Annotated in this window: 50 protein-coding genes, 2 tRNA genes and 1 pseudogene; 27 read left to right on the plus strand and 26 right to left on the minus strand. The window is 43.7% G+C overall.

The features are described 5' to 3' along the window. Positions 1-278 precede the first annotated feature (278 nt). The 14 genes from pnp to tpiA form a co-directional block, all read right to left on the minus strand. Positions 279-2,399, minus strand: a complete 2,121-nt coding sequence (pnp, locus tag HQR03_RS02305) for a polyribonucleotide nucleotidyltransferase (protein ID WP_037025879.1) — start codon at positions 2,397-2,399, stop codon at positions 279-281. Between the two features lie 658 nt (positions 2,400-3,057). Continuing rightward, positions 3,058-3,324 carry a 30S ribosomal protein S15 gene (gene rpsO, locus HQR03_RS02310; protein WP_025652581.1) on the minus strand — a complete coding sequence of 89 codons (267 nt, stop codon included), beginning with the start codon at positions 3,322-3,324 and terminating at the stop codon, positions 3,058-3,060. 405 nt (positions 3,325-3,729) lie between these two features. Then, positions 3,730-3,903 (minus strand): hypothetical protein, encoded by a 174-nt coding sequence (locus HQR03_RS02315; RefSeq protein WP_173238994.1) that lies wholly within the window; start codon positions 3,901-3,903, stop codon positions 3,730-3,732. 175 nt (positions 3,904-4,078) lie between these two features. Further along, complete coding sequence (locus HQR03_RS02320) at positions 4,079-4,240, minus strand: hypothetical protein (protein WP_156915649.1); 162 nt, start codon at positions 4,238-4,240, stop codon at positions 4,079-4,081. 74 nt (positions 4,241-4,314) lie between these two features. Then, the gene (locus HQR03_RS02325; RefSeq protein WP_173238995.1) at positions 4,315-4,839 is read right to left on the minus strand and encodes a type 1 glutamine amidotransferase domain-containing protein; all 525 of its coding nucleotides are present in this window, start codon (positions 4,837-4,839) and stop codon (positions 4,315-4,317) included. Positions 4,840-5,224: 385 nt separating this feature from the next. Next, the gene (gene truB, locus HQR03_RS02330; RefSeq protein WP_173238996.1) at positions 5,225-6,292 is read right to left on the minus strand and encodes a tRNA pseudouridine(55) synthase TruB; all 1,068 of its coding nucleotides are present in this window, start codon (positions 6,290-6,292) and stop codon (positions 5,225-5,227) included. Beyond that, positions 6,289-6,702: a ribosome-binding factor A gene (locus HQR03_RS02335; RefSeq protein ID WP_173238997.1), complete on the minus strand. Its 414-nt coding sequence runs from the start codon at positions 6,700-6,702 to the stop codon at positions 6,289-6,291. Before HQR03_RS02335 ends, truB begins: the two co-directional genes overlap by 4 nt. Before the next feature lie 185 nt (positions 6,703-6,887). After that, complete coding sequence (gene infB / locus HQR03_RS02340; RefSeq protein ID WP_025652585.1) at positions 6,888-9,614, minus strand: translation initiation factor IF-2; 2,727 nt, start codon at positions 9,612-9,614, stop codon at positions 6,888-6,890. Between the two features lie 166 nt (positions 9,615-9,780). Beyond that, a complete protein-coding gene (gene nusA, locus HQR03_RS02345; RefSeq protein ID WP_101211168.1) occupies positions 9,781-11,265 on the minus strand; it encodes a transcription termination factor NusA in 1,485 nt (494 codons plus the stop codon). A 136-nt stretch (positions 11,266-11,401) separates the two neighbouring features. Further along, on the minus strand, positions 11,402-11,902 hold the full coding sequence (gene rimP, locus HQR03_RS02350) for a ribosome maturation factor RimP (RefSeq protein ID WP_025652588.1): 501 nt from the start codon (positions 11,900-11,902) through the stop codon (positions 11,402-11,404). Positions 11,903-12,340: 438 nt separating this feature from the next. Then, a tRNA-Met gene (locus tag HQR03_RS02355) sits at positions 12,341-12,417 on the minus strand. Between the two features lie 124 nt (positions 12,418-12,541). After that, positions 12,542-12,626, minus strand: a tRNA-Leu gene (locus tag HQR03_RS02360). A gap of 215 nt (positions 12,627-12,841) precedes the next feature. Further along, positions 12,842-13,150 (minus strand): preprotein translocase subunit SecG, encoded by a 309-nt coding sequence (secG, locus tag HQR03_RS02365; protein WP_025652589.1) that lies wholly within the window; start codon positions 13,148-13,150, stop codon positions 12,842-12,844. Positions 13,151-13,373: 223 nt separating this feature from the next. Next, positions 13,374-14,174 carry a triose-phosphate isomerase gene (tpiA, locus tag HQR03_RS02370; RefSeq protein WP_101211167.1) on the minus strand — a complete coding sequence of 267 codons (801 nt, stop codon included), beginning with the start codon at positions 14,172-14,174 and terminating at the stop codon, positions 13,374-13,376. 331 nt (positions 14,175-14,505) lie between these two features. Here tpiA and pilB point away from each other — a divergent pair, with 331 nt between their 5' ends. The 4 genes from pilB to coaE all read left to right on the plus strand — a co-directional run bounded on the left by pilB (position 14,506) and on the right by coaE (position 19,367). Next, complete coding sequence (gene pilB, locus HQR03_RS02375) at positions 14,506-16,215, plus strand: type IV-A pilus assembly ATPase PilB (RefSeq protein ID WP_025652591.1); 1,710 nt, start codon at positions 14,506-14,508, stop codon at positions 16,213-16,215. A gap of 250 nt (positions 16,216-16,465) precedes the next feature. Beyond that, entirely contained in the window at positions 16,466-17,689 is a 1,224-nt protein-coding gene (locus HQR03_RS02380; protein ID WP_025652592.1) for a type II secretion system F family protein, read from the plus strand. A 25-nt stretch (positions 17,690-17,714) separates the two neighbouring features. Continuing rightward, positions 17,715-18,614 carry a prepilin peptidase gene (locus HQR03_RS02385; protein ID WP_101211166.1) on the plus strand — a complete coding sequence of 300 codons (900 nt, stop codon included), beginning with the start codon at positions 17,715-17,717 and terminating at the stop codon, positions 18,612-18,614. A gap of 60 nt (positions 18,615-18,674) precedes the next feature. Then, positions 18,675-19,367: a dephospho-CoA kinase gene (coaE, locus tag HQR03_RS02390; protein ID WP_101211165.1), complete on the plus strand. Its 693-nt coding sequence runs from the start codon at positions 18,675-18,677 to the stop codon at positions 19,365-19,367. Here the strand turns inward: coaE and rlmB are convergent. Then, entirely contained in the window at positions 19,330-20,100 is a 771-nt protein-coding gene (gene rlmB / locus HQR03_RS02395; RefSeq protein WP_101211164.1) for a 23S rRNA (guanosine(2251)-2'-O)-methyltransferase RlmB, read from the minus strand. The genes coaE and rlmB overlap by 38 nt on opposite strands. Positions 20,101-20,300: 200 nt before the next feature. Continuing rightward, positions 20,301-20,636, minus strand: coding sequence for a pyrimidine/purine nucleoside phosphorylase (gene ppnP / locus HQR03_RS02400; RefSeq protein WP_010197725.1), 336 nt, complete (start codon positions 20,634-20,636; stop codon positions 20,301-20,303). A 629-nt stretch (positions 20,637-21,265) separates the two neighbouring features. Here ppnP and recN point away from each other — a divergent pair. From recN to HQR03_RS02440, 8 genes are all read left to right on the plus strand, one after another. Further along, positions 21,266-22,954 carry a DNA repair protein RecN gene (gene recN / locus HQR03_RS02405; RefSeq protein ID WP_173238998.1) on the plus strand — a complete coding sequence of 563 codons (1,689 nt, stop codon included), beginning with the start codon at positions 21,266-21,268 and terminating at the stop codon, positions 22,952-22,954. 267 nt (positions 22,955-23,221) lie between these two features. Beyond that, a complete protein-coding gene (locus HQR03_RS02410) occupies positions 23,222-23,785 on the plus strand; it encodes a YqgE/AlgH family protein (protein ID WP_025652597.1) in 564 nt (187 codons plus the stop codon). Between the two features lie 40 nt (positions 23,786-23,825). Continuing rightward, positions 23,826-24,356 (plus strand): Holliday junction resolvase RuvX, encoded by a 531-nt coding sequence (gene ruvX, locus HQR03_RS02415; protein WP_418889562.1) that lies wholly within the window; start codon positions 23,826-23,828, stop codon positions 24,354-24,356. A 78-nt stretch (positions 24,357-24,434) separates the two neighbouring features. Next, on the plus strand, positions 24,435-24,911 hold the full coding sequence (locus tag HQR03_RS02420; protein ID WP_025652599.1) for a hypothetical protein: 477 nt from the start codon (positions 24,435-24,437) through the stop codon (positions 24,909-24,911). 82 nt (positions 24,912-24,993) lie between these two features. Beyond that, positions 24,994-25,320: a sulfurtransferase TusA gene (tusA, locus tag HQR03_RS02425; protein ID WP_173238999.1), complete on the plus strand. Its 327-nt coding sequence runs from the start codon at positions 24,994-24,996 to the stop codon at positions 25,318-25,320. A gap of 111 nt (positions 25,321-25,431) precedes the next feature. After that, on the plus strand, positions 25,432-26,652 hold the full coding sequence (locus tag HQR03_RS02430; protein ID WP_173239000.1) for a methyltransferase: 1,221 nt from the start codon (positions 25,432-25,434) through the stop codon (positions 26,650-26,652). 38 nt (positions 26,653-26,690) lie between these two features. Then, positions 26,691-27,629 (plus strand): site-specific tyrosine recombinase XerD, encoded by a 939-nt coding sequence (gene xerD / locus HQR03_RS02435; RefSeq protein WP_173239001.1) that lies wholly within the window; start codon positions 26,691-26,693, stop codon positions 27,627-27,629. Between the two features lie 67 nt (positions 27,630-27,696). After that, positions 27,697-28,035, plus strand: coding sequence for a DUF3817 domain-containing protein (locus HQR03_RS02440; protein WP_173239002.1), 339 nt, complete (start codon positions 27,697-27,699; stop codon positions 28,033-28,035). Positions 28,036-28,498: 463 nt separating this feature from the next. Here HQR03_RS02440 and HQR03_RS02445 read toward each other — a convergent pair whose 3' ends face one another. Then, entirely contained in the window at positions 28,499-28,996 is a 498-nt protein-coding gene (locus tag HQR03_RS02445) for a hypothetical protein (protein ID WP_173239003.1), read from the minus strand. A gap of 762 nt (positions 28,997-29,758) precedes the next feature. Here HQR03_RS02445 and HQR03_RS02450 point away from each other — a divergent pair. Beyond that, positions 29,759-30,367 carry a class I SAM-dependent methyltransferase gene (locus tag HQR03_RS02450; RefSeq protein ID WP_173239004.1) on the plus strand — a complete coding sequence of 203 codons (609 nt, stop codon included), beginning with the start codon at positions 29,759-29,761 and terminating at the stop codon, positions 30,365-30,367. Between the two features lie 121 nt (positions 30,368-30,488). Here HQR03_RS02450 and lptG read toward each other — a convergent pair whose 3' ends face one another. Both lptG and HQR03_RS02460 read right to left on the minus strand, forming a co-directional pair. Then, the gene (gene lptG, locus HQR03_RS02455; protein WP_173239005.1) at positions 30,489-31,721 is read right to left on the minus strand and encodes an LPS export ABC transporter permease LptG; all 1,233 of its coding nucleotides are present in this window, start codon (positions 31,719-31,721) and stop codon (positions 30,489-30,491) included. Beyond that, positions 31,721-33,001, minus strand: a complete 1,281-nt coding sequence (locus HQR03_RS02460; RefSeq protein WP_173239006.1) for an LPS export ABC transporter permease LptF — start codon at positions 32,999-33,001, stop codon at positions 31,721-31,723. The genes lptG and HQR03_RS02460 overlap by 1 nt, the downstream gene beginning before the upstream one ends. Before the next feature lie 544 nt (positions 33,002-33,545). Between HQR03_RS02460 and HQR03_RS02465 the strand changes: the two genes are divergently transcribed. The 4 genes and pseudogenes from HQR03_RS02465 (at position 33,546) to sstT (ending at position 38,476) form a co-directional block, all read left to right on the plus strand. Beyond that, positions 33,546-34,151, plus strand: a complete 606-nt coding sequence (locus HQR03_RS02465) for a cysteine hydrolase family protein (RefSeq protein WP_101211378.1) — start codon at positions 33,546-33,548, stop codon at positions 34,149-34,151. 609 nt (positions 34,152-34,760) lie between these two features. Beyond that, entirely contained in the window at positions 34,761-36,410 is a 1,650-nt protein-coding gene (locus tag HQR03_RS02470; RefSeq protein WP_173239007.1) for a leucyl aminopeptidase, read from the plus strand. A 49-nt stretch (positions 36,411-36,459) separates the two neighbouring features. Further along, the gene (locus HQR03_RS02475; RefSeq protein WP_173239008.1) at positions 36,460-36,957 is read left to right on the plus strand and encodes a DNA polymerase III subunit chi; all 498 of its coding nucleotides are present in this window, start codon (positions 36,460-36,462) and stop codon (positions 36,955-36,957) included. 317 nt (positions 36,958-37,274) lie between these two features. Next, positions 37,275-38,476, plus strand: a pseudogene (sstT, locus tag HQR03_RS02480) (serine/threonine transporter SstT). 85 nt (positions 38,477-38,561) lie between these two features. Here the strand turns inward: sstT and HQR03_RS02485 are convergent. From HQR03_RS02485 to HQR03_RS02495, 3 genes are all read right to left on the minus strand, one after another. Continuing rightward, on the minus strand, positions 38,562-39,101 hold the full coding sequence (locus tag HQR03_RS02485; protein WP_173239009.1) for a hypothetical protein: 540 nt from the start codon (positions 39,099-39,101) through the stop codon (positions 38,562-38,564). A gap of 3 nt (positions 39,102-39,104) precedes the next feature. Then, positions 39,105-39,425, minus strand: a complete 321-nt coding sequence (locus HQR03_RS02490) for a chaperone modulator CbpM (RefSeq protein ID WP_110922096.1) — start codon at positions 39,423-39,425, stop codon at positions 39,105-39,107. A 121-nt stretch (positions 39,426-39,546) separates the two neighbouring features. Then, positions 39,547-40,578 (minus strand): DnaJ C-terminal domain-containing protein, encoded by a 1,032-nt coding sequence (locus tag HQR03_RS02495; protein ID WP_173239010.1) that lies wholly within the window; start codon positions 40,576-40,578, stop codon positions 39,547-39,549. 872 nt (positions 40,579-41,450) lie between these two features. Here HQR03_RS02495 and HQR03_RS02500 point away from each other — a divergent pair. After that, complete coding sequence (locus tag HQR03_RS02500) at positions 41,451-41,813, plus strand: septal ring lytic transglycosylase RlpA family protein (protein ID WP_025652616.1); 363 nt, start codon at positions 41,451-41,453, stop codon at positions 41,811-41,813. Between the two features lie 87 nt (positions 41,814-41,900). On the opposite strand, the gene HQR03_RS02505 is transcribed toward HQR03_RS02500, so the two are convergent. After that, complete coding sequence (locus HQR03_RS02505; RefSeq protein ID WP_173239011.1) at positions 41,901-43,928, minus strand: ABC-F family ATP-binding cassette domain-containing protein; 2,028 nt, start codon at positions 43,926-43,928, stop codon at positions 41,901-41,903. 418 nt (positions 43,929-44,346) lie between these two features. On the opposite strand from HQR03_RS02505, the gene erpA reads away from it, so the two are divergent. The 9 genes from erpA (at position 44,347) to HQR03_RS02550 (ending at position 53,951) form a co-directional block, all read left to right on the plus strand. Beyond that, complete coding sequence (gene erpA / locus HQR03_RS02510) at positions 44,347-44,727, plus strand: iron-sulfur cluster insertion protein ErpA (RefSeq protein ID WP_025652618.1); 381 nt, start codon at positions 44,347-44,349, stop codon at positions 44,725-44,727. 305 nt (positions 44,728-45,032) lie between these two features. Further along, the gene (locus HQR03_RS02515; protein ID WP_173239012.1) at positions 45,033-45,389 is read left to right on the plus strand and encodes a roadblock/LC7 domain-containing protein; all 357 of its coding nucleotides are present in this window, start codon (positions 45,033-45,035) and stop codon (positions 45,387-45,389) included. Positions 45,390-45,811: 422 nt separating this feature from the next. After that, positions 45,812-47,386 (plus strand): glutamate--cysteine ligase, encoded by a 1,575-nt coding sequence (gene gshA / locus HQR03_RS02520; protein ID WP_173239013.1) that lies wholly within the window; start codon positions 45,812-45,814, stop codon positions 47,384-47,386. Between the two features lie 342 nt (positions 47,387-47,728). After that, complete coding sequence (locus HQR03_RS02525) at positions 47,729-48,256, plus strand: disulfide bond formation protein B (RefSeq protein ID WP_173239014.1); 528 nt, start codon at positions 47,729-47,731, stop codon at positions 48,254-48,256. 563 nt (positions 48,257-48,819) lie between these two features. Beyond that, positions 48,820-49,449, plus strand: a complete 630-nt coding sequence (locus HQR03_RS02530; protein WP_173239015.1) for a copper resistance protein NlpE N-terminal domain-containing protein — start codon at positions 48,820-48,822, stop codon at positions 49,447-49,449. 332 nt (positions 49,450-49,781) lie between these two features. Further along, positions 49,782-51,275, plus strand: a complete 1,494-nt coding sequence (gene mpl / locus HQR03_RS02535) for a UDP-N-acetylmuramate:L-alanyl-gamma-D-glutamyl-meso-diaminopimelate ligase (protein ID WP_173239016.1) — start codon at positions 49,782-49,784, stop codon at positions 51,273-51,275. Between the two features lie 328 nt (positions 51,276-51,603). Continuing rightward, positions 51,604-51,858, plus strand: a complete 255-nt coding sequence (locus tag HQR03_RS02540; protein ID WP_025652624.1) for a GlsB/YeaQ/YmgE family stress response membrane protein — start codon at positions 51,604-51,606, stop codon at positions 51,856-51,858. A 252-nt stretch (positions 51,859-52,110) separates the two neighbouring features. Next, complete coding sequence (def, locus tag HQR03_RS02545; RefSeq protein WP_025652947.1) at positions 52,111-52,665, plus strand: peptide deformylase; 555 nt, start codon at positions 52,111-52,113, stop codon at positions 52,663-52,665. Positions 52,666-52,775: 110 nt separating this feature from the next. After that, a complete protein-coding gene (locus HQR03_RS02550) occupies positions 52,776-53,951 on the plus strand; it encodes a type III PLP-dependent enzyme (RefSeq protein ID WP_101211383.1) in 1,176 nt (391 codons plus the stop codon). Positions 53,952-54,230: 279 nt separating this feature from the next. Here the strand turns inward: HQR03_RS02550 and HQR03_RS02555 are convergent, their stop codons facing one another. The 3 genes from HQR03_RS02555 to dnaJ all read right to left on the minus strand — a co-directional run bounded on the left by HQR03_RS02555 (position 54,231) and on the right by dnaJ (position 57,482). Continuing rightward, positions 54,231-55,157: a hypothetical protein gene (locus HQR03_RS02555; RefSeq protein WP_173239017.1), complete on the minus strand. Its 927-nt coding sequence runs from the start codon at positions 55,155-55,157 to the stop codon at positions 54,231-54,233. Positions 55,158-55,275: 118 nt separating this feature from the next. After that, complete coding sequence (dapB, locus tag HQR03_RS02560; protein WP_101211365.1) at positions 55,276-56,106, minus strand: 4-hydroxy-tetrahydrodipicolinate reductase; 831 nt, start codon at positions 56,104-56,106, stop codon at positions 55,276-55,278. A gap of 239 nt (positions 56,107-56,345) precedes the next feature. Further along, a complete protein-coding gene (dnaJ, locus tag HQR03_RS02565; protein WP_025652943.1) occupies positions 56,346-57,482 on the minus strand; it encodes a molecular chaperone DnaJ in 1,137 nt (378 codons plus the stop codon). Positions 57,483-57,671: the final 189 nt, after the last annotated feature.

The raw sequence follows: 57,671 nt of genomic DNA on the forward strand, positions 1-57,671 counted from the left end.
ATACCACCAATTCTCTTGAAGGATTATTCAGCGAGCTCAAGCGACAATTACACAGTCATCATGGTCTAAATGAGCAGCGTAAGTTGCGGTTTATTAAAGACTTTTTAGGGTTAAAGTCACTTAAATAGCATGAATTATGTCCATTAGCGACTACCTTCTACTTTTTAGCATGAATTTTGTCCATTACACCAATAATTATTAAACCACAAAAAAAACCGCTCTGAATAAATCAGAGCGGTTTTCAAAATTGTACTAAGCGACATCAACCAAAAAAATACTTATTCAGCAGTTGAGGTTGAACCCTGCTCAACGCCTTTCATAGTCAACTTAATGCGACCACGGTTATCGACGTCTTGTACGAGTACCTTAACGGTTTGACCTTCTTTTAGATAGTCAGAGACATTCTCTACGCGCTCTTCTGCGATTTGCGAGATATGTACGAGGCCATCAGTATTTGGCAAGACATTTACGAATGCACCGAAATCAACGATACGAGCAACGGTACCTTCGTAAGTTTTACCGACTTCAACTTCAGCAGTCAATGCTTCGATTTTACCGATAGCGGCTTTGGTTGCTGCTTTGTTTTCACCAAAGATACGAATCGTACCACCATCATCGATATCGATAACGGCACCAGTTTCTTCAGTTAGCTGACGAATCATCGCGCCGCCTTTACCGATGACGTCACGGATTTTGTCCGGATTGATTTCGATAACCGCATAGTTAGGGGCATGGGCGTTAATTTCAGTACGGCTCTCTGGCAATACTTTATTCATCGCGTCTAGGATATGGATACGACCGGCATGGGCTTGCTTTAGCGCTTGCTCCATGATGTCAGGAGTAATCCCTTCGATTTTGATATCCATCTGAAGCGCAGTGATACCGTCTTTAGAACCAGCCACTTTAAAGTCCATATCGCCAAGATGATCTTCATCACCTAAGATATCTGACAATACAGCGAAACGCTCGCCTTCTTTTACGAGACCCATCGCGATACCAGCAACTGGTGCTTTAATCGGTACGCCTGCATCCATTAATGCCAAGCTGGCACCACAGACAGAGGCCATAGAAGAAGAACCGTTTGATTCAGTAATCTCTGATACCACACGGATGACGTACGGGAAGCGTTCGCTGTCCGGTAGCATCGCTTGTACACCGCGGCGTGCTAGACGACCATGACCAATTTCACGACGTTTTGGAATACCTTCACGACCCGTTTCACCAACAGAGAAATGCGGGAAGTTATAATGCAGCATGAAATGATCACGGATAGTGCCCGCTAATGAGTCAATCATATTGACATCACGGCTGTTACCTAAAGTCGTAGTAACCAATGCTTGGGTCTCACCGCGAGTAAATAGCGCTGAACCATGCGTGTATGGTAGTACGCCAACTTGCACGTCAAGCGCACGAACGGTCTCAAGGTCACGACCATCAATACGCGGCTTACCTGACAAGATATTGTCACGAACCGTACGATATTTAAGATCGTTATAGATTTCTTTTAATTCAGAAACGGTATCAGCATAATTTTCAGATTCCGCATCACCAGCAAGCGCATCGATAATGGATTGCTTAATGTCATCAAGCTTAGTATAACGCTCTTGCTTATCAGTAATGGTATAAGCATCAGCCACTTGCTCGCCGAACTGCTCTTTCATACTGCTTTCTAACGCCGCATCACGTACAGGGGCGACGTACTGCTGCTTAGCCGTACCGATTTCTTCCGCCATAGAAGCGATGTTATCAATAACGATTTGTTGTTGCTCATGACCGTATAATACCGCGCCTAGCATCTGATCTTCAGACAGCTCTGCTGCTTCAGATTCAACCATTAGTACCGCAGATTTAGTACCAGCAACTACTAGATCAAGATCACTTTCTTTAAGTTGTTCAAGCGTTGGGTTTAGTACGTACTCACCATTGATAAAGCCAACACGGGCCGCAGCGACAGGGCCATTGAATGGCGCATCAGAGATCGCCAATGCGGCTGAAGCACCAATGAGGGCTGCAATATCGGCAGATTGAGTCTTATCTGATGAGATAACCGTTGCGGTAATTTGAATTTCGTTGACATAACCTTCAGGGAATAGCGGACGAATCGGACGATCAATCAAGCGTGACGTTAACGTTTCATTTTCGCTTGCACGACCTTCGCGTTTGCCATAAGCGCCTGGAATCTTACCGGCAGCATACATTTTTTCTTGATAGTTCACGGTCAATGGAAAGAAGTTTTGACCTTCTTTAGGGTCAGACTTTACCACTGCTGCTACTAGTACGGTAACGCCGCCCATGTGAACCAAAATAGAGTTTGCTTGACGTGCTACGCGACCAGTTTCGATAACAACCTGCTGGTTGCCGTACTGGAATTCACGCTTAATAGTGTTAAACATTGTCATATAATCTTCCTAATGTTGACTGACGAAAATAACATCAACGTTATAAACACGCTGATATCTGTCATTAAAATTCTTTTTATCTAGCTACTGATCAACAAGTCTTTTTTCTACAAGTATTATTGCTCAGGCTGATAGTGTCACCTACTTATCTTACGCATTTGTCTATAGTAGACATCGTACTATTACATATTTTTAGTTGTTCAAATTCGGTTTTTTGCCCATACGGCTAAAGCTTGTGCCCAGTAGAAACCATACATATATGGTATTCACTATCTCTTTACTGCTCTACTGTGACGAATAGTAGCAATGCTATAAAGCTCACAAGACATTATTTTACAGTGATTTATAGGCATTGACCAATTAATTGCAAAACAGAGCCATTGTCTATAAATCGCCCTGAATGATGGCCTATATTAGATATTAAATTAACGGTTATTTTTGCAAAATATGGTAGCGTTATATCATCTAAACACTCGAGCGCGATCATCCATACTAACAAGCATAAAAAAACGGCGTGAAACTATTCCACACCGTTTTAGAGAAAATCTATTTTATCGATAGCAACAAGCAAGTTCCAAGCGGTTTAGCAAAAAATCTGAAATAGCGCCATAAGATGGCATCTGTTATTTTAGCGACCACTCGTACTATTGTCGCTGTATTAACGACGTAGACCTAACTGGCTAATAAGGGTGGTATAACGACCAAGATCTTTACCTTTTAGGTAATCAAGCAATTTACGGCGCGTGTTAACCATACGGATAAGACCGCGACGGCTATGATGGTCAGCTTTGTGCGCTTTAAAATGGTTCTGCAAATCGTTGATACGTGCGCTCAACAAAGCTACTTGAACTTCTGGAGAACCAGTATCGTTTTCGCCGCGCTGGTACTGAGAAATGATTTGTTCACGATCGGTATTAGTTAGCATAAATATCTCCGGCAATGCTAAAAGCTCCAAGATGTACTCAAATTAAGCCATCTTACAAGCAATAGAATAGTAAATAAAGTAACTTGTGCGCCATTCAGGACAACCCTGCATTACTAGAGTTGACCTAGTGTACGACAAGCCCAATGTATGATAAAACCATTTAAAAATAAGCCAGATATCAGCAAAAATTCACTCAACTCATTAATCTGCTTCGAGCAGTGAGCTAAATAATCGGCTTAATCTAAAAGCATTATTAAATGTGACGGCAATTATAACAAAAAACTGCTGAACTAGCAGCAGTTTTTCATAATAGTTTTATGCCGATAGAATTCATCGATTCAGAAATCTTATATAACAGCTATAATTTTGCAAGATTCTGATAAATTGTTAGAAGAGTCTAATGACTTACTTTTTCACGTCATCTTCATTTGCATTTCCACCTAGCTCGTCATCAGCAAGAGGGGCTGTAGTGGCTTCTGCTAAGCTATCAGGTCTAGCATCTTCGCTAGGGTTGATATCGTCTGCTAGCTTTTCAATCTCTTGTTCTTGTGAATCCATGTTTTTTGATGAATTACTCATAATGACTCCTATATTAGCATTTTCATTAAGTGAACTCTTTGCCGCATCGTTCATACTTATTAGTATTCAAACTTATGAATATTCGAATCAATGCGTAAAGACTCAACGAAATAATGTTTATATAAAATAATGCTTACATTAAATAGCGTGGACCGCTACTTAACGCAGAGCCTTTTTATTTATCTTTTTTTGCATTCTCTAAATTATCAGCGATGCGATCAGCGGCCGCTTCTGATTCTTCGGTATGGTTGTTTTCAGTTTGGCTCTTAAGAGCGGCGGTTGCCGATTCAGCACGTTGTTGCTCAAGTTCAGCATCATTTGGGTTAGAGTTAGACATAATATTTTCCTTAATTGTAATTATAAATAGTTGAGAATTTTTAATTTTTCATCTTTCAATAAATGAAGCAAAATTTAAGACAATGCTTTATCGATAGCATCGACAAAGTTACTGATATCGTCTGGATTACGCGAAGTAATTAAATTGCCATCGACTTGTACAGTCTTGTCGACGTACGTCGCACCAGCATTTTCTAGATCGGTTTGCAGCGTATGATAGGCTGTTAGTGTTTTGCCTTTAGCAATGCCCGTGTTGATAAGTGCCCAAGAAGCGTGGCATATCACAGCTAATGGTTTACCTACATCATTGATAGCATTGATAATGTCATGGGCTTCTTTATTACCGCGAATGGTATCCGCATTGACCGTACCACCTGGTAATACCAATGCATCATAATCGGAAACATTTGCATCTTTTACGAAGATATCAGCAGTAAAGGTATCACCTTTATTTACATCTTGCTGCATAGCTTGCACTTCTTTATCTTCATTAGTAGTGATCAGAAGGGTCTTGTAACCTTTGTCTTTCAGCTGGTTATTAACGTCTTCGTATTCTGCTTGCTCAAAATTATTGTGTAGTAAAAAAGCGATCGTTTTCATAATATTTCCTTTTCTGTCTATACTTGTTTCTGTTTATTTACATTTGAGTTTTTATAATCGAATTTATTATTGCGCGATAATTTTTGTTGTTTATTATGATTTGATAAATGATTTTTGCATTAATAATAGTCATCCTCTGACATATTTTTTCTTATTAAAGAATGTCCTTTCTACATACTTTTTATTCTTATTTTTTATTGTTATATTGTTTTTCCAGTTTATTTTTGATCCAGTCTTCCCTAGCTGGTGTATCTACTGTACAAAAAAAACAGGTCTCACCATAGGTGAAACCTGCAATAAAATGTGACGGTATGTGATTAGTGTAAAATATTAGTAAATTGAATAGGCCTCAGTTAACAGACTAGCTATAGCAATCACTCTATTATCAGCGCTGAATCAACTTTTTAGGCTGTAATCGACCATTAAGGCTAACGGCCCCTAATCCAAGAAATGCTCCTTGCTCATTTAGCAAGCGTATATCAACAGCTAACTCGTGCTTTAAAGGCTGCGAGATGTCCATGCTGTCTCCAGTACCGATATCAGAACCAGCAATATTGGTTTCTGCTTCACTGGCATGGGATATTTGATGAGCAGCATTGCTTGCAACATAATCTCTAAGCTTACCTATCAAGCTATCGGATACGTTTAAGCGCTGTCCCATATATACGCGCGCGCATTGTTCTTCGGTCAGTACCAACTCAGCATCGATATCAATACACGCATCGACAGGCAATAACTGAGAGTGTCGGCTATCTAATTCTTTGTCTTCTAAAGCCGATAGTGCAATAGAGTCATCAATACTAAAATTACCGACTTGCGTGCGACGCAATGCCGTTAAATGTCCAAGCGTACCCAATGTTTTCGCAATATCTTCTGCCAATACACGCACGTAAGTACCTTTGGTACAAGTCACCGTCAATTGAACCTGCTCACTATCAATAGCTTTTAACTCGATTGCTTTGATCACGATATCTCTTGGCGGTCTATCGACCTCGATACCAGCACGAGCATATTCGTAGAGTTTTTTACCGTTTTTCTTTAAGGCAGAATACATTGGTGGAATTTGTTGCTGAGCGCCTAAAAACTGCTGGGCAACATCTTTTAATAGCGCTTCATCAAATATTGGAATAGCCGCCTGTGCAACGATTTGACCATCTGTATCACCGGTATCTGTCTGACTACCAAGCAGTATCGTCGCTTGATAGGATTTGTCAGCATCAAGCTGATAATGGCTAAACTTTGTGGCCTCACCCATGCAAATAGGCAAGAGGCCGGTAGCCATTGGATCAAGCGTACCCGTATGACCTGCTTTTTTGCTGTCATGGATAGGAGACTTAAACAAATACTTCACTTTTGAGACCACTTGCTGTGAGGTCATACCCTGCGGCTTATCAATTAAGATAACGCCGGAGACCTTTTGTTTATCCGTTGTCTTTTGAATAGTCATTGTCATGATTCGTCATTTTCTTTACTATCGACTTCATCTTCATTCTGCTCAGTTTTGATAACCGCTTGACTGATTAAGTCCATCATATAGTTGCCACGAGCCGTTACTTCATCATAATGAAAGCGCAGACGCGGCGTGGTACGAGTCTTGAGGCTATGGCTCAATTCGGTACGCAAAAAACCGGCGGCTTTATTCAGTACCTTGATGCTTTCTTCGTGGTTGGTTTTGGTCATCGCATCATTAAGCTCTGGCTCCATGATAGTGACATAGACGTCCGCATACCCTAAGTCTGGGCTGACCTTGACACTAGAGATGGTGACAAAACCCGTCAGACGTGGGTCATTGACTGCGTCGCGAATAAGAACGGCAAGCTCACGCTGGATTTGATCCGCTAAGCGTTGTAAACGTTGGTTCATGTTATTACCTTGTTTTTAAAATAGCTTTTTTTATTGGTTGCTATATTGGCTTACGAATAAGCTGAAGAACTGATATTTGTCAAAAAAGGCCTAGCAGGATGTACCTGTTAGGCCTAAGCATATCGTTATTACGGTAGTCTAAGCTTAACTTGCTCAGCACATATAATGCAATGCTACAAGAAGGCTTAGATAGTACGTTCGAACTCTTGGATTTCAAAGACTTCGATCTTATCACCAGCTTCGACATCATAGCCACGAACCGCTAGACCACATTCCATACCAGTGCGTACTTCGTTGACGTCTTCTTTATAGCGACGTAACGATTGCAATTGACCGGTAAAGATAACTTGGTCATCACGCAATACGCGGATAGGCTTGTTGCGATAGATCGTGCCTTCAACCACCATACAACCGGCAGCTGCACCGAACTTACTAGAGCGGAATACTTCACGAACATCAGCAACACCCAAGATTTTCTCGCGATGTTCAGGCGCAAGCATGCCACTCATGGCTGCTTTCACATCGTCAATCAAGCCATAGATAACGCTATAATAACGAATATCCATGTTAGCTGCGTCTGCTTTACGGCGTGCGGTCGCATCTGCACGAACGTTGAAGCCTAACAGTACCGCTTCGCTAGATTCGGCAAGCGTAACATCAGACTCAGAGATGGGACCGACACCTGAGCTAATGACTCTGACTTTTACTTCATCAGTAGACAGCTCATTCAATGCCGATAGTAACGCTTCAAGCGAACCACGGACATCGGTCTTAAGTACGATGTTCAAGAATGACACATCGCCTTGTTCCATCTGATCGAACATGCTTTCTAAGCGCATGGCGTTCTGACGTTCAAGCTGACGCTCACGCTCACGATTGGTTCTGAAATCAGCGACTTCACGGGCTTTTTTCTCATCAGTGACGACTAAGAATTCGCTACCAGCAGCCGGCGTTTCAGGCAAGCCTAAGATCTCTACTGGAATAGAAGGGCCAGCTGACTGGATACGTTGACCATGTTCATCAGTCATCGCACGGACTTTACCATAATACTCGCCCGCTAAGACCAAGTCGCCTTGCTTTAGTGTGCCTTTTTTGACGAGCACACTGACAACAGGACCACGACCTTTTTCAAGTCTTGATTCAATCACCACACCTTGCGCAGCACCATCTAACGGTGCTTCTAGCTCCATTAGTTCTGCTTGTAAGCTAATAAGCTCTAATAGCCCATCAATACCATCACCGGTTTTGGCTGAGATACGCGCCATTGGTGTATCACCGCCCCACTCTTCTGAAACGACTTCTTTAGCAGTCAATTCATTAAGAACACGATCAGGATCAGCGCTTGGCTTATCCATTTTGTTGATAGCAACGATAATCGGTGTGCCAGCGGCGCGTGCATGATCAATTGCTTCTTCTGTTTGTGGCATCATACCATCATCAGCAGCGACAACGATTACGACGATATCTGTCGCTTGCGCACCACGTGAACGCATTGCACTAAAGGCTGCGTGACCTGGAGTATCTAAGAAAGTAATCACACCACGATCGGTTTTAACGTGGTAAGCACCGATATGCTGAGTAATACCGCCAGCTTCGCCTGTGGCAACTTTAGTCTCACGAATTTTATCTAGTAGAGACGTTTTACCATGATCGACGTGGCCCATAATAGTGACAACTGGTGGACGCGTTTGTACGTTACTGCTGCGCTCATTGACTGCAACTTGTAAATCGTCTTCAACCTTGGTGTCGCTGACTGGTACAGGGTTATGACCCATCTCTTCAACGATTAGACTGGCTGTCGCTTGATCAATGGTATCTGACTCACGAGCCATTTCACCCATTTTCATGAGTAATTTAGTGACTTCACGAGCTTTAACTGCCATACGTTGGGCAAGATCTGCGACGGTAATTTGCTCACTGATCTCGACATCATAAACGATTTTTTCGACAGGCTTTTCAAACTTATGCTGTGACGCTTGCGTTGAACGTAAACCGTTTTTGCGGTTTTTCATTTCACGCTCGTCTTGATTCTTACGACGACCACGACCACGGGCACTAGTACTACTAGTACCGCGCTTGATTTCGCGACGTTCTTTTTCGAATGATTCTTCTAGTGCATCACCGACCAAACCTTCGGCTAGTGGCTCATCTTTACGAACTTCCGCAGCAGGCTGGTCCGTATATTTACCAGCCATTTTACGCATTTGCTCAAGTGTACGCTTCTGCGCTTCTTCCGCTTGAACACGGCGTGTTTCTGTCTCGATTTCGCGTAGACGATTTTCTTCTTTTTCGCGTACTTCGCGAGCTTTACGCTCAGCGGCGGTTTCAACTTTTGGTTTCGTCGCCGCGACTTTTTTCTTCGGTTGCTCTTTCGGCTTAACTTCTACAGTCGCCTTGCCACCCTTCTTCACAACCACTGAAGTAGAAATATCGTCATTCTTATCGTCTGACTTTTTGCTAGAGCCTAAGCTTGCACGCATTGCCGCTAAGGTTGCCGCTTGACGTTCTTCGGCTTTTTTCTTAGTCGCCGCACGCTCTTCAGCATCTTTAGCAGCACGCTCTTGCGATTCGATCATCGCTTGCTCACGCGCAGCCAATTCTTCAGCCATTTTTTCTGGATCAGGCTTCTCGAACACTTTCTTTTTACGCACTTCCACATTGACACTCTTCGATTTACCTGAAGAGCCGGTCACACGCGCAGTGCTCGTTGTTTTAGACTTGAGACTAATACGACGCTTTTCTTGCTGACCATGACTTTGCTTTAAATACGTCACCAACTTCTCTTGCTCAAGCTCGGTGACTAGGTCACCCTCTGCGCGAGCAGGCAGCCCAGCGTCCACCAGTTGCTGTTGTACAGCACTTGCGGTTTTGCCTACCATATCTGCCAGTTCTTTGACGGTCTTATCTGCCATTTATTATCACCTACTGTCTATTATTTGCTATATGTTCAATTCAGTTGTTGGCTACAAATGATTGGGTTAAGGCTGATGGTTGTGTTGCATTTGATGATGCGACATAAATACCAGCACTTTATTATCGATAGCATATCACTAAAAGACAGCGATATGCAGTTACCGCTTATTCATTGAACCAAGATTCCCGAGCTTTCATGATGAGTTTTCCTGCGGTTTCGGTATCTAATCCTTCGATATCTTCTAAATCGAAGACGGCTTGTTCTGCCAAGTCATCAACGGTAATGATGTCTTTTTGTGCCATTTTATAAGCCCAACTGACCGTCATTCCTTCAAGATCTTGCAGTTCTTGACTTGGCTCTTTCATGTTCTGTTGTTTAACCAGCTCATCAGCGATGACGACTTCTTTAGCACGTTCTTGAATCATGTCGATCGCTTCGTCGTCGAGACCTTCGATGTCATAGAAGGTTTCGACCGGTACGTAAGCCACTTCTTCAATACTGGTAAAACCAATATCGACGAGCGCTTGGGCCAAATCTTTATCAACTTCTAAGCGCTCATAAAATAACTCGATGAACGCTTTTGATTCGTTTTGTTGGCGCTGCTGATACTCTTCTTCTAGCATCATATTGAGCTTATAACCCGTTAGCTCAGAGGCCAGACGGACGTTTTGACCTTGTGAGCCAATGGCGCGCGCTAACTGATCGTTGGTGCTAAAGATGATATCAGCGGTCTGCATGTCTTCATCTAGGATGATACTACTAACATCCGCAGGCTCTAAAGAGCTGATGATAAATTGGGCTGGATCATCTGACCAAACCACCACATCAATACGCTCACCATCAAGCTCTTGCTGAACCGCTTGGATACGCGTACCACGCATACCAATACAAGCGCCAACCGGATCAATACGATGATCGTTGGTTTTGACCGCTATTTTAGCACGAGTACCCGGCAAACGAGCGACGTTACGAATTTCAATAATTTGTTCGGCAATCTCAGGCACTTCTTTTTGCATCAAAGCTGATAGCATTTCGGGATGGGTACGTGATAAAAGCAACTGTGCACCGCGATTTTCGCGGTTGACATGATATAAAATGGCATTGATACGAGATTTTGCACGTAATTGCTCACGGGGCAGCATTTGATCACGTGACAGATAGCCTTCAGCATTATCACCTAGATCAATAATATAGCCATCGCGTGTCTGTTTTTTGACTTCGCCATACATCATCTCACCAACACGTGGCTCGAAAGCGTCTGCTACTAGCGCACGCTCAGCTTCACGAATTTTTTGGATGATAACTTGCTTGGCTTGGGTAGCAGCAATACGACCAAATTCAATCGACTCAATCTGCTCTTCTTTGATATCCCCAATTGACCATTCTTCTTGATCAAGATCGGTAATAGCCAGCTGACAGGCTGGCATTTCATGGTCTTCATCGGCAACCACTGTCCAATAACGGTACGTATCATAATCGCCAGTTGCACGATCGATTGATACCCGCACCGCCACTTCTGGCTGTTCGGTATATACTTTTTTCTTAGTCGATACCACCAAAGCGTCTTCTATCGCTTCAAAGATATCTTCAGGATTTAAGCCCTTTTCATTACTGACAGTTTCTACTACCGTTAAGATTTCACGACTCATGCTATACCTGTCCTATCATTTTATAATTGACTTAAATTTTATAATTGGCATATTGACGTTGTATTGTCACCGTCAGTTATACGCTATTTAGGGGTCAAAATATGGATTAATACTACATTACCATTGAATATTGCAATTAGACATCTTCATAAATCAAGTGGGCTTTATCAATATTACTCAGAGCAATTTCGAACTGCTCACCATCAGCAGATGTCAGCTTTAGAGACGTCTCATCGATACTGTCTAAAGTACCTGTTGCTTTGCGGCGTTTTTGATCGCCTTCACCAATGGCTTGTATCAAACGCAAGCTCACTGTTTGACCCACATAGCCATGCATCTGCTCATCTGAGAAGAACGCACGGTCAAAGCCAGGTGATGACACTTCTAAAATGTACTCACCAGCAATAGGGTCATGCACTTCAAGAATACCGCTTACTTGGTGATTCACTGCCGCACAGTTCTCAATGGTTACTTGCTTATCTTGGGCTTGCTCTTCTGGCAAAGCTTCAATATAAATACGTAATAAAGAGCGATTGCCTTGCGGTGCAAATTCAATGCCCCATAATGCCACATCACAAGCAGCAACGGCGGGGGCAATAATCTTGGTCAGTTCTGTAACTTTGGTCGAAAGCTTCATAATCTATTTATATTTTCCTATTCACTTATCTATCTTATTGAGTAAACCGTAACTGTATCAACTTTGATTTATTATTAACGAATATAAGTCACGGTCATTATGTTAAACCACAAACATCTATTAAGATGCGTTGTGCGTTTATATAAGGATGAGCATAGAAAACATCAAGCTCAGCCAAACAATGCTTTTATTATTCATAAAGCAGTACTATCGATAAAAGAGTGAGGAATAAAAGATAGTGTGCTTACGAATCATCGCGCTGGTAGCAGCAAGTGACGCCCAGTAACGAATAGTATCGTACTCTATAGGCTTAGAGCTTAGCATAAGTAGGATAGATACCGCGATAACACCGAGCAGCAGATACAAAAAAACCCACAAGCATAATGGTGGGCTAATCGTTACTGACAAATTTAGTGTACAAAACATCAGTATAAAAAGTGGTAGCGGGGGCTGGATTTGAACCAACGACCTTCGGGTTATGAGCCCGACGAGCTACCAGACTGCTCCACCCCGCATCAATCTAGAACGCATATTATAGGGAGGTTTTGTAGAAGTGTCAACGTTTATTTTAAATAAAGTCTAAATTAAACGTTTGCTACCAAAAAATCCAACCTGACGCTATGCAGCGTCCATAAAACTTGGTGCGATTGGGGGGACTTGAACCCCCACAGCTTGCGCCACCACCCCCTCAAGATGGCGTGTCTACCAATTCCACCACAATCGCATTTTTCACTGCTTTACTTTTGCTGTCTAATCTATCGTAATAGATGCTTAAGGTAGGCATCGATAGAATCAGACTGTAAAAACAGAAAAAGCATTGTAAATCTAACGCCTTAAAATAGCAAGCGCTGCCTTCATTAAAAGACAATGATTAAAAATGAATACTAAAAAACAGTTATTAAAGATACCGTTTCTAGAGATAGCGTTTTAAAAAAATAACTACTGAGGATTTTGCGTTAACGGGCGCGGCGTTTGTGGTGCTGACACGGGCGCATCTAAACGAAACTGATCTTCTGCCTGCTTACGCGCATGTACAGCCAGCGTCATACTGGTGATAAAAAATATCACGGTTAACACTGCCGTCGCACGCGTCAAAAAGTTTGCGGTCCCAGCAGCGCCAAATACGGTACCTGAGGAACCAGCGCCAAAAGAAGCCCCAGCGTCTGCCCCTTTGCCATGCTGTATCAAAATCAAGCCAATCATGGCAATTGCCACGATAATGTGCAGGGCTAATATAAACGTAAACATGGTGGCCTCTTTTGCCGCGTAATGACGACTGATAACGAAAAATAAATCGTAGGGGTTAATAATAGCGCTTAGCGTGTAATGACGCCAAATCGATTATATAAATAAGGCGCATTGTACACGATTGCAAGGGCACTGTTAAACCCACTTTTGCCAACTGATAAAGACATTTTTTGAATAAGGTGGCCATTCAATATTTGTTAAATGGATGTTTTATTTAATTTTATTAAGCCATAGCACGGCTAAAGGCCTCGGCAATCGCTAAAAAACTTTCTGCTTTTAATGACGCGCCGCCGACTAATGCGCCATCTATCATAGGGTCTGCCGCAAAACTATCGGCGTTATCGACATTAACACTACCACCATATAGTACGGTCATCGTGTCCAATGAATCAGCGAAGCCTGCAACCGTCTGCTTAATATGTTGATGCGTGGCGCTCACCTCTGCCACGGTTGGCACTTTACCCGTCCCAATCGCCCATACTGGCTCGTAGGCAATGATTAAGCGCTCAGACAATGAGGCAGTAAGCTCGGGCTGTTGCGCGAGCAAGTCTTTGATAACTGACAACTGCGTATCAATGACTGGCAGCGTCTGCTTATCATCATATTGTGCTTGGGTCTCACCAATACAAAATACCACGCCCAAATTTTGCGTCAGCGCATGAGTCAGCTTTTGCAGCAAGCACTCATGAGACTCTTGATGGTATTGACGGCGTTCAGAGTGACCAAGTATCGTCCAAGTTGCGCCAGCATCAACCACTTGCTGCGCGGAACAATCCCCCGTATACGCACCAGTGTTCGCACTATGCGCACTAATATCTTGCGCTGCACACAGCACTGAGGTATCTTTTAAGCGGACGCTGACAGCAGCCAAGTGAATACAACTGGGTGCCACCATTAACCTGCAGCTATTTTTGACCACTTGCTCTTCGGTATCAACGGCAGTTAATAAGTCATCTAGTAGCGCATTGACGTCGTGGCTCGTTGCTGGATTTTGCTTCCAATTGCCAATTACCCAAGCTTGCATACTCATCTACCTTGTCTCATGTATTCCTGCCAATTCGGCTCATATGCGCGCCAGTATAACAAATATTTCACAAGTGCTATAGTATAGTGCGAGCTGAAGCAAAATGGCTTATATATAGTGGCATACCCTATATAAAGCTTAAAAAAATACAGTCACTACTATGAATACTAAAAAATAACAGCCGCTTAAAACTACTTATCTCAAACGACTTTAACCAACATTGATGATAATTAATGATTAAGAGCTACTCATGAAAACCATCAATACTTAAATACTCAAATACTTAGCAAGCGGGTTTTAGCAAAACATTCGATATCAAAGAGAGGTCATTATGTCTATCACAGCCAATAAATACGGTGGTTTAGCCCAGCAGCTGATTAGCGAAGGTATCGTAAGCGAAGCGCATATGAAAACTGCGCAGACAGAATCGCAGCAACAGCAAATCGGGCTCGTACCTTATTTGGTAGACAATAAATTAGCCAATGCTTATCAACTGGCACAAATGCTGTCACAGGCTTTTGGCGATCCGCTCTTTGATCTTGACGCAATCAGTGCGGATGTCATTCCAAAAGATTTGGTCGATGAAAAAATTGTACGCAAGTTTCACGCCCTTCCCCTCTTTAAGCGTGGGCAGCGCTTATTTGTTGCTTTAAGCGATCCAACACGTATAGACGCCATTGATGCGATTGCCTTTAACTCTCGCCTCTCTATCGAAACCGTCGTCGTCGAAGAAGATAAGCTAAAAAGACGTATCGAGAGTCTGTATGCCGATACCATGCAAAGTTTCGATAGCTTTTCTGACAGTGACTTAAATATTGGCTTTGAAGACGGTGAAGAAGAGGAAGGTGAAACCAAGCTTAGCGATAATATCGATGAAGCGCCTGTCGTAAAGTTTGTCAATAAAATGCTGGTCGACGCCATTCGTATGGGCGCCTCAGATTTGCATTTTGAACCGTATGAAAAAAGCTTTCGTGTCCGCTTTCGTGTCGACGGTGTCATGCAAAAAATGGCCAACCCGCCAGTACAGCTCGCTAGCAAAATTGCAGCGCGGCTAAAGGTGATGTCACAGATGGACATCTCAGAACGCCGCATACCACAAGATGGGCGCATTAAGCTCAAAATATCTAAAAATAAAGCCATCGATTTCCGGGTCAACTCATTACCGACCTTGTTTGGTGAAAAGCTTGTATTGCGTATTTTGGACCCGTCATCCGCCATGCTCGGTATCGAGGCTCTTGGTTATGAGCCTGACCAACAAGACATGTTTTTGGAAGCGTTGCATAAACCGCAAGGTATGCTATTGATTACTGGTCCGACTGGTTCTGGTAAAACGGTGTCACTCTATACCGGCATTAACATTTTGAACACAGGCGCAACGAACATCTCCACTGCCGAAGATCCGGTCGAGATTAACCTCGAAGGCATTAATCAGGTCAACGTGAATGCTAAAGTGGGGCTGACTTTCGCCAATGCGCTAAAGTCATTCTTACGTCAAGATCCTGACATCGTAATGGTGGGTGAGATTCGTGACCTTGAAACGGCAGAGATTGCCATTAAGGCTGCGCAAACCGGCCATATGGTGCTTTCGACCCTGCATACCAACTCAGCACCAGAGACCTTGACCCGCCTACGCAACATGGGTGTGGCTTCCTTTAACATTGCCACGTCAGTGAACTTGGTTATCGCCCAGCGCCTAGCACGGCGCTTATGTAAAAACTGTAAAAAACCCATCAACGTGCCACGGCAAAGCTTGCTTGAGCTTGGCTTTACTGACACCGATTTAGACAACCCAGACAATGTCATCTATGAACCCGTAGGCTGTAACGAATGCCGCGAAGGTTATAAAGGCCGTGTGGGTATCTACGAGGTGATGAAAGTCAGCCCTGATATTTCTCGGATTATCATGGAAGATGGCAACGCAATTGATATCAAAGATGCGGCTCTCAAAAATGGCTTTCGAGACTTGCGCCGCTCTGGGGTGTTAAAAGTTTTACAAGGCGTGACCAGTATTCAAGAAATGATGCGCGTTACCTCTGAATAATGATGAACGCTAAATCGCCTTATTATTTCTACTCTCTAGGCATTGATAGCATTGCTTTTAAATAGTCTTGACTTCGAATGGCGTTATTTTTATAAACCAGCAATAATACTTACTCAGATGTACTTAAAAATAAAACAGAGTTATACTGGTTTTTTACGTTAAAATAAAGTATGCCATCTTTGTGTAATAAGTTAGGCATCGTTGTATTTCTTTGCAATATCTATATTAGACAAATCTTGAGGGTAGTAACATGGCAAAAGCGAAGACCGACATGCTGTTAGACTTTGTCTATGACGGGGTAAATCGACGCGGACAAAAAGTAAAGGGCGAAACCACCAGTCGTAGCCTAGAGCTGGCAAAAGCTACTCTGCGCAAACAAGGCATCACCGTCAAAGGTATCAAGAAAAAGCCCAAGCCCCTCTACACCTTCAAAAAACCCATCAAACCTATTGATATTGCCATCTTTGCCCGTCAATTGGCAACCATGATGAAAGCGGGCGTGCCATTGACCCAGTCCTTTGAGATTGTCGCGGACTCATTGGATAATCCCAGTATGAAAGAACTGGTTTTGCAAATAAAAGCCGATATCGAAGCCGGTGGGACTTTTGCCTCAGCCTTGCGTAAACACCCACGCTATTTTGATGATCTGTTTTGCTCGCTCGTCGACTCTGGCGAGCAATCAGGGGCGCTTGAGACCATGCTGGAGCGGGTTGCCACTTATAAAGAAAAAAGCGAATTATTAAAAGCCAAAATTAAAAAAGCGGTAAAATATCCTATCGCGGTTATTGTCGTCGCTGTTATCGTTACCATGATTCTGCTTATCAAAGTAGTCCCTGTATTCTCAGACTTATTTGAATCTTTTGGTGCAGAGCTCCCTGCCTTTACCCAAATGGTCGTTGGCATGTCAGAATGGATGCAGGCGTGGTGGTTTATTTTGATTATTCTCATTGGTGGGGCGATTATTGGTTTTTCAGAAGCCAAAAAACGCTCTAAGAAATTCCGAGACTTTTTAGACCGTGCCGTATTAAAAATACCAATATTTGGCAATATTGCTTATCAAGCCATTATCGCGCGTTTCGCTCGTACCTTATCTACCACCTTTGCCGCTGGTGTACCCCTTATCGACGCCCTAGATTCGACTGCTGGCGCCACTAATAACGTCGTGTTTTATAATGCGACGCAGCAAATCAAAAATGACGTATCTACTGGTCAACAATTGCAGTTTTCGATACGCTCTACCAATCTATTTCCAAGTATGGCCATTCAAATGGTTGGTATCGGTGAAGAGTCTGGTAGCTTAGAAGAAATGCTAGATAAAGTAGCGGTCTATTACGAAAACGAAGTCGACAATGCGGTCGACGGCTTGACCAGTCTGATGGAGCCTATGATTATGGCTGTGTTGGGGGTTTTGGTCGGTGGCTTGGTGATTGCGATGTATTTGCCAATCTTCCAAATGGGCTCAGTGGTAGGTTAAAGATGACGGAAAGGACAGCGATTTAATGCAATTTATAGAATTATTACAAAGTAATATGACGGTAGCGTTAGTCGTATTTGGTCTGTTGGGCCTTTGTGTGGGCAGTTTTTTAAATGTGGTGATTCACCGTATGCCGCTGATGATGGTCTATAGCTGGCGTCAAGAATGTAGTCAATTTATGGCGCAGCAAGCAGACATGCCGCAAGAGCATACTATACCACTGACTGATATCGTCGCAGCGGATACCCCTATTACGTTGAGTCGACCAGCGTCGCGCTGCCCTCACTGCGCGCACAAAATAAAGTGGTATGAGAACGTACCCTTAATAAGCTGGCTGCTGTTACGTGGGCGCTGCTCAAACTGTAATGCTGCTATCGGTCTGCGTTATCCTTTGGTTGAGCTCGTCACTGCCTTGTTATCCATACTGGTCATCTATCAGTTTGGGGTCAGTGCCGCTGGGTTGTCCGCCTTAGTTTTAGTATGGACGCTAGTTGCATTAACGGGTATCGATTTTGATACCCAGCTACTGCCAGATCGCCTAACCTTTCCGTTAGCGGGTTTAGGATTGGCCGTCAATTCACAAAGCTGGTTCGTCTCACCAACTCAGTCTATTTGGGGCTTGTTGTTTGGGTTTTTATCATTATGGATAGTGGTCAAAGTATTCTTCCTTATCACCAAAAAACATGGCATGGGACAAGGTGACTTTAAGCTCCTAGCAGTACTGGGTGCTTGGCTTGGGCCCATGATGTTGCCATTGATTATTTTATTGTCTTCCCTACTCGGTTCAATCGTTGGGATTATCTTGATGAAAAAACAAGGTGAGAGTAAGCCTTTTGCCTTTGGTCCTTATATCGCAGTGGCTGGTATTGTTGCTTTATTATATGGCTCAGATATCGTCAGTTGGTACTTGGGCATGTATACTTAGGGTCACAAACTATTTTCTCAGTTTATTACTGCCATTCTATCCGTTAGATAAGTCATTATTATGTCAAAATATGCCACAACAGCTTCGCCTTATTCTCATCAACCACAAAGCCCACAAAAGAAAAGCAAGACGCTAGTAGTAGGTCTAACCGGGGGCATCGGTAGTGGTAAATCTGCCGCCAGTGATTGGTTCGCTGAGCAAGGCATTGATATTATTGATGCCGATGTCATTGCCCATCAAGTCGTTGCCAAAGGCAGCGCAACGCTACGCAAAATCCAGAAGAAGTTTGGTGATTGGGTAGTGAATGAAAAAGGAGATATGGATCGGGCAGCGGTAAGAACGCATGTTTTTACTTATCCAGAAGCACTGATTGAGCTAGAAGCGATTACCCATCCAGCGATACGTGAGGCGGCAAAACTACAGCTGGCCGAAAGCACCTCACCTTATGTGGTGTTGTCAGCGCCACTACTCATCGAAGCGGCGGAAGCAGGGCTGGCCAATTTATGCCAGCGTATTTTGGTCATGGATGCGGCGGTGGACACCCAGCTGACCCGTGCCAGCCAGCGAGATGAACAAAGCGTACAAAAGATTAAAGCCATCATGGTCAATCAGCTAAGCCGCGAAGAGCGGAATCAGCACGCTGATGATGTCGTACTTAATGATGGTAATTTGGCTGATCTCTACCTAAAATTAGAGCCACTACATCAGAGCTATCTTACGCTTGCCCAGCAGCTAAAGTACGCTGCCGATTAACTTCATATAGCGCCATGCCCGTGGCAACGCTTACATTTAAGCTTTGTAAGTTGCCATGCTCATTGCCTGACATCGGAATATAAACCAGCTCATCACAGCTCTCCGTCGTCAGGCGGCGCATGCCCTCTCCTTCTGACCCCATAATAATAGCTGTTTTACCTGTCAAGTCTGCCTCATGTATCGGCTTCGCCTCTGCATTGAGTGCTGTACCGAATACAAAGACGCCGGCATTTTTGATTTGCGTCAGCGTGCGTGCCAAATTGGTAACGCTAATAATAGGCATCATCTCTGCTGCCCCTACCGACACTTTCGCAACCGTAGGCGTGAGGCTCGCCGCATGATGTTTTGGGCAAACCACCGCATCAACACCCATGGCAACGGCGGTACGCAAGCACGCACCAAAGTTATGCGCATCGGTGATTTGATCCAAAACCAATAGCAGACACTGTTCACGGCCGATGATAATATCAAGCAAGCCTTCATCAGCGAAACCTAACGGTCGTGCATTCAGCACCACACCTTGATGCTGCGGGCTACCACACAGTTGCGTGAGCTTGTCTTTTTGCGTCGGTTGAATGCTGATGCCATTATCTGCTGCCTGCGCCATAATCGCTTTAACATGACTGTCGCTCTCGCGCCCTTGCTGTACAAACAAGCTAAGGCCATCAAGAGGACGATGTTCGAGTAACGCATCAATAGCATGAATGCCATAGAAATAAATGGGTTTTGCCATAATAGGACTGCCGGTTATAAGGTGGCTATCGCACACTGCGATAGAAAAGGGAGATATGACGATAATTGTAGCAATTAATCAAGGGCTTAAACAAAATAATGTCACCAAAAAAAAGAAATAAACCTTATCGCAAGATTTATTTCTTTTTGAGGGCTAAGCCGCTATAAACTGTCTTTTGGAACCTTTAACTGGTAATAGTATCAACCTTCTAAATGACAGATATACTGCACGATTTCCTCTGTGCGTAAGTTAAAGCCACTGTTGCCTTCAACGACGAATGATTGTCCCGCGCGATAGTAGCTGAACTCTTCATCACCATTTATTTTGACTTCACACTCGCCGCTGATAATTTCGATACGCTCGGAGGTATTGGTACTGAAGTGATAATGCTCGACCAAATTGTCGCAAGGTAAAATCACACCTAATGTTTTGTGCCGACCATCCTCGAACATAATGGTATGGCTTGAGCAACGACCATCATAAGATATCGTGGCTTGGGCATTGACTGTCACACTGGTAAATTGCGCCGCTGTCATAGTGGCTTCCTTATCAAATAATTATTGCCAAACTAAAAAATAAGTAACGTATTGAACTGCTTACTCTACCTAGGTTGTACTACGCATTTTGCACTATAGTAAAAACACGCTATGTCGCACAATGGCTAAAAATCTAGTGGTAAGAGTTTATCATTATGTGAGATTATGCTACCACATTATATCTATAAAGTTTGTTACAGCACCAATGAAAATTTTGTTGCGTTTTTAGGCTGAATAATTCTTAACCATTCGCTTTGCAGCCATCGACTGATGCCTATAGTGTATATACGTTGCGCCCCATTATGGCGATTGCTGTTTAATGATAACAACTTATTATGACAGTCGCTCATTATCACGCTTATGATAGCTATTAAGGCGATTATTAAGACGGTTAACTGCTTTTTTATCATAGGCTTATTGAATTTTTATGATAGTCTTTCCTAGTTAGTTCGCAGTATTTGACGACTTTAAAATTTGTATTTAATAGCGTTTGACACCATACTATTTACCAATGGCTATTGTCTATTTAGTACTATTACCCCTACCATTTTACTTCTTTATTTACCCTATTTTAGATATGACCTCCCATGCTTTTATGTGAGGTTGATTGTCTGTCATGAGAGGCGTTGATGCTTGTATCATTAACTTTACATCAGTTTGCATTGATTGCTCAGCATGAGCTGAGTGTGGCTGAAGGCTTTAATGTCATTACCGGTGAGACAGGGGCTGGTAAGTCGCTATTACTAGATGCGCTATCCTTATGTGCAGGCGAGCGTGCAGACAGTGCGATGGTCAGACATGGCGCTGCAAATGCGGATATTTATGCGCAGTTCGATGTGGAAAATAACAATGTTGTTGCTGAATGGTTTGCCAAAAATGAGCGAGCGCTAGAAGAGCCGGAAGTATTGATTCGTCGTCAATTGAGCAACACAGGGCGCTCCAAAGCATGGCTCAATGGCACGCCAGTGAGCTTGGCAGAGCTTAAAAGTTTGGGTGCATTACTGGTTAATATCCATAGCCAACATGCTCAGCAAGCGTTGCTTAAGCCGCAGTTTGTGGTGCAATGGCTCGATGAGATGGCACAAATCACGCCACTAGCGGCACAAACGGCTAGCAGCTATCAAGCTTATCAGCAGCTTAAACGCCGTGCGGATGACATTGCCAGCCGCGAAGCTCAGCGTCAAGATAGAATCCAACTATTGCAAAGTCAGCTGGCTGATATTGCCCCATTACTGGCGGTTGATTATGCGGAAGTCGAAGCGGAGCACGAAGAGCTGTCTAATATCGAAGCGTTAATGCAAGAGGCCAGTCACGGTCTTCATCTACTCGACAATGATACCGATGAGCCTGACGTCATGACCTTATTAGGACAGGCCATCAAGCTCTGTGATCATCAGCTGGGGGTTAGTCAAACCTTTGAGCAAGCTTCCGAGCAGCTACATTTAGCACAGCAGCAAATCACTGAGGTGACCGCTCTACTCTCAGATTATGCCGAGCAGCAACTGCCTGACCCAGAGCGCTTGCAAGCATTAGACAATTTAATCAGCTTAGGTCACCGCTTGTCACGTAAGCATAGCTTGCCAGCAAGCGACTTGATTAACGAGGCCAAAGGCTGGGAAGCGCAATTAGAGCAGCTTGAAAACGAACCAAGCAGTGATGCCATGGCAGCGCAAATTGAACAAGCATGGCAAGAGTATCTGACGCTAGCAACCCAACTAAATAAAGAAAGAACAAAAGCGGCGCCAACTGTCAGTAAGCAGCTGATTAAGCAATTAAAACCGCTTGCCCTGCCCAACGCCCGCTGCGATTTTGTCTTTACTAAGAAGACCGATCCAAGCCAATATAGTGCGCAAGGCTGCTATGATATTGATTTATTGTTTAGTGCCAACGTTGGTATGCCGATGCAGCCGCTACATAAGATTGCCTCAGGCGGTGAGCTGTCGCGGATGGCGCTGGTCATGCAAGTATTGCAAGCGACCAATGCCGATAATAATGCCGCCAAGCCAATGCTAGTATTTGATGAAGTCGATGTTGGTATCAGTGGCGGCACCGCACAAGTGGTCGGTGAGCTCTTACGCGAGCTTGGGCAGACGCAGCAACTACTTGCCATTACCCATCAGGCGCAAGTCGCAGCGCAAGCGCATCAGCATATCTTGGTACAAAAACACCATGACGAACAGACTGAAAGTGAGCTGTTAATATTGACTGACAGCGCGCAAGTCGATGAGTTGGCTCGTATGTCGGGCGGTGTGACCATCACTGACGTCACCCGTGATCATGCCCGTAGTCTATTGTCTGATGTAAAATATAGTCAGTGAAAAGTCATATCGATACATCGCGCACTGCTGATATCAATTTTTCTTGCTTACTGTGCCTACGCAGACAGAGGCTGCAAAAAATTGATATCAGCAATACCATAGCGTTTTTAGGATATTTTGATTATAAGTATCCATCATTTATAAAAAGATAACTGCTGGCTAACGTATGGCGATTGTTGGCCTCGGTTGATTTCCCCCTCATTATCACCATATAGTGGTGTGTCTTCTCTATTATTTCACCTTTATTATTAGGTTGCGTTTGTTGCTATGTCTAAAGCCAATTTGACCCATCATTTCTTAATCGCGGCACCCGAGCTGTCAGACCCACGGTTTGAGCAGGCGCTGATTTATATCTGTCGTCATGACAAACATGGCGCCCTCGGTCTGATGGTCAATCGTCCATTAGAGCAGTCGCGCGTGGGCAAACTACTAGAGGATTTAGACATTGAAGTCACCGATCCGCAAGTGATGGAAGATGTGGCATTAGAAGGTGGTCCAATGTATCCCGAGGTCGGCTTTGTCCTGCATACAGGTCAACCAGAATGGGCATCGTCTTTTGCCATCTCAGAAAACGTCTGTATCACTACCAGTCAAGATATCTTGAAGCGTATCGCCGCCGGTCAAGGCGTTGGTCATTATCAGCTGTGCTTAGGTCATGCCAGCTGGGGCAAAAAACAGCTCGATCAAGAGCTTGCTAGTGGCGACTGGCTCGTCTGTCCTGCTGATCTGAATTTATTGTTTAATACGCCATTTGAAGAACGCTGGCAAATCGCTGCCGATAAGATTGGGGTTAATTTTGACTATTTAAGTAGCGATATTGGTCACGCTTGAGTCACAAGCTCAATAAGTATGAAAATAGGAAGTATGCATAATGATGGTAGAGTCTGAAACTAGCACTGAAATCGAAACTGCCGATACGACTATGGTGGAACCAGTTATTAAGCCGCATCTTATTTTAGCGCTTGATTATGGGGTCAAAAAAATGGGCATGGCGCTAGGTAACACTATCACCGAAACCGCACGTGCTTTTGATATCTTAGCGATGAATAATGGCCAGCCTGATTGGGATAATCTACTGGGTATTATCAAGGTATGGGGCGTGGCAAAAGTGGTGGTCGGATTACCATTAAACATGGATGGTAGCAGCTCAATGCTGTCCAAGCGGGCTCATAAATTTGCCCGCCGCTTAGCGCATAGAATTATGGAACAGCATTTACCCGTCACTGTCTCTCTCTGCGATGAACGCCTAACTTCAGTGGCGGCGCGTGAGATCGCGTGGGATAATGGCTGGATTAAGCATGAGCGCGACCCCATCGATGACATCTCTGCTTGTATCCTGATGTCGACTTATTTTGCTGATCCCAGTAGCAGTATCGCCATCGATGCCATCAAAGCAGACTAAATTAGCGACTAGCTTGCTGTTACAATAGCGCTAATTTTTGACATATCGTCACTCTACACGGATAAATGCCTGATTATTATGACCACTGTCTCAGACCAGTCTCTGCAAAACAAATCGCAACATGGCTTTGCGCCGCTTGCGATTGCTCGTATCAAAGGCGCTCAGCGAGCGAATCAAATAGCGATTTATCTTATTTATGCCGCTATCTTCGCCTTTATGGTCTTTGGTACCATTGCCAGTATCAAAGCCTTTCATGACAATCAGCTGCTTTATCAACTCTTCTATAACTTGCCCTACGTTTTAGTGGCGTTGACCATTCCCATTACCATTTACGATGCGTTGGTTATTTATCGTTATCGCTTAAACCAACCGTCGATGATTGCCATGAGTATTGGCGTATCCACGGTGATATTACTTGGCGGGCTATTATTTGCCGATACCGCTTGGTTAGGGCTGTCCTGCTGGCTTGGCGTGGCATTTTTGTTTAAGGTGAGCTTTAAGCGTTTTTTTAACTTTTTAGACGCTGAGGAAGCCGAAATCGCCGAAGAAGTGTAAAACAGCTGAACAGAAAATAACACTAAGCAATAGCTAGCAAAGAACTTTTTTAACCATACTTTATTAATTTAAAACGACGACTATGACTACTTCAATATCTGATAGCACGATTCAACATTATCTAGATACCCAAGGGCTTATTTGCCCTGAGCCAGTGATGATGCTGCATCGAATCATTCGTAAAGCCGAAGCCGGCGCGGTGATTGAGATACTCGCCACTGACCCTGCAACCACTCGCGATATTCCTAATTTTTGCCGTCATTTAGGGCATGAGCTTGTCCAGCAAGAAACCCTTGCTGAAAATGTACCTTTAAATGTCGATCCTGATGAAATCACAGTTGCTGACGATAATAACTCGCCTATCAGCGCCACGCTTTATCGTTATTTGGTGAAGAAAAAGAGCGCTTGAAAGCTTGAACGCATGCGGTTGACCTTGCACTAATAATTTAAGAGCATCAAAAACACAAAGATATCTTTGCTTTGTACAAAACATATCATTCACAAATTAAAGGTAGATAACGTGTTAGCAACCCAACAGCAGTACGTACAGTGGCACGAAAATGGCAATGAAACCTTACGTCGTGCCCGCTGGTTATCGGAGAGCAATCATGCAGCGCCTGCGCGTATTGTATTGGTCGATGACAAAACAACCGCTGATGAGGCGTACCGCTTGGCTTGCGAAGGCACGTCACTGCTGTGGCGCGGTGACTTTCATAATGCCAAGCAATTGCTACAAGCACTCAACCGACGTATCGAGCGTACCAATGAGCGCTCTGAGCAGCGCAAAATAAAGAAAGCGGCTAATAAATCTGCTAAGTCTAACGCAGAGTCTGATTCGGTCAACTCTAAAGAACTACCTAACTTGTTTCATCAACAACGGCAAATGCAAGCACAGCGTGCGCGTATATTAAGTCGCTTGCTACTAGAGCTTGATGCCAATTATGTCAGCCATCTGCGTCGCGCCCCTGATGTCAGCGCGGCCTGTACAGCAGCTTTTGGCCAGTTAGACAACGCGGCTGATGAATCATGTGTACTTTCATTTCGTGACTTGCAAGGGGCGTTAGGTGCAGCGCAGTGGCGCGAAAAAGGCGTGCCAGTTGAAAGCTTAGGTCTATCGATTTACCCGCATTATGGCGTTTTTGCACCAACCCGCCATGAGTATGTGCAGCTACTGCTCGATGCGACGCTGCCGACCATTCATGAGATCGCTTATGACATCGGCACAGGCACAGGCTTGCTTGCCATTATCTTAGCGCAGCGCGGTGTAAATCAGGTGATTGCTACCGATTTAAATCCACGGGCTTTAGCCTGCGCTAGCGAAAATTTTACGCGATTAAAACTCACTAACGTACAGTTGCAGCAAGCTGATTTGTATCCGACTGATGCGCCACTCGCTAATTTAATTGTCTGTAATCCGCCTTGGTTACCTGCCAAGCCTAGCTCGCCCCTCGAATATGCCGTTTATGATGCCAATAGCGCCATGCTGCGTGGATTTTTGCAAGGTGCGAAAACTCATTTAGCTGAGCAAGGAGAAGTCTGGTTAATTCTGTCAGATTTGGCTGAGCATTTGCAGCTGCGTACTCGTGAGGAATTATTAGGTTGGTTTGCAGATAGCGATTTAAAAGTAAAATACCGCCTCGATACAAAACCTAAGCATGGTCGCAGCCAAGATAAGTCTGATCCTCTATATGCGGCGCGTAGTGCGGAAATTACCTCATTATGGTGTTTAGTACCTGCCTAATCTGTAATAATTGATAATTAATCATTGAGTATCAAATTATGAGCCGCGACCGTGCTGTACAACAGCGCCAACCTAAAGCGCTAGCCGTTGATGATGAACCTACTTATATCACCGAGTTTCGTCAAGCGATGCTGGCTCGTGGTCTAGCCACGCGGACGCGTAATGCCTATGTGCGCGACCTGCGCTCTTGCGAGCTGACCAATCCTATCGCTCTAACACGCTGGCAACCCGACGATGTGCTGCACTGCTTATCAACGCTTACCCAAGACGGCAAAACGCCACGTACTCAAGCGCGTATGCTCTCAAGCTTGCGTCAGTTTTATCTATGGATGATTGCTAGCAACCTGCGTGAAGACAACCCTTGTGAGCGTATTAAAAGTCCAAAGCTTGGGCGTCCATTACCAAAGGATTTAAACGAGGGCGATGTTGATAATCTCCTAGCATCTCCTGATACCAGCACGGCGCTCGGACTGCGTGATAAAGCCATGATAGAAGTGCTTTATGCCTGCGGTCTACGGGTCAGTGAGTTGATTAATCTGTCACTGGAACAAGTGAATCTAAATTCAGGCTGGCTACAAATCACCGGTAAAGGTAATAAAACCCGATTGGTTCCATTAGGTGAATATGCAGCGGATGCGCTGGAAGATTATCTAACGCATGCTCGTGGTGATTTGATTGCTCACCTGAAATCGGGGAATTGCCAAGCGGTGTTTTTGACTGCGCAAGGCGGCTATATGACGCGGCAGAACTTTTGGTATTTATTAAAGAAGTACGCCAAAGTTGCCAGTATCGATAAAGAGTTATCGCCGCATACTTTGCGTCATGCTTTCGCAACCCATCTACTCAATCATGGCGCAGACTTGCGTAGCGTACAGTTATTGCTTGGGCATAGCGATTTATCAACGACGCAGATTTATACCCATGTGGCGACGGCAAGATTGCAGCAGTTACATGCCACGCATCATCCGCGTGGATAACTTCTGGGTAGCGTGGTGAGCAGAATTGTCATTAAATATTGATTCATGATCGTCAGAGGAATACACCGTGTCGCAAGCTCAGCCATCTTCCAAGCCCACTCTCACTAAAGCGCAAGCATTTGCGCTAAAAAAATTGACCATTATGGGTTATTTGGAAGGCACGTCTTTTTTGCTGCTACTGGGTATCGCGATGCCACTCAAATATATGATGGATATGCCTGAGATGGTGAGCTATGTCGGGCCTGTGCATGGAGTATTGTTCATCGCCTATATCGTTGTGCTCTTTATCACGGCCCATAAAATCAAAATGCCGCTGTGGGCGCTCCCTGCTGGTGTGCTTGGCTCATTTTTGCCCTTTGGGCCGTTTGTGTTTGATCATGTGTTAAAGAAGCGTTTGGGGAACTAAGATTAAAGTTTTTTGTATGCTGGCAACGCTTAGGAATGTAATATAAAGAGTTATCTTCGAAGATAAAAAAATGGCAACAGCTCTAAAGCCATTGCCATTTTATAAAATTAAACTCTAGCAGTTAAAAATCGAAAGACAACTGCTGATTTGGATAACTACGACAATGTTCACAAACGCGTTCCCAGCGTTTGAATCTATACCGCCAGTACCAACGTACATGAACGGCTTTAGGGTAGAAACATTCTTTAGCCATATAGGCCTCCTGACTTCTTATAATTAATGAAATATCAATTTACAAGTAGCCACAGAGGCATAGACAATGCCTAACATTTAATATAAAGTATGTGTGTACCCTTCGAAAGTACAAAATACCTTTAAATTATGATAGTCATCAACCTCTGAGACTACTCATTTTTTTTGGTTTTTAATTTCTAAGCTCAGCAATTGCCATTGCTGAGCTTTTTTAATCCTCCATATTTTGTTCCTCCTCTTCGCTCACTGGTTGTAAAGAATAAACGCCTTTCTTATTAGGAAGAGAATATATTAAATTTTTACTAATCATTCTATATAGCTTTGCACCAAGCTTTTGACGCTCAAGTATCTCACCAGTTTTATGGTAAACTCGAATCATTATTTTATCGATACTTGCAATACCACCCAGATCTTCAACAACTTCCATTAATAGGAAATCCTGTTTATCTGATTCGGAGATATTAAGTTCTGCAATTAGCTCAGGAGGTAAACCAATAAGGTCATTAGGAGTGATATAGATAGAGTTTGAGGAGGGTTTTTCTCTACAGTTATTTTCGATAAACTGCTTTAAAGATAGAAAGTCCTTGGACCTATTACGGTAGGCATCAGCTCTTACTTGATCACCTTGCTGTTCAAAATGACCACTACGTGCAACTTGATAAGTTGCTTGTTCGTTGACAAAATCTAGTACTTTGGGTAAACTATCCATTACTACCTCATGTAGTATGCGTAAAAAAATGGTACAGCCTGAGCTGTTTAATAATCCATTACTCTATTTGAAAAACTGCTCCTGAACGCTCTCTTTAGTCGGATAGCTCGCTCAGGGGCTTTTTCTTGTCTCTATAACTTAGATTCTATTGCATACTTTAATGCAAGTCAAGGTGGTTAATTGAGATTTTGAAGTATAAAGCAATGAGTAACGCGATTTTTAAACAAGGCCAAGAGCTGAAAACTAAGTAAAAAAACTAATTTACTATATTTTTCAATACGTTACGTAGAAAAAATCAATTTTGTCATATATATTTGATATTCAGTTAACTATATTTTAACGAATATAACTTGCTCAAAAATTTAAAATTAACATATCGACGTCTTAGAAATGCTGTTTATCATTCTTTAACAGCTGTCTTCCCCATTTAAATCTCGCAATAATACAATAGTCGCCTTATGGTGCGGTTTAGCCCTGACTGGAGCAGTTATCCTGTCATGACTGCTAGATTGCAAAGGCTTGGTAGGTCAGGATGTCGCGGTAGCAGCAACCTGACCTGTCTATAGCCGTGCCCTAGCAGATATGGCAGATAATAGCGGACGGCAGGATCAGCTCCTATCACAATTTTTGCAATAACGACGTCCCACAATACAACAGATAGCTGCAAACCTACCCTTTTCTCGTTACAATACCCATCATACGATGCGCACTGTCTAATTGGACAACGCACCCCCTTTTACCTATCTATTATTTGAGACTCCCATGAGCCATAGACCACCTGCTGACCTCCTCAAAAACGCCCAACACTGGCGCGAAGATATTAACTTTCGCCAAGATGTGCTGGGCAAGCCGTTTGATTTTGCGACGACGTGGGGTATTTTTTCACCGCAAAAGCTCGATGATGGTAGCTTGATGCTGCTTGATTATGTGGACTTTGAAGCGGATGATGATTCGATCGATTTGGGCTGTGGCTATGGCGTGCTTGGCATGACGGCGGCGCGTGAATGTCCGAATGGTCTGCATACGTTGATTGATAAAGACTTTATGGCAGTAGAATATGCCCGCCTTAATTGTGAGAAGAATGGTCTAGAAAATGTCGATGTGCATTTATCGAACGGCTTTAACCATGTGGCAAAGGACAAAGACTTTAGCTTGGTGATGTCGAACTTACCAGCGAAGGTAGGTAAAGAGCAGCATTATCTATATTTCCTCGATGCCTATGCACGCATGCGTCAAGGTGGGCGTTTCTATGTGGTGACAATCAATGGTTTGCGCCAATTCGTGAAGCGTTCGTTTACCGAAGTATTTGGCAATAGCGACAAGGTCAAGCAAGGTAAGACCTATACGATTACCATGGCGACCAAAGACTAAATGCTAGAGTAAAACAAACAAAAAATCCCGCTAATACGATGATGTGTTAGCGGGATTTTTTATGGCTAAATTCTTAGAACTATATTTTTAGAGCTATATTTTTAAATTTACATTTTTAGGATTACATCTGCCGCTTAAGCAAATACCCACCTAATGCCGCACTGGCGATAATTGGTAATATCACCATCACTAATGGCGAAAACCCAGTGGCTAGTGAGATGAAGCCAACCAAATCCTGAAGATAACTAAACAGCAAGCCAAATAATAATGCCACGACGATACGCAAGCCCAAGCTATGGGTGCGCAATGAGCCAAAGACGAATGAACAAGCGACAATCACCAGCGACAATATCGACAGCGGTGACAGCAGCTTTTGCCAAAATGCCAGCTCATGATTCAAAGAACGTTGGCCTTGTTGGCGCATAAACTGGCGGTGATCGTAAAGCTGAGTCAGCGATAAATCTTCGGCATCACGGGTCAATAAATAGACCGATTCGGGAGCGAAAGGCAGGCTTAAGGTATCCGACGGCGAGGTGGCTTGGCTACTCTCAAAGCCTTGATTGATACTGAGCTTGGTCATGTTGTTGAGCTGCCACTCATAGCGATATTGCTCGCTGGGCTTGTCGCTGGCGGTATTCGTACTTATCGGCTCTCGGCCCGTATATTGTCCGCCCTCAGCATGGACAGCCGTTTGTAAGTTGCCATTATTGTCCAAATGCCAACGCTTAACGGTGCCAATATTCCCTTCTACATCAGCATAATCAATATACAGAATATCACTGCCATCTGGCTTTGTATTACCAGTCCCCGAACTCTCAAAGCGTGGCTGCACCGTCCAATAACCACGTACCGAGGTAATCAATGAGCTGTTGTCTTCATCGTTAATTTCTTGCGCCAATTGGTTGGAATGCGGCAAGACAAACTGGTTGATGAGCAATGCGAGTAACACAAAAATCAGAGCAGGCTGCAATACCCAGCCAACGATACGATAGACGCTGACCCCAGCGGCACGCATGACGACCAGCTCACTTTTATTCGCTAGCAACCCTAGTCCAACGACCGCACCGAGTAGAGCGCCAGTCGGTATAAACTCTTCTAAAAAGTAAGGCGAGCGATAAAAGATATACTTAATCGCCTCGCCCATTGTATAGCTCTCGTCTAGAGAATCTAGCTCTGACAAATAAGAAAAGATAATTTGTAGCGCCCACAAACCGATGACTGCGCCGATAATGGCCAACAACGCATTCAACTTTACGTAACGGCTAAGCACGGTTAAGGTATCAGGCTTTTTGGCGAGTTGAGCTGTAAAGTTTGGTGAGCGAGATGCCTGAGATTTAGAAAATAAAGAGCGCATTAAGACTGCCCTCCTTGTGAGCCATTGCTTTGAGTGTCAATCAGCGCGACCGGCGCATGGTTTTTTAGCCGAAAGCGCAGACGATGCTGCACCCGACTGCCCCAGTTCATATAGAGCGCCAGTGCCATAAATCCTAGGATGAGCCAAGTATAAGCCCAGACGCTAACCGTGCCTTTGCTCACTGCACTCTTTAGCGAGATAATACCTAAAGCACAGCTGACGAATAACAAGATGGCAGGAAACAAACGCAGCCAACGTCCTTGACGCGGACGTACTTGCGCCAGTGGGACGGCGAGCATTGGAGCGATAATCATCAGCCACGGCAGAGCAAAACGGTAGCCAAGCTCACTTTGTGCTGCACGCAGCGCACTCTCACCACCGAGTTGAGCACTGCCGCTTGCCGCTTGCCATAAGGGGCCAATTGCTTGGGTTTCGATATTGTCTTCGGTGATGACTTCTTGTGCCGATTCCGTCAAGGTAATGCGGTAGCGATCAAAGCCGACTTGGTTATACTTGAGACTGCCCGCGCCGACTTCGTAACGCCGACCTTGGAATAAATCCAATTGGGTCACACCCTTGTCGCCCGTCTGCACTTGTTCGGCTCTTTTGGCCAAAGTAATGGTGTCTTTAGTGATATTTTTATTGCTTTTGCTTATCAGCGCTTGCGGCACATCTGGAATGTCTAGTTGTTCTGCGGTGGCAGGATCAATCTTATTATCAACATCCATCGCGGCGGCTTTTTTGCTGCTGCCTTTTGCTTCTGGCTCAGACTGAATGAGTATCACATCTTGCAGCTGTTTTTTATCGTCGCTAAGACTGCCGACATACAGATGATAATTGCCACTACTGATAAACTCATTGGGGCGAATCAAATCAAAGGCGCTGGTAAAGGCCTGCTGCTGCCACACCGCCTCAGATGAGCGCACACCCCACGGCTTACCGACCACTGACAATGCTGCCTCACCAACGAATAAGGCCAATATTAATGGCGTCATCAGCCGAGCCAGCTTACCACGCGAGACACCACTGGCATTGATAACTGCCATTTCTTGATCGACATATAAACGCCCAAACACTAGCATTAAGGCGATAAAAAATGCCAACGGTAAGATCAGCTCTAAAAAGTACGGTAAGTTATAACCAATAATGGTAAATAATAAGCTGACGTCCAGATTACCTTCAGCCGCAATACCAAAGTAACGTATCAGGCGACCGCCAAGCATCATCACCACCAAAAACCCCAATACCAAAGCGGTGGTTGAGGCAACTTGTTGGGTCATGTAGCGGCGTAATATCACAATAGGTACTCTTTAATAATGAATATGCGGACGATGTATCGCGTGCTGGGTAACAGAGGCAAGCGTAATAGGAGGCGCTACCAACGTAAGGCGACCCCAATATATAAGCAAACCAACACTTAAATAAATATAAACGTAACGGTACCACTTATAAGTCAGAACCTATCAATATAAGCGATAAAGATAACCGCTAATGCTAGCATATTTTGATAAAAAATGGCTGTGAAATGTGTGCTAAAAAATCACCCAACCCTTACTGGCGACACGTGGTTCATCACTAATAGATATTGATAAACATTGGTAGACGTTGCCAATAGCCAATGAGCCGTATCCAGCAGTCAATAAACACAAAAGACCAAGACTTCTCTGGACGCGGGCTTACGTCAGTTTAATTAAACGGTATTTTTATTTTTGGAAAGGTTTGTTTGTCATTCGTATCAAGTCGCCAATATGAGCAAGATTAATTGCTAGACTGATTGATTGTCAAAACTCACACATGTATCACACCCATTGGAGCATAAATATAATGTCTACTCCCTCTACCCTACTTGAGCTGGCTGGCGGTCAATTTGATACCCTTGATTGGTCAAATTGCGCAGTCGTCTTTATTGATTATCAGAACGAATATGTTGATGGCGCTATGCCGTTAGGTCAGGCGGGCAGCAAGGCGCTTGCAAATGCGCAGCGCTTGCTTGATAAAGCTCGTAAGCAAGACATCCCTATCTTTCATATCGCTCACCATGGCGAAGACAATGGCAAGGTCTTTGACCCGTTATCCACCAACGTCGAGATCGTTGACGGTCTAAAACCGCTAGACGGTGAAAAAATTATTACCAAAAAGCATCCTAATGCCTTTTATGATACTCAGCTACAGGCGCTTATCTCTGCTAGCGGTAAGCAGCAGGTGATTTTTGCGGGCTTTATGAGCCATATGTGTGTCAGCTCTAGCGTCAGAGCGGCATTTGATCTAGGCTTTGATAATTTTGTTTGTCATGATGCTTGTGCCACGCGCGCGCTGCCTGATTATAAAAGAGAGACAATTAGCGCGGAAGTGATGCATGATACCGCTATGGCAGCGCTGCAAGATAGATTTGCAGCCTTGGTAACGACTGACGATTTGGTTAACCATTAATTCTATTAATGACTGACCAATAGATCAGATAAGTAGCAAACCGCTAAGTTACAGTATAGTGAGAACACTATTTACATTGCTTTTTTACCCTGTCTAATCGTCATACTAGCAATAGCATGACGATTGCCTACATCCGATTCAGTGTCAATTATTGATGACGGCGTAGCCGAATATTCTATATGCCCTAGTAAGATAGTGCAGCAAAAAAATAAGAAAACATTACCTAACCCTTGCCAACTGCGCAGCAATTAGCTGATATGCTACACTACAATAATAATCAATGGGCTAATCCGTTTCATCGCGGACAACAACAGCCTAACTGACGTTCGTTATTTTGATTGACCAGTTTTTTGCATAAGGTCAATATAAGATCAATGACGAAAAGTCATCATTGACAATTTTATTTTAAAAATAGTGATGTGCTATGAAAGTAGCAAAATGCCGATATTGTCTTCATCACTTATTTGTATAGTCGGTTCACTATAATTTAGATACAAGGAAGGCGAGTGAAAGTACTACAAATAGTAGACTGAGCGAGCCTAACGCCGTAGCTGATTTATAGAGGATTGACTATACTTCTAAATTTATAACTCTAATAAGGATAACTATATGAATATTAAATTATCTCAGCACCTACCAAAAACTCATACTCAAAAAATTCTAAAAAAAGAAGCCAAAAGCAAAGACGAAGCCTGTTTGGTAGTCTTAGTGGATGATAAAAAGAACATCCTTGCTGAATCAGTGTTGGCAGACTATAGCGCTCGTATTGAGCAATTGATTGAAGTCTCTCACTTCAACGGTAAAGTTGGTGAAACGGTTGTCGACTATGCCTTAGCGGGTGATAAAAAAACCACCAAGCAAAACCCTGTCCAGCTATTGTTGGTCGGTGTCGGTAACGTTGATAAACTCAACAATACCATCCTGCAAAAAATCACCAAAACCATCTATAGCAGCACACAAAAACGGGTAGCTTCTATTACTGTTGCCTTAGGTGACGCGCTGGAAGAAAACCAGTTTGGTCAATTCGCGCTTAACTTGTTGGCAGCGACTTATCGTTTTGATAAATATAAATCTGAGCAAAGTACCCCAGAATTAACCGATATCTATTTAGTTGCTGATGAATCACTACAGCCAGCATTGGACTTTGCTCAGTCAGTTTTTGCCGGTCAAAGTTTGACTCGCGACGTGGCTAATGAGCCTGGTAACATTTGCTTCCCTGCCTATATGGCAGAGCAAGCAGAAGCGTTGGCAAAAACCTATCCTGACTTATTAAAAGTTACGGTATTGGGTGAAGAAGAAATGTCAGCGCTAGGCATGGGTTGCTTCTTAGCTGTGGCACAAGGCTCTGCTAAAGAAGGTAAGCTGGTCATCATGGAATACTATGGCAAGTCAAAATTCAGTGCCAACACTGGTAAATCTACCCTTAGCAGCGCAAAAGTAACGGGCGGTCTCAAAGCTTTGGCGGATAAACTACCAACCAAAGCGGCTAACAAAAAAGCCGCTAAAAACAACGATGACGTGCAAGCTGCCAATGATGACGCACCTATCGTATTGGTCGGTAAAGGCGTAACCTTTGACTCAGGTGGTATCTCAATCAAGCCCGGTGCGGCGATGGATGAGATGAAATTTGATATGGGTGGTTCAGCGTCGGTACTCGGTACGATTAAAGCGCTATGTGAAGCGCGTCTACCGATTAACGTTGTGGGTGCGCTCGCCTGTGCGGAAAACATGCCATCAGGTGATGCAACGCGCCCAGGTGATATCGTAAAAGCCATGAACGGCAAATCGGTTGAAATTTTAAATACCGATGCGGAAGGTCGATTAGTACTGGCAGATACTTTATGCTATGTGCAACGCTATCAGCCAAAAGCCATTATCGATGTGGCCACATTGACGGGTGCTTGTGTCGTTGCTTTAGGTCATGTACGCTCAGCTGTATTCAGTAATGATGAAGATGTCTTGTTTGATTTAGAAAATGCCAGTAACCTATCTGGTGATCTCATTTGGCATATGCCGTTGGATGATGAATATCAGTCATTAATCGACTCGCCTATCGCTGATATGCAAAACATCGGTGGTAAAGGTGCAGGTGCAGTGACTGCTGCATGCTTCTTGTCGCGCTTCGTCGAAGAAGGTCAAGCATGGGCGCATCTAGACATCGCTGGCACGGCATGGAACTCGGGTAAAGATAAAGCAGCCACTGGTCGCCCTGTACCGCTATTTATGCAATACTTAAAAAACAGCGCGAATATGGTCTAATCCGTTGACGAAAACCAACTTATGAAAACTACTTTATGAAAATCAGTTTATGAAAGTTAGCTTTTATGTATTAAGCGACAGTAAAGCTCAAGATTTCTTGGGCTTTATTTGTCAGTTGACCCAAACGGCGCTCAATAAAAGCAATCAGTCGTTGCTAATTCTTATTGAAAAAGACGATGAATTATCATCCTCGCTTGATGAAGCACTATGGGCACAAGAGGCGACGAGTTTTATACCGCATCAACGCCTGTTCGCTAACGGTGCTGAAAATGCTGATACTGACAGCAATGATACTGAGGTTGCTACCAATACCAACGAACAGTTAGCGCCTGTTCTGCTTGGCGGATATATGCCAGCAGATTTCAATGGTATCGTCATTAATACAACGGCACAGCCTGTGAATACCTTTATGCAAGCGACCAGTAATGCTCAGCCTACCCGTATTCTTGAGCTGATTAAACCTGACGCGACGAGTGTGCAACAAGGTCGTGACAAGTATAAGCACTATCAACAATTAGGCTATGAGCTGACCCACTTTAAAGTCTAACCTCTAGTATCTCTTCTATTTTTTTACGATAAAAAACACTTTCATCTTCCTTATACAACGCTATGCTCTTAGCTCTATACGCCCTCCTATATGCTTAGATGTGTATGGGTTAAAGGTAGGCGCTTATCCTAAAAAATGCTACCATCCTTCGATTAGTTTTCCGTTTTCATTATAAATGTCTTATTTATCGTCGAAACTGTTTTAAGTGGCTACAAGGCAACCGAGCGCAAATCGTACACTTAGGTACAGGAAGCGAGGGTAACGCCGTAACCATTTACAAATGCTTCGACCATATCGACTAACTCGAGGTTGTATAGATGCGTTCATTGATTGCGATGTACCAGCGTATAGGGCTGGTGCCGCTCATTATTATTGGTTTAATATTAGGGGTATTAATTGGTTGGTTGGCACCAGATACCGGTATAGCACTAGGCTTATTGGGTACGCTATTTGTGGGTGCACTAAAAGCGGTGGCGCCGATACTGGTATTTATTTTGGTCATCGCAGCGATTAGTCAGCATCGTAGTGGCAATGAAGTCTTCGTCAAGCCTGTGCTCATTATGTATATGTTCGGCACTTTTTTGGCCGCCCTCACTGCGGTGGGCGCAAGCTTCTTATTCCCGACCGAGCTGACGTTAGTGAATGCTACTATCGAGCAAGTACCACCGGCGAACCTCAAAGAGGTGTTGACCAATTTGCTGATGAATTTGGTTGCCAACCCTATCAACGCCATCGCTGAAGCCAACTATATCGGTATATTAGCGTGGGCAATCATCATTGGCTTTGCGCTGCGTCAAGCCAGTGATACGGCTCGTACTGTCGTCGGTGATTTTGCGGATGCTATCTCGCAAGTCGTGAAATGGGTCATTGCTCTAGCGCCCTTTGGTATCTTAGGTCTAGTTGCCAATACCGTCGCGGAGACAGGCTTTGGTGCATTAGCGGGTTATGCGCGTATCTTAATGGTACTGGTCGGTTGTATGCTATTTATCGCCTTGGTCGCCAACCCCATTATCGTGCTGATTAAGACGGGCAAAAACCCTTACCCACTGGTATTCACTTTCTGCGCGAATCTGGTATTACCGCCTTCTTTACCCGTAGTTCGGCGGCCAACATTCCCGTCAATATGAACCTTGCACGTAAACTGGGTCTGCATGAAGACACTTATTCAGTAACGATTCCACTGGGCGCGACCATTAATATGGCAGGCGCGGCGATTACGATTAACGTCTTAACGCTGGCTGCAGCTCATACCTTGGGTATCGAAGTGACGTTCGCTTCAGCGCTGCTACTCAGTCTGGTGGCAACCATTAGTGCTTGCGGTGCGTCTGGTGTCGCCGGTGGTTCATTGCTACTGATTCCACTAGCTGCTAGCTTATTCAACATTCCAAATGATATCGCTATGCAAGTAGTTGCGATTGGCTTTATCATCGGGGTGATACAAGATTCTGCAGAAACAGCGCTGAACTCGTCAACGGATGTACTATTTACGGCAGCAGCTGATCCGACCTACTCTCGTTAATTTATAGAAAATAAAACGCTATAAATAGAGAAAATAAAAAGGGCCCAATTTATCATTGAGGCCCTTTTTTATTGGCTATCATTTATTAGTGTCGTGGCAGCTTACCAAAAGACCAGTACACAAATATAGACGCTAATGAAATAAAAATCATGAAATATCTTAATCGTTTTTTATCACTCTCAAGTATTGCTACAGTGTCGTCATAACTACGTATAACTTTATCTTCTGACTCTAAAGTGACCACCTGCAGCCTGTTATTGGATAAACTTGGAAAACCTTCTTGTTCATACCATCCAACAGTGGCTATCTGACCAATATAGGGCTCAAAATCTTCATTTGAACCACAACTGCGGTCAGATGTACCAAAAAATGCTTGTGAATATGCGCATGAAAACTCCAGTATTGTTTTGGTCTTTTTATCATAAAAAGCCAAATATTGGTGCGTCGACTTTGAGTCAGGATCAGGCCTCACTCTCAAAACATCTAGCTTGCCAGAATAATAATGTAGCTCGTTTTCCTTAGGGAAACTCATATCAGGATATGCCGTCATTAGCACACCACTCACAACAAATAAATTCACAGCAAGAAAGAAATCAAGTTTTCTAATAGGAGTAAATTTGACCACTAATTATTTCACCTCAATATCCACTTCAATCACTGGTGCTTGCAGGTCTAGTTGGCGTTTTAATTGGCGTAGTTGCTCCACCTCATCTAACAGCTCAAGTATTAAACCAATCGCAGGGACACTGGCTTCAAAGTCGCGGCTAAGTCGTGAAGCACGACGCACGGTCGTCAGCTGATAACCAGTAAACTGCTCTCGTTCTGGTACATCATATTCAATAATATTTTCTTCAATCAATTCGATGACCCATTGGCGCTCTTGGCCACAGGCAGATACTAGCTCATCTAAGCTCATGATAATATCGGTCAATTCAGGCGAGTGTTTCATAGCTATTATCCTCGTTTGTGCTTTATTTCATCGTTTATCGTATGGTCTTCATCTTTGTTACAGTGGTATCAGATTGTTATTAAGCACTGTCATTAAGCTGTTACCAAACCAAGCATTGCCATTAGCGTTCTATACTCGTCTCGGCAAAGGCTTGTTTTAGTTGCTCATAAGCTTGGGTGGCAGTCTCACTGCTAATATCAGGGTTAACAATATTTAAGGTTAAGTACAAATCACCCGCTTGTTTGGCAGGGATACCCTTACCTTTTAAGCGCAAGTTGCTACCAGATTTACTGTTTTTAGGGACAGTCACACCAAGCATACCTGCTGGCGTACTGAGGTTAATTTTTTCACCCAGTGCGGCTTCCCATGGTGCTATATTTACGGTTTGATAGACATCAGCTCCTTCGATACGAATGTTATCGGCGTGCTGGATTTTAACTTTTAAGAATAAATCGCCATTTTTACCACTACCGCCGCCAGCAGCACCTTGCCCTGTCAGGCGAATTTGCTTGCCATCAGTAATGCCTTTAGGGATTTTTATTTTGAGCGTTTTATTTTCATAATCGACGCTGCCATTAGGTTGACGGACGGGAACGTTCAATTTAATACTATAGTCATTGCCATTATAGACCGACGCCAAATCAACGTTGATTTCCGCATGTTGGTCTTGACCCTTGCTATCTTGTGCGCCAAAACCACCACCAAATTGATCGAAGCCAGCACTTTGAGAGCGGCTACCTGCCTGCCCATTGGTTGAGCCACGTGCGCCACGACCAAATGCCGAGAATATATCATCGAAGCGAAAGCCACCATCGCCGTAGGCTGCGCCATCACCAAACTGGTCTTTGATATCTTCCCAGCGAAAGCCACCCTGCCCAGCGCCTGCTGATTGACCGCCGAAGCCACCAAAACCGCCAGTGCCAGCTTGACCAGCAAACGGGTTGTTTAGCATCGCGTCATATTCAGCACGCTTGTCTTTATCTCGAATGGTTTCGTAAGCGTTATTGATTTCAGCAATCTTGTTATCCGCGTCCGGATCGTCACTGACATCTGGATGAAATTGACGAACGAGCTTACGGTATTTTTTCTTGATATCAGCGTCTGAGGCGTCTTTTTTGACCCCTAAAATGTCGTAATAGTTTTTTTCTGCCATATTGTTTTTCCTTATCGTATATATTTCTAATTATTCAGTTAATACATAATATGGGGATAATGAGTCAATATTTCATTTTTTCGCTTGCTGCTGCCATTAATAAGGGAGTATTAGTAATACAGTAATGATGACAAGCGAGGCTCGACGTTGGGTTATCTGAATGACCTAATCCCTCATTATTCGCATGTGTCACTATATTGATGTGTGTCACTGTATTAGCGTTTATCACTATGATTCTGGCATCATTTTTCTTTGACAACTGTTGGCGTAATGTCAATTTGGTTTACATGCTTTTATGGCTCACTACCAGTGAGGCTTTATCTGTCTACTTACTTTTAGACGGCAGAATATGTTTTTTCAAAGCATTGCACTGGTAAACACTTGGTATTACAAAATTCAAAAACCGTTTAATCAAAACGATGAAAATATTATTGCTAGATACTTTTGATAATACCCGACTTCTTACACCTTACAAAATAGTAATAATATAGCAAGTTTTATTTACATTATTTTTTACTCAATTTTTTATTCCAAATATGACCGCGTTAAATCACACTAACATACTGATTCAAAATGCCGTTGCAAGCACCTTTTATAAGGGCTGAGCCTTAAGAAAGCCTTGCTTAAACGGCTCCTAACCTCGTCTGAGGGCAATTAATTTTTCTTTTAAATCAATGCTTTATTCTACATTTTTACTGGTCATTAGTTGATTATTACTATGGAAATATTTGACCTCTAGCGTTCTTTTACAGAGCAGTAAGGATATGACAAGCTATGTACGTTAAAATGGATATAGTGTTCATGCTCATAGGGAGTATGGACGATATAGGCAAGCCTACCTGTCTATTTTATAAATCGCTTAAAGGTATTAAATGTCTTATTTCATCAAGTCTTTAGTTATCACTTTATCACTACTGTTAAGTACCACAGTGTTCGCTGGTAATACCAGCTATTACGGTAGTAAGTTTCACGGTAAGCGTACAGCCAGTGGCAGTATCTTTAACATGAACTCTTTGACCGCTGCGCATAAAACCTTGCCATTCGGTACGAAGGTACAAGTGACCAATAAAAAGACCAAGCAGAGCGTGATCGTAAAAATTACGGATAGAGGGCCTTTCATTCGAGGACGCATTCTTGATTTATCTAAAGCTGCTGCTAGTCAGATAAACTGCGAGCTTTGTACGACCACAATGAAAATACTCTCTTATGGTGATGGTAAATACCGTCTGCAATAATGTAATAAAAAGGGAGAGCTAACGCTCTCCCTTTTTTTATGCTTGTTATTATCAGTGAATAACCACTTCACCCATCATGAAACCTATTTATTCAAAACCAGCTTCCATTTCCTCTAGCGTCGTCATAGACAGCAATAGTTTCTCTTCATTGTCGCTGTGCTGCTGCTGTAGCGCTGTTTGTTCATTGAGCAAAACCAATAAATCAGACTTACGGCTTTCTTCATATAGCTGAGTATTAGCCAGCTTTTCTTCTAAAGCCATGAGCTGCTCATCAATGTTAGCCAATGCCTTTTCTGTATTTTCGATATCACGACGTATCGGCGCGGTCAATTTACGTTGTTCAGCGGCCATTTTGCGCAGCGCATCTTTACTAAGCGTTGGTTGAGCAGCTTCGTTTTTTGCTGGTGCTTTGCTAGTAGAGGAAGAATTGTTGGATACTCCTTCAGCTGTTTCACGTGAAACAAACTTCTTATTCGCTTTTTTATTCTTTTTCTTACTGCTGCTTTTGTCTGTTGAATTCTCTTGCTTGCGCTTTTCTGCCAGCCACTTACCATAGTCGCTGATGTCACCATCGAACTCATCGATTTGACCATCATGGACTAAGTACAGCTCATCACAGACGTTGGCAATCAACTCGCGATCATGCGATACCAGTACCACTGCCCCTTCAAACCCTTGCAAGGCGATGGTCAATGCTTGGCGCATTTGTAAATCCAAATGGTTGGTTGGCTCATCGAGTACAAGGACGTTCGGACGTTGCCAAACGATCAAAGCTAGCGTTAAGCGCGCACGCTCGCCACCAGAGAATAGCTCACTGATGGTATCGATACGGTCGCCACGGAAATCAAAGCTACCTAAAAACGAGCGCAGCATCGCATCAGACGTTTTACCTGCTAGGCGACGTAACATCTCGATTGGGGTTGCCTTAGGATCAAGGATATCCATTTGATGCTGATTAAAGTAGCCAAGTTTGAGCGTATCTGAAACCTTGTAACTGCCTTTTAATACACTAAGCTCACCGACCAAGGCTTTAACCAACGTCGATTTACCCGCGCCATTCATCCCAAGCAGCCCGATACGAGTATCAGGGGTCACTTGCACATTGGCATTATAAAGTAGGGGCGTATCGCTATAACCAATATCGGCATCGGTTAGCTCAATCAATGGCGAGCTCATATTCGCTGGCTCATAAAAGCGGAACGAAAACGGGTTGTCTGCCATCATTGGTGATAGCTCTGCCATGCGCTCAAGCTGCTTGATACGGCTCTGTGCTTGTTTGGCCTTACTGGCCTTGGCACGGAAGCGACGAATAAAGTCATCCAAATGTGCCTTAGTCGCTTCTTGCTTTTCAAACGCTTGCTGCTGCTGCGCCATACGCTCATGACGGGTACGGATAAACTGCTGATAGTTACCCGTATAAAGGGTGATTTTTTGCTGCTCAACGTGCAAGATATGACCGACAGTATTGTCTAAGAAGGTTTGGTCATGTGAGATCACGATGACCAGACCGGTAAAGGCATTAATCCAAGTCTCAAGCCACAGAATGGCATCCAAGTCCAAATGGTTGGTTGGCTCATCGAGTAGCATTAAGTCAGCACGGCTCATCAAGGTTTTGGCGAGGTTTAAACGCATACGCCAACCACCCGAAAACCCTTCTACGGGCAGCTCATGCTGATTGGTATTAAAACCAAGACCCGCCATGATTTGCGCGGCTTTAGTCGGTGTACGATAGCCATCGATCTCATCAAACTGCTGATGCAACACCCCAATCTGCTCATCACTGACACTGCTCAAATCATTTAAAGCCGCGTTAATCTCATACCACTGCTCGTCACCACTTAACACATAATCAATCGCCGTTTGTGCACTCGCACCCACTTCCTGCGCCATATGCGCCACATGCCAGCTATCAGGAATGCTCACTTCGCCCCTATCAAGGGTAACCTCGGTATCGCCTGTGCCCATTCGCGTCAGTAATAAGGCAAACAAAGTCGATTTACCAGTGCCGTTATTGCCCGTTAAGCCAACTTTGTGGCCCGGATGTAGCTGGAAGCTTGCCCCTGCAAACAACTCACGACCATCACGGCGAACACCAACGTCTTTAAATTCGATCATATAATTTCTTCATCTCAACAGTAATATAAAATATAAGGCAATAAAAAACACACATCTGGCATGTTAACTGGCGGCTATTATTTCAAACGCTTGCCCCATAGGCAAACGATTAAATAACTATTTCAAAACCAAGCAGTTATTGTGCTAAAAAAGCCAGTCTTAAAACCCGTATGGATGATGATCCCTCTTGACAAACTAATCGTGACCCCCATTATGATATACTGCCAAAAGCGTAATGCCTGCAGACAACTAAAGGGTTGTGATGGCGCAACTACCAACCTTATAATAACCAAACGACATTGCTATAACGACAGCACCCAATTGAATCAAACGCCGCGCGTATCTTTATTTGCAACGATATCAGTTGCAAACCCAAACAGGACGACGACCGCATTTGATCCTAGCAACTGAGGTAGATATGAACGAATCAGCCAACCAATTTAATCCAAGCTCAAGCCAGCCGGTAGATCCTACCGTATTAAGCCTAACCGACAGTGCAGCACAAAAAGTGCGGCGCTTGCGCGAAGAAGAAGGTGACAGCGATCTTATGCTGCGCGTCTATGTGACTGGCGGCGGCTGCTCAGGTTTTTCTTACGGCTTTAACTTTGCCAATGACCTAAATGAGGACGATGCCAACTTTGACAATGGCGACGTCACTCTAGTGGTAGACTCTTTAAGCTATCAGTATCTGCAAGGCTCTACCGTTGATTATACCGAAGGACTAGAAGGCGCGCGCTTTATCGTCACCAACCCGAACGCCACGACTACTTGTGGTTGCGGCTCGTCATTTTCCATCTAAGTTAAATAGTGGATTTAGGCTTTTGATTGATAACTATTATTAATCAATGCTAAATAAATAGAAAACTATTGTGATAAATTAAGTGTACGGTTGTATACTTAATATTATATTGCGCGCCGATAATCCGACTAAAAGCCTATTTGGTCGGTTTTTTATTGTTTTATTATAAGGATATGCTTAAATATCACCATATTTTTAGTAGCTACATTAATCAATTTGAATTTAAGCTGATTAATCGAAGCTATTAATTGATGACATTTTTGAGAAACTCTCTTTATATCCCAAACAATTAAGGTACATGACCAATGGCTAAATTAACACTTGACGCACTAAATGACATCGACGGCTTTATTGCAGCTGCGCTAGTAGACAGCGAATCTGGTCTTGCAATGGCCACGCTTGGTTCTGGCATCGATCTTGAGCTTGCCGCTGCTGGTAACACGGAAGTATTGCGCTCTAAACGTAAGGTTGCCGCAGCACTAGGTCTGAATGAGAGCATCGAAGATATCCTGATTACCCTAAGCAAGCAGTATCACTTGCTACGTCCATTAGTACGCAACGACAACTTGTTCTTATATCTTGTGCTTGATCGTCAAAAGTCAAACCTAGCGATGGCACGTCATAACCTAAAAAGCTTTGAAACTGAATTAGATTTTTCTTAAGTCAGTAATGAGCCCGTTATAACTCAATCATTTGCTCGTGACAATACCCGCACTGAGCTTGATTACTCGTAGCGTTCTAAAGCATCTACCCACTTGGTAGGTGCTTTTTTTAGTTTAGCCAATCCCTTGTTTTTGGCAATAAATTTTTTATTATCAATGATATAGACAACAATCACTTACTGACCTAAAGTATTCATGAGTAACTATAAAACGTGTAATACCGACGTAAATACGCCAAGTTTATTAGCCAAATAGTCATCGACCGACTTTAAGCAAAGCTTATTGTATTTGTAATTGTCCGTGGTTTTCAGGGTGGCTTTGAGCTAAACTGACGTCATTATTAATCTAAATACCTACCTCTTTTATGGTCATACACCTGTCGTGTTTTGAGCCGCCATAACAAATAACAATAGATGACTATTATGAGTAATTTTGCACATAGCTTTGTTAGTTTTGAAATCCCTAATTGGTTTGATACCCAGCACTTAGCGGGTATGCTGCGCGGTATCGAAAAAGAAGGTCTGCGCGTCAAGCCCGATGGCTATTTGGCGCAAACGCCGCACCCAATCAAACTTGGCTCCAAGCTCACGCATCCCTTTATTACAACCGATTATTCTGAGAGCTTGCTTGAGCTCATCACTGACCCAAAAACCAGCCCCAAAGAGACGCTAAATATGCTGCGTCAGCTCCATCTTTTAGTGTACCAAGGTATGCCTGAAGGTGAGCTCATGTGGCCACTATCGATGCCATGCATGCTGTCATCCAAAGACGAAGACATCCCTTTGGCGGATTATGGTAGCTCTAACACGGGTAAGCTAAAAACGTTATATCGTAGTGGTCTGGGTATTCGTTATGGTCGCCGCATGCAGACGATTGCTGGTTTGCATTACAACTTATCTTTCGGTGACAACCTATTCGAAGCGTGGCAAGCAAAAGTACCAGCTGCGCAAAGCCAAACGTTGACAGAATTTAAGAATGAGAAGTACCTAGGTCTGATTCGCAACTTTAAGCGTCTGACCAGTCTGGTACTGTATTTGCTAGGCGCCAGTCCCAGTGTCTGTCCTTGTTTTATAGCAGGACGCGAGCACGATTTAGAGCTGCTCAACGATTCAACTTATTACAAGCCTGCAGCGACCAGCCTACGTATGGGCAAGCTTGGCTATACCAATAGTGTGCAAGAGCAGCTGGATATTCGCTATAACTATCTACCAGAGTATGTCGCTGGCCTACGCCGCGCGATTCAAACGCCGCACGAGAGCTTTGAAAAGCTTGGTTTGGATGATGCTGAGGGTCATCCTATCCAGATCAATAACCATATTCTACAAATAGAAAATGAATACTATAGCCCTATCCGCCCCAAACAAATTGCGATGAGTGGCGAGACGCCTACCGAAGCGCTGGAGCGTCGCGGCATCGCTTACGTTGAGTTCCGCGCTATTGATCTCGATCCTTATAGCGATATCGGTATCCGTCTATCGAGCGCTTGTTTTTTAGAAGTGATGGCGCTTTATTGCTTGCTAAATGATTCGCCTGAATTGATGCCTGAGGAAGAAGAAGCGCTGGCCATCAATCTTGAGCGCGTGGTCAATGAAGGTCGCCGTGACAATTTGCACATCATTAATAATGGTGCGGAGCAATCACTAGAAAGCTGGATGTTGATACACCTAGATCGTATGCAACCTCTAGCCGCCCTACTCGATGCGCACTATGGTGGTAATGACTACCGTGCGGCGGTAGCATTGATGCAAGGCAAAGCGGGACATTCTGAATCGACCATATCGGCGCAAGTAAACTCTGATAGCAAACGTCTAGGCAGTTTATGGCAGCTGGGCTTTACCTTAGCGCAGCAGCATCGCGATTCTCTCTTGCAACAAACTCTTAGCCCCAACAACCAAGCCAAATATGAAGTATTGGCTGAAAAATCAATACTTCAGCAAGCAGAAATTGAAGCCGCCGAGACCGAAGACTTTATGGACTTCTTACAACAGTATCGCTAATTAACGTTTTCTATTGTTCATGGTATTTTATTGTTTATAGGGCGTGTTGAACATTCGACCATGGCACTGACAGAGACTATTTTTTAGGCGATTCAACGTTAAAAATCTTAAGTTTAGTCTTTCTAAACGTCTATTTTTAACACAGAAGCGGCAAAAAACAGTCCTGTCCCTACGGGCTGATGCTAAAATCGCCCCATACTGCGTTGCAAGTCTAGCTAAGGTGTTAACATTATCGTCGACTTGCGCCTTGTATGAAACCATTTTAGCAATCAGCAGTGCCTATTTGTGAATGTTCAACACGCCCTAGTGTTTTATTGATTATTTTATAAGAGTATTTGACCAATGCTAAAGCTAACCACCTACCGTAACTTGCAAGTCTTTTTGGTATTAATGGCAGTGATAGGAATGAGCTTTGCGCTGTTTTATTTACAGCGCCATCTGGGTCTATCACCTTGCCCACTTTGTATTTTTCAGCGTATCGGCCTGATGGTTATGGGTGGCTTTGCCTTAATAGCAGCACTGTTTAATCCGAAATCTAAAGTGGTAAGACTTATATTATGGCTTGGTAGCTTAGCAGGTATCGGCTGGGCTACTGCGGTTGCTGCGCGTCATGTCTGGTTACAACACTTGCCCGCTGACCAAGTCCCTTCTTGTGGTCCGGGATTAGACTATTGGCTCGACACCTTACCAATGAAGCAAGTCTTGAATGAAGTGTTTGCTGGTTCTGGTGAGTGTGCTGAGATTGCTTGGCGATTTATGGGCTTGAGTATTCCTGAGCAATCACTGATTCTTTTTAGCATTCTATTGATAGTGCATGTAATAATATTATGGCGCATCGTACGCCCTGCTACCCCTATTCGTCGTGCTTAACAGCAATCGGCGCGGCTAACTACCAAGCAAGATAACGCTTTATACTTTTATACAATGGCAAATATCTAACATAAAGGGATTTGCCATTTTTTTATGCGCTTTCTTTTTTATGCGCTGTATTTATTGCTGTTATTGAATCGCTATTATTTATTATAAGTGTCGTTATAAGTGCTACCCTATCTGTTCTCCCATCGAGTTGATTATAACAAAAAGTCCACATAGATATCTTTGAGCTTTGGTATGGTGAGACAGCTTGTATACTTAACTGGTATAATGATGTGTTTTAATTATACATTCGTTAACTATCAACCATTAGCTACCAGCCATTAGCTACTAGCCATTAATGAACAAGCACAATGTTCAATATCTATAGCTCAGCCTTATTATTAATCGATACCAACCGATAAAACAATGCCGTCAGACGCCTAATACGGACTCAGTAAGCTCGTCCGCTTTTATCTCTGATAACAGCCATTGAGCTTCGGCGATCGCGCTGGCTCGGTCATAATTGACAATACTCGTAACGTTTCTAGAATCTATTTAAAAACTGTTTTTGGTATGCCATGATATATCTTACGTCTATTTTTTCTACCAGTTCTAATATCATAAGACGCGCTCGTCGACCCTTATTAGCCGTGCCTATCTGCTTACTGCTTATTGGTTGCGACAGCTCTTCGTCGACGACCAATAAAGGCATAAGCACTAAAGTTGCCCCCGTCGATAATACGGAAAACGCTGCTCTGCAAGATGCTGCGCAAGACAATCAGCAAACGGATACTGATATATCGGCCAATGCAGATACAGGTCAATCGCTCATTAACGCCGCCCAACCCGATGATGACACGCATACACGTCACTCACTCATGATCTCAGAGCCAAATGATAATAGTGCATTACAGGCTACGTTAATGGGCGATTATGGTGGTATGGTTCCTTGCGCATCTTGCGACAATATCGATCTTACTCTGAACTTATTCGCCGATGGTTCAGTGTTAAAAACCAGCCTCTATAATAGTGCTGAGCCGCCGCGCCAGCCATTGCTCGAGTCGGGTATTTATCGCCAAGACAATGATACAATTACGATTGTTTATGAAAGTAAGCATATCGAAACCTATCATATCCAAGACAACCATCTGGTGATGATGGATGAGTACAAAAATCCCAACGGCGACTATACCTTGTCACGCAGATAAAAGTGCAGCAGTATAAAAGATTGAATACACTCAATCTAATGATGCCAAATAAGCAGTCGCATAACGCCTATCTATTGGGCGTTTTTTATTGGTCATCCAACAGTGTTTACTTTACAATAAGTGCCTGCTGGCTATAGAACAACCGAGCGCAAATAGGTCGTTTAGTATAGCAAGCGAGGTTTGCGCCGTAACCATTTATCAATGCTCTGATATAGCCAGCACTCGTGACCAATAGGTTGGGTACGTCCTAAAATACGCAGCGCTTTGATGTTGCTACCTTTTCGGATAACTCTACAATTTCATTTTCTTATTCAAGCTCGTACGGAACGTCTATGCATATTCATATTCTTGGTATTTGTGGTACTTTTATGGGCTCATTGGCCTTATTGGCACGCGAGCTTGGACATACGGTCACGGGCTCAGATGCCAATGTCTATCCACCGATGTCTACCCAACTTGAAGATGCGGGCGTGACGATTGAGCAAGGCTATCTGATAGAGCACTTGCAGCCAGCGCCAGATTTAGTCGTCGTTGGTAACGCCATGAAGCGCGGGATGGATGTCATCGAATATATGCTAGACACAGGTCTACGCTATACTTCAGGGCCACAATTTTTGTCTGAAAAAGTGTTGCAGTCGCGTCACGTCATCGCCGTTGCCGGTACTCATGGTAAAACCACGACGACGACCATGCTTGCCTGGATACTGCATTATGCAGGTATTGATGCGGGGTTTTTGATTGGTGGTGTGCCGCTAGTCGATACCACTGACGAGCATTTGCAGCAAGTTTTTGCACATAGCAGCTATTTGGGTGCTGAAAAAACCAATGATGCAGCAGAAAAAACTGGCTATTTCGTGATTGAAGCTGATGAGTATGATTCGGCATTTTTTGATAAGCGTTCAAAATTCGTTCATTATCGCCCGCGTACCGCTATTTTAAACAACCTTGAATTTGATCATGCTGATATTTTTGCAGATCTCGATGCTATCCAGACCCAGTTCCATCACATGGTACGCATGATTCCAAGTACCGGCAAAATTATCATGCCGGCAGCAACTATTAGCTTAGAAGATACCTTGGCAAAAGGCGTTTGGACGCCTATTTGGCGCACGGCAGTGATTGACTCAACAGAGGCTAATGCTAATGACGGCGACAATAATACGACTCTAAAAAACAGTAGCGACTGGCAAGCCGAACTTATTAGCAAAGACGGCGGTCAATTCAAGGTTAGTTTCGCAGCTGATAAAGAAGCCACAGCGCTCATCGATTGGTCGATGAGCGGTATTCACAACGTCAATAATGCACTGGTTGCTGTCGCCGCTGCCTATAATGTTGGCGTCGATGTCAAAACTGCTTGCGCAGCGTTATCAGCATTTGCTGGTATCAAGCGTCGTATGGAACTCATCGGTGATGTAAATAATATTTTAGTGTTTGATGACTTTGCCCATCATCCGACTGCCATCACCACCACGTTGGATGGTGCCAAAAAGAAACTGGCTGATAGACGCATTTGGGCAATCATTGAGCCACGTAGTAACACCATGAAAATGGGCATTCATCAAGACAGTTTGGCTGAGTCTGCTGCCCTCGCCGACTATACACTTTGGTATGAGCCTACTGGTCTCGAATGGGGTCTAAAAGACGTCATCGACAATGCCAATACTGCCAATCCTAATATCGACAACCAACAGGTACTCTCTAGCGTCGATGCTATTATTGAACATATCACTAGCCATGCAAAAGCTGGTGATGCGATTGTCATTATGTCTAATGGCGGCTTTGAGAATATTCATCAGCGCCTATTAACCGCCTTGCGCGAGCAATAGTTCAACCGACCAATCAAAACTACTGTCAGAATGATAGCGTCGCTTATTAATCATAAACGGCGCTATTTTTATGCTCATCTTTTATAAATTATAATCAACTCAGACTAGGGTCTGTTGAATATTCAAATATTAGCGACATTGCTACCTTTTTAACCTTTCGTTTACCTATTGCACCTGTGCGATAGCAATTCGAGGTTTTTTCTCACATAGCCCGTACACTGGTAACATTTTGTGCTTACTCTTATTCCTATAGAGTCCTTACAATGTATTTATCAAAGCCATCAATAATTAATAATACATTTAAATTACAATAAATTAGGAGAATGAAATGGGCTTTATTTGGATGATTATCGTAGGTTTGGTCGCTGGTCTATTAGCACGAGCAATTAAGCCAGGTAGCGACCCTATGGGTTGGATTATGACCATTGTCTTGGGTATCGTTGGTGCTTTATTGGGTGGTGTCATTGCTAGCGTTATCGGCATAAATGCTGATGGTGGCTTTACTGGTCTAATATTCTCAGTAATCGGTGCCATTATCTTGCTCTTCATCTATGAGATGATCATGAGCAAACGTGGTGTATAACCTCTAATTAAACAGTTTGGTCAGACAAAGTGAGCAAAACCACTTGAGTTGAACCAACGAGCGTTTAACCGAGACCAATCGAAAAGCCTTGCTATTTGCAGGGCTTTTTTATGATCCTAATAAAAGTAACTATCTTGGTTTTTACTATGCTAAAAAGTAATAGTTGCGCGAAAGTATTGATAAGCATTACTTTTGTCCCCATTTATCTTATAATATCAACCCTATTTTGTCCTTATCATTGAGGTGAGCGTTATGGCTTTACTCCCTATCTTAAGCTATCCAGACCCGCGCTTACGCACGATTGCGAAGCCTGTCAAGGAAGTCACTGCTGAAATCAAAACCTTAATCGCTGATATGATTGAGACCATGTATGACGCCCAAGGTATTGGTCTGGCTGCCAGTCAAGTCGATCGTCATATTCAGCTCATCGTTATCGATTTGTCAGAAGATAAAAACGATCCAAAGGTTTTTATTAACCCAAAAGTCACGCCATTGGTAGAAGAAAAGCAACCGTACGAAGAAGGTTGTTTGTCAGTCCCTGAGGTCTATGATAAAGTTGAACGCCCTAATAAAGTGCGCATTGAAGCCTTAGATGAGAACGGCGAAAAGATCGATGAAGAAGTCGAAGGCCTACTTGCCGTCTGTATCCAGCATGAGATGGATCATCTAAATGGGGTCATATTCGTCGATTATTTATCACGTCTTAAGCAAACGCGGGCACGTGATAAAGTTCGTAAAGTGCTCAAAATACGTGAAAAGCAAGGTGAGCCAGCCTCTGAAAAGCAGCCGCAAACCACCAACTCTTAATTGGATGCATTTATAGTTAATTCAGGACCTATTGTCCGATTATCTCAAGCATGCATTGGTTTTTATTATTCACCCTATCCTGTGTTAACTTAAGGTTCCCCACCATGACCATGATCAAAATTGACCAATATTTTGACCCTGCCGGCTGGCAGAAATTCACCAAAGCTGCCGAAGGTCGCGAAACCCCATTTTTAGTGGTGGACCTGAGTCGTATCAAAACCAAATATCATGAAATGGTTGGTTTTTTTCCGAATGCCAAGTTGCATTATGCGATGAAAGCCAGCCCTGCTGTCGAAGTCATTAATCTATTGGCTGAACTGGGCTCAAACTTTGATTGTGCGTCCATTTATGAGCTTGATCGTGTCCTTGACTGCGGCGTTGAGCCATCGCGTATTTCTTATGGCAACACCATCAAAAAAGCCGAGCACGTCAAATATGCTTTTGAGAAAGGCATTGATTTGTATGCGACCGACTCAGAAGCCGATCTAAAAAATATTGCCAAATACGCTCCTGGTTCAAAAATATTTGTGCGTATCTTAGTACAAGGCTCTGAGACCGCTGAGTGGCCATTGTCTCGTAAGTTTGGTTGCCATCCAAACATGGCAATTGAGCTGTTGATTCAAGCCCGTGATTTGGGTCTAGTGCCTTATGGTATCTCGTTCCATGTGGGTAGCCAGCAAAAAGATGTTGCCGCTTGGGATGATGCCTTAGCCAAGGTCAAATATATGTTTGACTGGATGAAAAACGAAGAAGATATTAAGCTGCAAATGATCAACTTAGGCGGCGGTTTTCCAGCCAATTATATTAGTGAAGTGAATCCCGTAAAAGTTTACGCTGAAGAAATCACTCGTTATTTGACGGATGATTATGATGAGGAAGATATGCCGGAGATTATCCTAGAACCCGGTCGCTCATTGGTCGGTGGTTCAGGGGTATTGGTCAGTGACGTGGTGCTCATTTCGCGTAAGTCGCATACTGACTTGACGCGTTGGGTCTATACTGATGTGGGTTTGTTCCAAGGCTTAATTGAAACCTTGGGTGAAGCGATTAAATATCCAGTTTATACGCCTAAGATGGAAACCTCAACCAGCGAAGGTACGGTCGTATTGGCCGGTCCAACCTGTGACTCAACCGATATCATGTATGAAGAAGCAGGTTATCAATTACCAGAAGAGCTAGAAATTGGCGATAAAATCTTTTGGTTAACCACGGGTGCGTATACCAACTCGTATTCATCGGTCGAGTTCAATGGTTTTCCACCGTTAGAAGTGGTTTATATTGATTAATTCTCAGTGAATGCTCAGCAATAAGAAAAGCGCGGTACTGTGATTAGCAGTGCCGCGCTTTTTTATGCTTTTTCATCTATCATCTATGCCGCCCATTATTATAATCATTTCTAAATAAAAGAAGCACAGATGTTATAACGCGCTACTGGGACAAATTTTTCTTGCTTGCTATGCCTACGCAGACAGAGGCTACAAAAAATTAGTCCCAGCAGCACTGTATTCTTTTAAAAAATAGATCAACTATAACTCCTTGAATAACAAGGAACGATGTAATACTAACTACTGCACTAACAGCGAGATAGGCATACTATTAGTGTTATTAACAGTGCGATTACTGCCATAGCTTGAGCGTTGGGTTTGATTATTCTGTGAAATCTGACCGATCGTCACCCACTGTCCACGTGGTACGACAATGGTACTATTTAAGCGCTGACCTTGAATAGCATTATAACTATTTTGCTTATAAGACGAATGAGAACGCACGAGCTGCTCATCAACTTGTGATAACTGCACTTCGACTTGCCCGTTTGGTATTAGCCGTGGCGTCACAGCAATGCCTTGCGTCGTTGGCAGTAATACTTGCTGCTGAATAATAATCTGCCCCGATGGTCGATTATAAGTTGGATACGTAGTGGCATGATAGGTTTGAGTCAGCGCATAGAGCGTGCCTGTACTAATGCTCGCGGCACTACCAGATAGCGTTTGTACTTGATATAAATTATTGCCTTGCTGCTGACTATTGCGCTGATTAATTATCTCTGAACCCTCAATGCCGCGATTGCTAATAATAACCTGACCTTGCTGAATATTACTTTGAGAATCACTATTATTACCAACACGCACAGCAACGATCAACGCCTGTGGTTGACCGTCAATTTGACTCAGTAATTGCTGTACCGCTTGATAATTAGCGGCGGTGGTATGCAATACCAGCTTATCCTGATAAGTAGACACCGTACCGCCATCGCGACTATTATTCAATTGCTGGCGTACCGCAGGCAACAGTGCATCACCACCATAGGTATGGATGACGTAGGTTTGAAAAGTAGCTGCTTGTACGACTATCGGCAGTACCGTTAAACTTAAAGTAAATGCTATCGGACGCTTATAACTTATGGCTTTGACAGTTTTTATATTTTTAACAATGTTAAGTATAGCCACTACCCGACCAAAACTCTCTCTTAAATGTTCGCTCAACTTATTCATAATTGACCTCTAACAATAGTTAAACGCTATCAAAAGCCATACTTAGCAGCTATCAAACCATCAGCAAAAACCCTTAGTCATTTAAGTATGAGGTATTTAAGCCTTATTCATTTAAGCCTTAGTCATTTAAGCCTAAAACATCCTGCATATTATATTGCCCGACTTCCTGCTTAATTACCCAAGTTGCCGCACGTACCGCACCAGCGGCAAAGGTCATACGCGCGCGCGCACGATGGGTAATCTCAACCACTTCACCATCTGCAATAAACATCACGGTATGATCGCCGATGATTTCACCGCCCCGTATCGCATGAATACCAATGCTACCCGCTTCGCGCTCGCCTGTTTGCCCTTCGCGACCATAGACAGCGACGTCCTTTAAGTTCTGTCCGCGAGCCTCTGCGACGGCCTCTGCCATCATGTAAGCTGTGCCTGATGGGGCATCGATTTTGTGCTTATGATGGGCTTCGATGACCTCTACATCCGCATCAGTGCCAAAGGCTTTGGCTGCCATGCCGAGCAACTTTAATGACAAATTAACGCCTGTTGAATAGTTACCCGCATAAACGATAGCAACTTGCTCACTCGCTTTTGCCAAGACTTTCTCTTGCTGCTCATTGAATCCTGTAGTGCCAATCACCATCGCCACCTTATGCGCTGCACAGATTTGCATATTTTGCTCAGTGGCATCTGGCAAGCTAAAATCAATCAGCACATCGATGTCATTAATGACTGTTTTTAAATCATCGACAATCTGTACATCTAAACGACCAATCGCTGCAACTTCGCCCGCATCTGCACCGACAAGGCTTGAACCTTGACGTTCAATCGCAGCGTTAAGCGCAGTTTGCGAGTTGTCCTGTACCGCTTCAATAAGCATACGCCCCATACGCCCACCGGCACCGATGACACCGACTTTAATAGCTTGGTTTTTTACTTGTTGACTCATATCTCTGTCCTAAATATTTTATTTTTAATAAAGGGATTTTGCATAATATTTATCGTAAGTTTAGCAAATATCAATGTATCAATGTATCAATTGTCTTTGATACACTCAATAAAAAAGCCTAGAGGTTTCATGTGAAACCTCTAGGCTAAATTAACCACTTATTTGAAATGCTTATCCTGTCTAACCTTATGCTGTGTCAACTACTTGCTTTACATATAGCGATTCAGCAATCAGACGTTTTAGTCAAACAACTCACCAATCTTTTTGAAGAATGACTTTTTATGTGGCGACTGTTGATGTTTGCTATCACCATCAAGTGTATCTTGGAATTCGCGTAGTAGCTCTTTTTGCTCACGTGTCAAATTCACTGGCGTCTCGATGACCACGCGGCAGATCAAATCGCCTTTCATAGTGGTACGAACTGGCGTCACGCCTTTGCCGCGCACACGCAGTAATTTACCACTTTGCGTCCCTTCTGCGACCTTGATTTTGACTTTGCCATCTAGCGTTGGGATTTCAACTTCTTTACCCAGTGCTGCATCGGTGATGCTAACTGGCACGTCCATATAGAGATCGGCACCTTGACGGGTAAAGACGTTGTGCGGTTTGACGCGTACTTCGACGTATAGATCGCCGTTTTGTACACCTGCGCCGCCCGCTTCACCTTCACCCGCTAAACGCACGCGATCACCATCATCGACGCCCGCTGGGATAGATACTTCTAGCGTGCGTGATTTGTCTTTGACGCCATTACCATGACAGTCAGGGCAAGGGTTTTTAATCTGTTTACCAGAGCCGCCACACTGTGGGCAAGCTTGCTGCACGGCAAAAAAGCCTTGCTGCATACGCACTTGGCCCTGACCATGACACATCTGACACGTCACGACATCAGAGGCGTCTTTTGCGCCCTTACCATCACAAGTCTCGCACGGCGCAGGTGCGGTAAAGCTGATTTCTTTTTTGCAGCCGCGTACCGCTTCTTCTAAAGTCAGCTCAATCACATAACGCAAGTCCGAGCCGCGACGTGAACGCCCACCGCCGCCGCCACGTGATTGACCAAAGATATCGCCAAAGTTGCCAAAGATATCGCCAAAGATGTCTTGGAAGTTGCCGCCACCAGCACCGCCGAAGCCGCCACCGCCCATGCCATTTTCAAAGGCAGAATGGCCCATACGGTCGTAAGCTGAGCGCTTATCTTCATCACTCAATACTTCATAAGCCATCGAGGCTTCTTTAAACTTGTCTTCAGCATCAGGATCATCAGAATTGCGGTCTGGATGGTATTTCATGGCCAGCTTGCGGTAGGCTCGCTTAATTTCCTTGCTGTCAGCGGTCTTGCTGACACCTAATACTTCATAAAAATCGCGCTTACTCATGGGCTCTCCTATCGTCTTTACAGTGCCGCCGGCTGGTCGATTCATCAACCTTAATCAATTATCACCTTGTTTTTATACGCAGTTGTCCTTAAAGGTTTCACATGAAACATGGCAGACTGCGAATAAGGAGGCGATAATATTATGAATCTTATAAGCGAATACGGCGGGATGCTGCTTAGCCAAATCAAT

Origin of the sequence: Psychrobacter okhotskensis, from assembly GCF_013248965.1 — a bacterium.
Lineage (GTDB): Bacteria > Pseudomonadota > Gammaproteobacteria > Pseudomonadales > Moraxellaceae > Psychrobacter > Psychrobacter okhotskensis.

What these genes read in the sequence shown, in the direction of transcription:
- dnaJ (WP_025652943.1), bottom strand. Translation starts at nt 57,482, where the DNA reads ATGAGTAAGCGCGATTTTTATGAAGTATTAGGTGTCAGCAAGACCGCT.
- coaE (WP_101211165.1), top strand. Translation starts at nt 18,675, where the DNA reads ATGTCAAAATATGCCACAACAGCTTCGCCTTATTCTCATCAACCACAA.
- recN (WP_173238998.1), top strand. Translation starts at nt 21,266, where the DNA reads ATGCTTGTATCATTAACTTTACATCAGTTTGCATTGATTGCTCAGCAT.
- pilB (WP_025652591.1), top strand. Translation starts at nt 14,506, where the DNA reads ATGTCTATCACAGCCAATAAATACGGTGGTTTAGCCCAGCAGCTGATT.
- HQR03_RS02410 (WP_025652597.1), top strand. Translation starts at nt 23,222, where the DNA reads ATGTCTAAAGCCAATTTGACCCATCATTTCTTAATCGCGGCACCCGAG.
- ruvX (WP_418889562.1), top strand. Translation starts at nt 23,826, where the DNA reads ATGATGGTAGAGTCTGAAACTAGCACTGAAATCGAAACTGCCGATACG.
- HQR03_RS02385 (WP_101211166.1), top strand. Translation starts at nt 17,715, where the DNA reads ATGCAATTTATAGAATTATTACAAAGTAATATGACGGTAGCGTTAGTC.
- mpl (WP_173239016.1), top strand. Translation starts at nt 49,782, where the DNA reads ATGCATATTCATATTCTTGGTATTTGTGGTACTTTTATGGGCTCATTG.
- HQR03_RS02320 (WP_156915649.1), bottom strand. Translation starts at nt 4,240, where the DNA reads ATGTCTAACTCTAACCCAAATGATGCTGAACTTGAGCAACAACGTGCT.
- HQR03_RS02325 (WP_173238995.1), bottom strand. Translation starts at nt 4,839, where the DNA reads ATGAAAACGATCGCTTTTTTACTACACAATAATTTTGAGCAAGCAGAA.
- HQR03_RS02555 (WP_173239017.1), bottom strand. Translation starts at nt 55,157, where the DNA reads ATGAATAAGTTGAGCGAACATTTAAGAGAGAGTTTTGGTCGGGTAGTG.
- tusA (WP_173238999.1), top strand. Translation starts at nt 24,994, where the DNA reads ATGACTACTTCAATATCTGATAGCACGATTCAACATTATCTAGATACC.
- HQR03_RS02550 (WP_101211383.1), top strand. Translation starts at nt 52,776, where the DNA reads ATGATCAAAATTGACCAATATTTTGACCCTGCCGGCTGGCAGAAATTC.
- HQR03_RS02420 (WP_025652599.1), top strand. Translation starts at nt 24,435, where the DNA reads ATGACCACTGTCTCAGACCAGTCTCTGCAAAACAAATCGCAACATGGC.
- HQR03_RS02490 (WP_110922096.1), bottom strand. Translation starts at nt 39,425, where the DNA reads ATGAAACACTCGCCTGAATTGACCGATATTATCATGAGCTTAGATGAG.
- secG (WP_025652589.1), bottom strand. Translation starts at nt 13,150, where the DNA reads ATGTTTACGTTTATATTAGCCCTGCACATTATCGTGGCAATTGCCATG.
- erpA (WP_025652618.1), top strand. Translation starts at nt 44,347, where the DNA reads ATGAACGAATCAGCCAACCAATTTAATCCAAGCTCAAGCCAGCCGGTA.
- HQR03_RS02450 (WP_173239004.1), top strand. Translation starts at nt 29,759, where the DNA reads ATGAGCCATAGACCACCTGCTGACCTCCTCAAAAACGCCCAACACTGG.
- rlmB (WP_101211164.1), bottom strand. Translation starts at nt 20,100, where the DNA reads ATGGCAAAACCCATTTATTTCTATGGCATTCATGCTATTGATGCGTTA.
- xerD (WP_173239001.1), top strand. Translation starts at nt 26,691, where the DNA reads ATGAGCCGCGACCGTGCTGTACAACAGCGCCAACCTAAAGCGCTAGCC.
- HQR03_RS02465 (WP_101211378.1), top strand. Translation starts at nt 33,546, where the DNA reads ATGTCTACTCCCTCTACCCTACTTGAGCTGGCTGGCGGTCAATTTGAT.
- HQR03_RS02335 (WP_173238997.1), bottom strand. Translation starts at nt 6,702, where the DNA reads ATGAACCAACGTTTACAACGCTTAGCGGATCAAATCCAGCGTGAGCTT.
- HQR03_RS02505 (WP_173239011.1), bottom strand. Translation starts at nt 43,928, where the DNA reads ATGATCGAATTTAAAGACGTTGGTGTTCGCCGTGATGGTCGTGAGTTG.
- pnp (WP_037025879.1), bottom strand. Translation starts at nt 2,399, where the DNA reads ATGACAATGTTTAACACTATTAAGCGTGAATTCCAGTACGGCAACCAG.
- dapB (WP_101211365.1), bottom strand. Translation starts at nt 56,106, where the DNA reads ATGAGTCAACAAGTAAAAAACCAAGCTATTAAAGTCGGTGTCATCGGT.
- HQR03_RS02530 (WP_173239015.1), top strand. Translation starts at nt 48,820, where the DNA reads ATGATATATCTTACGTCTATTTTTTCTACCAGTTCTAATATCATAAGA.
- truB (WP_173238996.1), bottom strand. Translation starts at nt 6,292, where the DNA reads ATGACAATGACTATTCAAAAGACAACGGATAAACAAAAGGTCTCCGGC.
- HQR03_RS02540 (WP_025652624.1), top strand. Translation starts at nt 51,604, where the DNA reads ATGGGCTTTATTTGGATGATTATCGTAGGTTTGGTCGCTGGTCTATTA.
- HQR03_RS02495 (WP_173239010.1), bottom strand. Translation starts at nt 40,578, where the DNA reads ATGGCAGAAAAAAACTATTACGACATTTTAGGGGTCAAAAAAGACGCC.
- rpsO (WP_025652581.1), bottom strand. Translation starts at nt 3,324, where the DNA reads ATGCTAACTAATACCGATCGTGAACAAATCATTTCTCAGTACCAGCGC.
- HQR03_RS02515 (WP_173239012.1), top strand. Translation starts at nt 45,033, where the DNA reads ATGGCTAAATTAACACTTGACGCACTAAATGACATCGACGGCTTTATT.
- HQR03_RS02525 (WP_173239014.1), top strand. Translation starts at nt 47,729, where the DNA reads ATGCTAAAGCTAACCACCTACCGTAACTTGCAAGTCTTTTTGGTATTA.
- gshA (WP_173239013.1), top strand. Translation starts at nt 45,812, where the DNA reads ATGAGTAATTTTGCACATAGCTTTGTTAGTTTTGAAATCCCTAATTGG.
- rimP (WP_025652588.1), bottom strand. Translation starts at nt 11,902, where the DNA reads ATGAAGCTTTCGACCAAAGTTACAGAACTGACCAAGATTATTGCCCCC.
- HQR03_RS02380 (WP_025652592.1), top strand. Translation starts at nt 16,466, where the DNA reads ATGGCAAAAGCGAAGACCGACATGCTGTTAGACTTTGTCTATGACGGG.
- HQR03_RS02475 (WP_173239008.1), top strand. Translation starts at nt 36,460, where the DNA reads ATGAAAGTTAGCTTTTATGTATTAAGCGACAGTAAAGCTCAAGATTTC.
- HQR03_RS02500 (WP_025652616.1), top strand. Translation starts at nt 41,451, where the DNA reads ATGTCTTATTTCATCAAGTCTTTAGTTATCACTTTATCACTACTGTTA.
- HQR03_RS02445 (WP_173239003.1), bottom strand. Translation starts at nt 28,996, where the DNA reads ATGGATAGTTTACCCAAAGTACTAGATTTTGTCAACGAACAAGCAACT.
- lptG (WP_173239005.1), bottom strand. Translation starts at nt 31,721, where the DNA reads ATGCGCTCTTTATTTTCTAAATCTCAGGCATCTCGCTCACCAAACTTT.
- infB (WP_025652585.1), bottom strand. Translation starts at nt 9,614, where the DNA reads ATGGCAGATAAGACCGTCAAAGAACTGGCAGATATGGTAGGCAAAACC.
- tpiA (WP_101211167.1), bottom strand. Translation starts at nt 14,174, where the DNA reads ATGCAAGCTTGGGTAATTGGCAATTGGAAGCAAAATCCAGCAACGAGC.
- HQR03_RS02460 (WP_173239006.1), bottom strand. Translation starts at nt 33,001, where the DNA reads ATGACCCAACAAGTTGCCTCAACCACCGCTTTGGTATTGGGGTTTTTG.
- nusA (WP_101211168.1), bottom strand. Translation starts at nt 11,265, where the DNA reads ATGAGTCGTGAAATCTTAACGGTAGTAGAAACTGTCAGTAATGAAAAG.
- ppnP (WP_010197725.1), bottom strand. Translation starts at nt 20,636, where the DNA reads ATGACAGCGGCGCAATTTACCAGTGTGACAGTCAATGCCCAAGCCACG.
- HQR03_RS02315 (WP_173238994.1), bottom strand. Translation starts at nt 3,903, where the DNA reads ATGAGTAATTCATCAAAAAACATGGATTCACAAGAACAAGAGATTGAA.
- HQR03_RS02470 (WP_173239007.1), top strand. Translation starts at nt 34,761, where the DNA reads ATGAATATTAAATTATCTCAGCACCTACCAAAAACTCATACTCAAAAA.
- def (WP_025652947.1), top strand. Translation starts at nt 52,111, where the DNA reads ATGGCTTTACTCCCTATCTTAAGCTATCCAGACCCGCGCTTACGCACG.